Origin of the sequence: Streptomyces yerevanensis, from assembly GCF_000716805.1 — a bacterium.
GTDB classification, from domain to species: domain Bacteria; phylum Actinomycetota; class Actinomycetes; order Streptomycetales; family Streptomycetaceae; genus Streptomyces; species Streptomyces flaveus.
Window position 1 is genome coordinate 1 of sequence record NZ_JNWJ01000054.1, and the last position, 56,040, is coordinate 56,040.

Annotated in this window: 54 protein-coding genes, 3 pseudogenes and 1 riboswitch (1 of these 58 only partly in view); of the genes and pseudogenes, 22 read left to right on the forward strand and 35 right to left on the reverse strand. The window is 70.1% G+C overall.

Annotated features, from left to right (window positions below):
- Window positions 1–307: 307 nt before the first annotated feature.
- Together tuf and OP79_RS37975 are read right to left on the reverse strand one after the other, a co-directional pair.
- Entirely contained in the window at window positions 308–1,477 is a 1,170-nt protein-coding gene (gene tuf / locus OP79_RS37970) for an elongation factor Tu (RefSeq protein ID WP_033327014.1), read from the reverse strand.
- A gap of 318 nt (window positions 1,478–1,795) precedes the next feature.
- A complete protein-coding gene (locus OP79_RS37975) occupies window positions 1,796–2,524 on the reverse strand; it encodes a DNA alkylation repair protein (protein WP_033327015.1) in 729 nt (242 codons plus the stop codon).
- A 49-nt stretch (window positions 2,525–2,573) separates the two neighbouring features.
- Between OP79_RS37975 and OP79_RS37980 the strand changes: the two genes are divergently transcribed.
- Window positions 2,574–3,362: a TVP38/TMEM64 family protein gene (locus tag OP79_RS37980; protein WP_033327017.1), complete on the forward strand. Its 789-nt coding sequence runs from the start codon at window positions 2,574–2,576 to the stop codon at window positions 3,360–3,362.
- Between the two features lie 20 nt (window positions 3,363–3,382).
- Here the strand turns inward: OP79_RS37980 and OP79_RS37985 are convergent, their stop codons facing one another.
- Entirely contained in the window at window positions 3,383–4,552 is a 1,170-nt protein-coding gene (locus tag OP79_RS37985; protein ID WP_033327018.1) for a thiolase family protein, read from the reverse strand.
- A gap of 105 nt (window positions 4,553–4,657) precedes the next feature.
- Between OP79_RS37985 and OP79_RS37990 the strand changes: the two genes are divergently transcribed.
- Window positions 4,658–5,134 (forward strand): winged helix-turn-helix transcriptional regulator, encoded by a 477-nt coding sequence (locus tag OP79_RS37990; protein ID WP_033327020.1) that lies wholly within the window; start codon window positions 4,658–4,660, stop codon window positions 5,132–5,134.
- Window positions 5,135–5,152: 18 nt separating this feature from the next.
- Here the strand turns inward: OP79_RS37990 and OP79_RS37995 are convergent, their stop codons facing one another.
- From OP79_RS37995 to OP79_RS38005, 3 genes are read right to left on the reverse strand one after another with little or no spacing between them, the layout of a single operon-like run.
- Window positions 5,153–5,872, reverse strand: coding sequence for a cupin domain-containing protein (locus OP79_RS37995; protein WP_106972583.1), 720 nt, complete (start codon window positions 5,870–5,872; stop codon window positions 5,153–5,155).
- The gene (locus OP79_RS38000; protein WP_033327024.1) at window positions 5,869–6,804 is read right to left on the reverse strand and encodes a DUF6807 domain-containing protein; all 936 of its coding nucleotides are present in this window, start codon (window positions 6,802–6,804) and stop codon (window positions 5,869–5,871) included. Before OP79_RS38000 ends, OP79_RS37995 begins: the two co-directional genes overlap by 4 nt.
- Window positions 6,801–8,018, reverse strand: a complete 1,218-nt coding sequence (locus OP79_RS38005; protein WP_078492264.1) for a Gfo/Idh/MocA family protein — start codon at window positions 8,016–8,018, stop codon at window positions 6,801–6,803. The genes OP79_RS38000 and OP79_RS38005 overlap by 4 nt, the downstream gene beginning before the upstream one ends.
- A gap of 339 nt (window positions 8,019–8,357) precedes the next feature.
- Between OP79_RS38005 and OP79_RS38010 the strand changes: the two genes are divergently transcribed.
- Window positions 8,358–9,233, forward strand: coding sequence for an undecaprenyl-diphosphate phosphatase (locus OP79_RS38010; protein ID WP_033327026.1), 876 nt, complete (start codon window positions 8,358–8,360; stop codon window positions 9,231–9,233).
- 95 nt (window positions 9,234–9,328) lie between these two features.
- Complete coding sequence (locus tag OP79_RS52620; RefSeq protein WP_078492265.1) at window positions 9,329–9,514, forward strand: hypothetical protein; 186 nt, start codon at window positions 9,329–9,331, stop codon at window positions 9,512–9,514.
- A gap of 179 nt (window positions 9,515–9,693) precedes the next feature.
- Here the strand turns inward: OP79_RS52620 and OP79_RS38015 are convergent, their stop codons facing one another.
- Window positions 9,694–10,434, reverse strand: coding sequence for an SDR family NAD(P)-dependent oxidoreductase (locus OP79_RS38015; RefSeq protein WP_033327028.1), 741 nt, complete (start codon window positions 10,432–10,434; stop codon window positions 9,694–9,696).
- A 184-nt stretch (window positions 10,435–10,618) separates the two neighbouring features.
- Here OP79_RS38015 and OP79_RS38020 point away from each other — a divergent pair, with 184 nt between their 5' ends.
- Window positions 10,619–11,104 carry a nuclear transport factor 2 family protein gene (locus OP79_RS38020; RefSeq protein WP_033327029.1) on the forward strand — a complete coding sequence of 162 codons (486 nt, stop codon included), beginning with the start codon at window positions 10,619–10,621 and terminating at the stop codon, window positions 11,102–11,104.
- Window positions 11,105–11,199: 95 nt separating this feature from the next.
- A complete protein-coding gene (gene lnt, locus OP79_RS38025) occupies window positions 11,200–12,786 on the forward strand; it encodes an apolipoprotein N-acyltransferase (RefSeq protein ID WP_033327031.1) in 1,587 nt (528 codons plus the stop codon).
- Here lnt and OP79_RS38030 read toward each other — a convergent pair.
- The gene (locus OP79_RS38030; RefSeq protein ID WP_033327033.1) at window positions 12,710–13,615 is read right to left on the reverse strand and encodes a Gfo/Idh/MocA family protein; all 906 of its coding nucleotides are present in this window, start codon (window positions 13,613–13,615) and stop codon (window positions 12,710–12,712) included. The two genes, lnt and OP79_RS38030, sit on opposite strands and share 77 nt — an antisense overlap.
- Before the next feature lie 51 nt (window positions 13,616–13,666).
- On the opposite strand from OP79_RS38030, the gene OP79_RS55555 reads away from it, so the two are divergent.
- Both OP79_RS55555 and OP79_RS38035 read left to right on the forward strand, forming a co-directional pair.
- Window positions 13,667–13,810: a hypothetical protein gene (locus OP79_RS55555; RefSeq protein WP_157857432.1), complete on the forward strand. Its 144-nt coding sequence runs from the start codon at window positions 13,667–13,669 to the stop codon at window positions 13,808–13,810.
- Window positions 13,811–13,871: 61 nt separating this feature from the next.
- A complete protein-coding gene (locus tag OP79_RS38035; RefSeq protein WP_033327035.1) occupies window positions 13,872–14,384 on the forward strand; it encodes a DinB family protein in 513 nt (170 codons plus the stop codon).
- Between the two features lie 590 nt (window positions 14,385–14,974).
- On the opposite strand, the gene OP79_RS38040 is transcribed toward OP79_RS38035, so the two are convergent.
- The 10 genes from OP79_RS38040 to OP79_RS38085 form a co-directional block, all read right to left on the reverse strand.
- On the reverse strand, window positions 14,975–15,658 hold the full coding sequence (locus OP79_RS38040; protein ID WP_033327037.1) for a uracil-DNA glycosylase: 684 nt from the start codon (window positions 15,656–15,658) through the stop codon (window positions 14,975–14,977).
- Between the two features lie 143 nt (window positions 15,659–15,801).
- A complete protein-coding gene (locus OP79_RS38045; RefSeq protein WP_033327039.1) occupies window positions 15,802–17,382 on the reverse strand; it encodes an ABC transporter substrate-binding protein in 1,581 nt (526 codons plus the stop codon).
- A gap of 235 nt (window positions 17,383–17,617) precedes the next feature.
- Window positions 17,618–18,376, reverse strand: a complete 759-nt coding sequence (locus OP79_RS38050; RefSeq protein WP_033327041.1) for an SDR family oxidoreductase — start codon at window positions 18,374–18,376, stop codon at window positions 17,618–17,620.
- A gap of 26 nt (window positions 18,377–18,402) precedes the next feature.
- Window positions 18,403–19,164, reverse strand: a complete 762-nt coding sequence (fabG, locus tag OP79_RS38055; RefSeq protein ID WP_033327043.1) for a 3-oxoacyl-ACP reductase FabG — start codon at window positions 19,162–19,164, stop codon at window positions 18,403–18,405.
- A gap of 141 nt (window positions 19,165–19,305) precedes the next feature.
- Window positions 19,306–19,698, reverse strand: coding sequence for a DUF3037 domain-containing protein (locus OP79_RS38060; RefSeq protein ID WP_033327045.1), 393 nt, complete (start codon window positions 19,696–19,698; stop codon window positions 19,306–19,308).
- Window positions 19,695–20,462, reverse strand: a complete 768-nt coding sequence (locus tag OP79_RS38065; RefSeq protein ID WP_033327047.1) for a HipA family kinase — start codon at window positions 20,460–20,462, stop codon at window positions 19,695–19,697. The genes OP79_RS38060 and OP79_RS38065 overlap by 4 nt, the downstream gene beginning before the upstream one ends.
- Window positions 20,463–20,686: 224 nt before the next feature.
- Window positions 20,687–21,379: a response regulator gene (locus OP79_RS38070; RefSeq protein WP_033327049.1), complete on the reverse strand. Its 693-nt coding sequence runs from the start codon at window positions 21,377–21,379 to the stop codon at window positions 20,687–20,689.
- A gap of 198 nt (window positions 21,380–21,577) precedes the next feature.
- A complete protein-coding gene (locus OP79_RS38075) occupies window positions 21,578–23,335 on the reverse strand; it encodes a SpoIIE family protein phosphatase (protein ID WP_051745260.1) in 1,758 nt (585 codons plus the stop codon).
- 238 nt (window positions 23,336–23,573) lie between these two features.
- Window positions 23,574–24,731 carry an ArsR/SmtB family transcription factor gene (locus tag OP79_RS38080; protein ID WP_033327051.1) on the reverse strand — a complete coding sequence of 386 codons (1,158 nt, stop codon included), beginning with the start codon at window positions 24,729–24,731 and terminating at the stop codon, window positions 23,574–23,576.
- A gap of 22 nt (window positions 24,732–24,753) precedes the next feature.
- The gene (locus OP79_RS38085) at window positions 24,754–26,328 is read right to left on the reverse strand and encodes an AbgT family transporter (RefSeq protein ID WP_051745262.1); all 1,575 of its coding nucleotides are present in this window, start codon (window positions 26,326–26,328) and stop codon (window positions 24,754–24,756) included.
- Window positions 26,329–26,560: 232 nt separating this feature from the next.
- Here OP79_RS38085 and OP79_RS38090 point away from each other — a divergent pair, with 232 nt between their 5' ends.
- Window positions 26,561–28,474 carry a CocE/NonD family hydrolase gene (locus OP79_RS38090; protein WP_033327053.1) on the forward strand — a complete coding sequence of 638 codons (1,914 nt, stop codon included), beginning with the start codon at window positions 26,561–26,563 and terminating at the stop codon, window positions 28,472–28,474.
- A gap of 115 nt (window positions 28,475–28,589) precedes the next feature.
- Here the strand turns inward: OP79_RS38090 and OP79_RS38095 are convergent.
- From OP79_RS38095 to OP79_RS38105, 3 genes and pseudogenes are all read right to left on the reverse strand, one after another.
- Window positions 28,590–28,835: pseudogene (locus OP79_RS38095) on the reverse strand (pyruvate formate-lyase-activating protein); the annotation flags it as partial.
- Between the two features lie 61 nt (window positions 28,836–28,896).
- The gene (locus OP79_RS38100; protein ID WP_033327056.1) at window positions 28,897–29,337 is read right to left on the reverse strand and encodes a pyridoxamine 5'-phosphate oxidase family protein; all 441 of its coding nucleotides are present in this window, start codon (window positions 29,335–29,337) and stop codon (window positions 28,897–28,899) included.
- 272 nt (window positions 29,338–29,609) lie between these two features.
- The gene (locus OP79_RS38105) at window positions 29,610–29,810 is read right to left on the reverse strand and encodes a hypothetical protein (RefSeq protein WP_033327127.1); all 201 of its coding nucleotides are present in this window, start codon (window positions 29,808–29,810) and stop codon (window positions 29,610–29,612) included.
- A gap of 191 nt (window positions 29,811–30,001) precedes the next feature.
- On the opposite strand from OP79_RS38105, the gene OP79_RS38110 reads away from it, so the two are divergent.
- Window positions 30,002–30,466, forward strand: a complete 465-nt coding sequence (locus tag OP79_RS38110; protein ID WP_033327057.1) for a Crp/Fnr family transcriptional regulator — start codon at window positions 30,002–30,004, stop codon at window positions 30,464–30,466.
- 38 nt (window positions 30,467–30,504) lie between these two features.
- Window positions 30,505–31,209 (forward strand): CBS domain-containing protein, encoded by a 705-nt coding sequence (locus OP79_RS38115; protein ID WP_033327058.1) that lies wholly within the window; start codon window positions 30,505–30,507, stop codon window positions 31,207–31,209.
- Between the two features lie 196 nt (window positions 31,210–31,405).
- Here the strand turns inward: OP79_RS38115 and OP79_RS38120 are convergent, their stop codons facing one another.
- Entirely contained in the window at window positions 31,406–31,903 is a 498-nt protein-coding gene (locus tag OP79_RS38120) for a flavodoxin domain-containing protein (protein ID WP_033327060.1), read from the reverse strand.
- 82 nt (window positions 31,904–31,985) lie between these two features.
- Window positions 31,986–32,120 (reverse strand): annotated as a pseudogene (locus OP79_RS38125) (CBS domain-containing protein); the annotation flags it as partial.
- 348 nt (window positions 32,121–32,468) lie between these two features.
- Between OP79_RS38125 and OP79_RS38130 the strand changes: the two are divergent.
- The gene (locus OP79_RS38130) at window positions 32,469–33,230 is read left to right on the forward strand and encodes a sulfite exporter TauE/SafE family protein (protein ID WP_033327064.1); all 762 of its coding nucleotides are present in this window, start codon (window positions 32,469–32,471) and stop codon (window positions 33,228–33,230) included.
- A 115-nt stretch (window positions 33,231–33,345) separates the two neighbouring features.
- On the opposite strand, the pseudogene OP79_RS58670 reads toward OP79_RS38130, so the two are convergent.
- Window positions 33,346–33,452 (reverse strand): annotated as a pseudogene (locus tag OP79_RS58670) (HipA family kinase); the annotation flags it as partial.
- A 52-nt stretch (window positions 33,453–33,504) separates the two neighbouring features.
- Between OP79_RS58670 and OP79_RS38135 the strand changes: the two are divergent.
- Window positions 33,505–35,607, forward strand: a complete 2,103-nt coding sequence (locus OP79_RS38135) for a prolyl oligopeptidase family serine peptidase (protein ID WP_051745264.1) — start codon at window positions 33,505–33,507, stop codon at window positions 35,605–35,607.
- A gap of 103 nt (window positions 35,608–35,710) precedes the next feature.
- Entirely contained in the window at window positions 35,711–36,196 is a 486-nt protein-coding gene (locus OP79_RS38140) for a Rieske (2Fe-2S) protein (protein WP_033327066.1), read from the forward strand.
- Here OP79_RS38140 and OP79_RS38145 read toward each other — a convergent pair.
- A complete protein-coding gene (locus OP79_RS38145; protein WP_033327068.1) occupies window positions 36,183–36,833 on the reverse strand; it encodes a cysteine hydrolase family protein in 651 nt (216 codons plus the stop codon). The genes OP79_RS38140 and OP79_RS38145 overlap by 14 nt on opposite strands.
- A 126-nt stretch (window positions 36,834–36,959) precedes the next feature.
- Here OP79_RS38145 and OP79_RS38150 point away from each other — a divergent pair, with 126 nt between their 5' ends.
- A complete protein-coding gene (locus OP79_RS38150) occupies window positions 36,960–37,427 on the forward strand; it encodes a pyridoxamine 5'-phosphate oxidase family protein (protein ID WP_033327070.1) in 468 nt (155 codons plus the stop codon).
- A 214-nt stretch (window positions 37,428–37,641) separates the two neighbouring features.
- On the opposite strand, the gene OP79_RS38155 is transcribed toward OP79_RS38150, so the two are convergent.
- On the reverse strand, window positions 37,642–38,538 hold the full coding sequence (locus OP79_RS38155) for a LysR family transcriptional regulator (RefSeq protein WP_033327072.1): 897 nt from the start codon (window positions 38,536–38,538) through the stop codon (window positions 37,642–37,644).
- A 38-nt stretch (window positions 38,539–38,576) separates the two neighbouring features.
- Here OP79_RS38155 and OP79_RS38160 point away from each other — a divergent pair, with 38 nt between their 5' ends.
- Window positions 38,577–39,608 carry a DMT family transporter gene (locus OP79_RS38160; RefSeq protein ID WP_033327074.1) on the forward strand — a complete coding sequence of 344 codons (1,032 nt, stop codon included), beginning with the start codon at window positions 38,577–38,579 and terminating at the stop codon, window positions 39,606–39,608.
- 9 nt (window positions 39,609–39,617) lie between these two features.
- Here the strand turns inward: OP79_RS38160 and OP79_RS38165 are convergent, their stop codons facing one another.
- Window positions 39,618–40,949, reverse strand: coding sequence for an aminotransferase class I/II-fold pyridoxal phosphate-dependent enzyme (locus OP79_RS38165; RefSeq protein ID WP_033327076.1), 1,332 nt, complete (start codon window positions 40,947–40,949; stop codon window positions 39,618–39,620).
- A 100-nt stretch (window positions 40,950–41,049) separates the two neighbouring features.
- Between OP79_RS38165 and OP79_RS38170 the strand changes: the two genes are divergently transcribed.
- On the forward strand, window positions 41,050–41,724 hold the full coding sequence (locus OP79_RS38170) for a pyridoxamine 5'-phosphate oxidase family protein (protein ID WP_033327078.1): 675 nt from the start codon (window positions 41,050–41,052) through the stop codon (window positions 41,722–41,724).
- Here OP79_RS38170 and OP79_RS38175 read toward each other — a convergent pair.
- The 3 genes from OP79_RS38175 to OP79_RS38185 all read right to left on the reverse strand — a co-directional run bounded on the left by OP79_RS38175 (window position 41,706) and on the right by OP79_RS38185 (window position 44,568).
- The gene (locus OP79_RS38175; protein ID WP_033327081.1) at window positions 41,706–42,692 is read right to left on the reverse strand and encodes a DMT family transporter; all 987 of its coding nucleotides are present in this window, start codon (window positions 42,690–42,692) and stop codon (window positions 41,706–41,708) included. The genes OP79_RS38170 and OP79_RS38175 overlap by 19 nt on opposite strands.
- A 207-nt stretch (window positions 42,693–42,899) precedes the next feature.
- Window positions 42,900–43,910 carry an EamA family transporter gene (locus OP79_RS38180; protein ID WP_033327083.1) on the reverse strand — a complete coding sequence of 337 codons (1,011 nt, stop codon included), beginning with the start codon at window positions 43,908–43,910 and terminating at the stop codon, window positions 42,900–42,902.
- Between the two features lie 124 nt (window positions 43,911–44,034).
- The gene (locus OP79_RS38185) at window positions 44,035–44,568 is read right to left on the reverse strand and encodes a Clp protease N-terminal domain-containing protein (RefSeq protein WP_033327085.1); all 534 of its coding nucleotides are present in this window, start codon (window positions 44,566–44,568) and stop codon (window positions 44,035–44,037) included.
- A gap of 301 nt (window positions 44,569–44,869) precedes the next feature.
- Between OP79_RS38185 and OP79_RS38190 the strand changes: the two genes are divergently transcribed.
- Window positions 44,870–45,301, forward strand: coding sequence for a type II toxin-antitoxin system Rv0910 family toxin (locus OP79_RS38190; protein ID WP_033327087.1), 432 nt, complete (start codon window positions 44,870–44,872; stop codon window positions 45,299–45,301).
- 116 nt (window positions 45,302–45,417) lie between these two features.
- On the opposite strand, the gene OP79_RS52630 is transcribed toward OP79_RS38190, so the two are convergent.
- A complete protein-coding gene (locus tag OP79_RS52630; protein ID WP_078492267.1) occupies window positions 45,418–46,041 on the reverse strand; it encodes a PadR family transcriptional regulator in 624 nt (207 codons plus the stop codon).
- Window positions 46,042–46,216: 175 nt separating this feature from the next.
- Here OP79_RS52630 and OP79_RS38205 point away from each other — a divergent pair, with 175 nt between their 5' ends.
- Window positions 46,217–47,026, forward strand: a complete 810-nt coding sequence (locus OP79_RS38205; RefSeq protein WP_033327093.1) for a PhzF family phenazine biosynthesis protein — start codon at window positions 46,217–46,219, stop codon at window positions 47,024–47,026.
- A gap of 54 nt (window positions 47,027–47,080) precedes the next feature.
- Here the strand turns inward: OP79_RS38205 and OP79_RS38210 are convergent, their stop codons facing one another.
- Together OP79_RS38210 and OP79_RS38215 are read right to left on the reverse strand one after the other, a co-directional pair.
- Complete coding sequence (locus OP79_RS38210; RefSeq protein ID WP_033327130.1) at window positions 47,081–47,881, reverse strand: CPBP family intramembrane glutamic endopeptidase; 801 nt, start codon at window positions 47,879–47,881, stop codon at window positions 47,081–47,083.
- A gap of 255 nt (window positions 47,882–48,136) precedes the next feature.
- The gene (locus OP79_RS38215) at window positions 48,137–49,657 is read right to left on the reverse strand and encodes a glutamate-cysteine ligase family protein (RefSeq protein WP_033327095.1); all 1,521 of its coding nucleotides are present in this window, start codon (window positions 49,655–49,657) and stop codon (window positions 48,137–48,139) included.
- Window positions 49,658–50,315: 658 nt separating this feature from the next.
- On the opposite strand from OP79_RS38215, the gene OP79_RS38220 reads away from it, so the two are divergent.
- Together OP79_RS38220 and OP79_RS38225 are read left to right on the forward strand one after the other, a co-directional pair.
- Window positions 50,316–50,909, forward strand: a complete 594-nt coding sequence (locus OP79_RS38220) for a hypothetical protein (protein WP_033327097.1) — start codon at window positions 50,316–50,318, stop codon at window positions 50,907–50,909.
- Window positions 50,910–51,268: 359 nt separating this feature from the next.
- Complete coding sequence (locus tag OP79_RS38225) at window positions 51,269–51,475, forward strand: DUF5999 family protein (RefSeq protein ID WP_033327099.1); 207 nt, start codon at window positions 51,269–51,271, stop codon at window positions 51,473–51,475.
- 111 nt (window positions 51,476–51,586) lie between these two features.
- Here OP79_RS38225 and gcvP read toward each other — a convergent pair whose 3' ends face one another.
- Window positions 51,587–54,472 carry an aminomethyl-transferring glycine dehydrogenase gene (gene gcvP / locus OP79_RS38230; RefSeq protein ID WP_033327101.1) on the reverse strand — a complete coding sequence of 962 codons (2,886 nt, stop codon included), beginning with the start codon at window positions 54,470–54,472 and terminating at the stop codon, window positions 51,587–51,589.
- Between the two features lie 180 nt (window positions 54,473–54,652).
- A riboswitch (glycine riboswitch) is annotated at window positions 54,653–54,749 on the reverse strand.
- Between the two features lie 130 nt (window positions 54,750–54,879).
- On the opposite strand from gcvP, the gene OP79_RS38235 reads away from it, so the two are divergent.
- Window positions 54,880–55,254, forward strand: a complete 375-nt coding sequence (locus OP79_RS38235) for a PRC-barrel domain-containing protein (RefSeq protein WP_033327102.1) — start codon at window positions 54,880–54,882, stop codon at window positions 55,252–55,254.
- A gap of 10 nt (window positions 55,255–55,264) precedes the next feature.
- On the opposite strand, the gene OP79_RS38240 is transcribed toward OP79_RS38235, so the two are convergent.
- Window positions 55,265–56,040 carry the 3' portion of a DNA polymerase IV gene (locus OP79_RS38240; RefSeq protein WP_078492269.1) on the reverse strand. 637 nt of this gene lie beyond the right edge of the window, so the window shows 776 of its 1,413 coding nt (coding positions 638–1,413); its start codon lies off the right edge, out of view — the gene reads right to left on this strand; it ends in the stop codon at window positions 55,265–55,267.

Consider the following 56,040-nt stretch of genomic DNA (forward strand, 5'->3'; position numbering starts at 1 on the left):
GGTGTTGGTACACGGTGCGGGTCCTCCGAGACAGAACCTACGCGACGGGCATACGACGCACCGGCCCACGACCCCTCCCACCGGAGGGAAACTGCGGGTAGTCGGGGGTACGGGCTTCCCCGGGGCCCGGGTAGCCGCAGGCTTTTGCTTTTAGGGGCGCGGGGAACTGCGCGACCAGCCACGACGCACCCGCAGCCGCGACACGACTGTCACCCCCACCCCCCGGCGGGGGCCTGGGGGCGCAGCCCCCAGTTTCGGGAAGGGGCGGGCCTGGGGAAAGGAACCCTCCCCCAGCCCACCCGCACGGTCAGCCGACCGACGTCACCGTGCCCGCCCCCACCGTCCGCCCACCTTCGCGGATCGCGAACCCGAGCCCCGGCTCGAGCGGGACGTCGCGGCCCAACGAGACCGTCATGGTGACGGTCTCCCCGGGCCGCGCAACAGCCCGCTCGCCGAGGTCGACGTCACCGACCACGTCCGCGGTGCGGATGTAGAACTGCGGCCGGTACCCGGTGGACACCGGCGTCGTACGCCCGCCCTCGCGCGTCGACAGGACGTACACCTGTGCCGAGAAGTGGCGACTGGGTACGACGCTGCCGGGCGCCGCGACGATATGGCCGCGGCGCACGGCGTCACGCGCGACACCGCGCAACAGCAACGCCACGTTGTCCCCTGCCTGCGCCTCCTCCATCGGCTTGCCGAAGGTCTCCAGGCCGGTGACGACGGTGTCCACGGAAGCACCGAGCACTTCGACCCGGTCGCCCACGCGAATCGTTCCCCGCTCCACCGCGCCCGTCACGACCGTGCCGCGGCCGGTGATGGTGAGCACGTTCTCGACGGGCAGCAGGAACGGCGCGTCGATATAGCGCTCGGGCATCGGGACGTACGTGTCCACAGCGTCGAGCAGCGCGTCGATCGCCCCGGTCCAACGTGGGTCCCCCTCAAGGGCCCTGAGCCCGGAGACCCGTACGACCGGTACGGAGTCGCCGCCGTAGCCGTGCGCGGAGAGCAGCTCGCGGACCTCCAGTTCGACGAGGTCGGTGAGCTCCTCGTCGCCCGCGTCGGCCTTGTTGAGAGCGACGACGATGTGGTTGACGCCCACCTGGCGGGCGAGCAGTACGTGCTCGGCGGTCTGCGGCATGATCCCGTCGAGTGCGGAGACGACGAGGATCGCGCCGTCGAGTTGCGCGGCCCCGGTGACCATGTTCTTGACGTAGTCGGCGTGGCCCGGCATGTCGACGTGCGCGTAGTGCCGGGTGTCGGTCTCGTACTCGACGTGCGCGATGTTGATGGTGATGCCGCGCGCGGCCTCCTCCGGCGCCCGGTCGATCCGGTCGAACGGAATGAAGGTGCCGGAGCCGCGCTCGGCGAGGACCTTGGTGATGGCGGCGGTCAGGGTGGTCTTGCCGTGGTCGACATGGCCCATCGTGCCGATGTTCAGATGCGGTTTCGTGCGGACGTAAGCCGTTTTGGACATGGCGGTACCTCGAAGCCTCTCAGTGGAACCGAGTGATGGTCCCGGCGGAGCGGGACGGGGACCCCAAGGAACTTGCCGACCCTCCCCCTGCGGGGTCCGCCGGACGATCCGGAGAGGGTCAGCTTCGGGCGCCGTCGACGGCGGCCACTGTGGTCACGACGGCAGCCTTCGGGGCATCCGCGAGTGCGGATGCTGCGAGGAGGAAGGCGTGCCGGAACATGAGGAGATCATTGCTGACGTGTCAGCCCACGTCGAATGATTTTCGGCGGCCGGGAGGCGGACGTGAATTTGGCGCTCACCAGTGGTTCTGCTGCTCCGTCAGGGGCCGATGTTCTTGAGCGCCTCACGCGCGGAGAGTGGTGAGAGCCGTTCCCGGGCTACGAAGGCGCGTACCGCCTCCGGGTCCGTCTTGGCGTACTCACGCAGGCACCAGCCGATCGCCTTGCGGATGAAGAAGTCGGGGTGGCCGGACTGGCGGACGCAGTACGCGAAGAGGCGTTCGGTGTCGGTGGCGTCCTTGTAGCGGAGCTGGTGGAGGAGAGCCGTGCGGGCGACCCACAGGTCGTCGTCCTCGATCCACGCGTCCATGTCGGCCCGCAGTTTCGGGTCGGCGGCCACCAGGCCTCCCAGCACATGGCAGGCGAGCAGGTCGACGGTGTCCCACCAGGGGACCGTGGAGACGAGATGGCGTGCCACCGGCAGGAAGCCGGACGAGAGACGCGTCACATGGCGGCGCAGATAGTCGACTGCGAAGTAGTGGTACTCGCGTTGCGGCAGACGCCAGCAGCGCAGCGCCACCGCCGTGCAGTCCGTCTCGTCGGGGCGGGGCGTGCCTGCCAGCACGGTGCGTGAGAGCGCGCGGCGATCCGGCGTGGTCAGGCCGAGGAAGGGCGCGATGTCCTTCATGTACGCGCGCATCGACTCGGCCCGTTCCGGATCGGCCGCCGCCGCGTAGGTGGCGGTGAGCCGCTCCAGCAGAGTGTCCGCGACGGCGCTGCGGGGCGGCTCCAAACGGCCTTCTGACGTTCCGGTGGCTGTGACGCCCATGGGACGAACCATACGGCGATCACACACATGGGTCAGTTAGTGTCGCCGAATGCTCGATGCCACCACCCGCTCTGGGGGCACCGCCACGGCCGCTCCCCCGGCCGCCGCCACGGATCTCGGCTCCGCCGAGTTCGCCGCCCCTGAGTTCGCCGCCGCGCCCACGGGTCTTGCCGCGCGCTGCACGAGAGCACTGCTCTCGCCGTGGTCCCGGCTGTCCCTGCTCGTGACGCTGCTCATGGCCGCCGCCGCGACCGTGCTGCTCTTCCAGCCACAGAAGCTGCTGGCCGACGGCTGGCCGCCACAGCTGAACGGTGCCGCGGCGGCCGTGGTGTTCGCGGTGGCGTACGGGCTGTGCACGGTCGCCTTCGTGCCCAGGCCGCTCCTCAACCTCGCGGCGGGTGCCCTCTTCGGCTCGCAACTGGGGCTCGGGGCCGCGCTTTCCGGCACGGTGCTCGGGGCGGGCATCGCGTTCGGGCTCGGCCGGATGCTGGGGCAGGACGCGCTGCGGCCCTTGCTGCGCGGACGCTGGCTGAAGCTGGCCGACGGCCAGCTCAGCCGACACGGCTTCCGCTCGATGATGGCCGCGCGACTGTTCCCCGGGGTGCCGTTCTGGGCCGCGAACTACTGCGCGTCCGTCTCCCGTATGGGCTACCTCCCCTTCCTCCTCGCCACAGCCCTCGGCTCGATCCCGAACACCGCCGCGTATGTCGTCGCCGGCGCCCGCGCCTCGGCCCCGACGTCCCCCGCCTTCCTGATCGCCATGGCCTGCATCGCCCTCCCGGCCCTGGTGGGGGCGGCCATCGCCTGGCGCAAGCGCCACCATTTCCGCGGACACTGAGAGAGCCGGCTGAGTCAGGCCTACAAGCCCTCCAGCACCATCGCGTTCGCCAGGCCGCCCGCCTCGCACATCGTCTGGAGCGCATAGCGGGCCCCGCGGGCCCTCATCGCGTGCACGAGGGTGGTCGTCAGGCGGGTGCCGCTCGCGCCGAGGGGGTGGCCGATGGCGATCGCGCCGCCGTGCACGTTGACCTTGGCGAGATCGGCGCCCGTCTCCTGCTGCCAGGCGAGGACGACGCTGGAGAAGGCCTCGTTGACCTCGAAGAGATCGATGTCGTCGACGCTCAGCGACGCCTTGCGGAGCACTTTCTCGGTGGCGGGGATGACACCTGTGAGCATCAGCAACGGGTCCGACCCGGTGACCGCGAAGCTGTGCAGCCGGGCCAACGGGCGCAGGCCGAGGCGGGCCGCGGTCTCGCTCGACGTGATGAGCACGGCGGACGCGCCGTCGTTGATCGGGCTGGCGTTGCCCGCGGTGACGTTCCACTCGATCTGCGGGAAACGCTCGCCGAAGTTCGGGTCGTAGTAGGCGGGCTTGAGACCGGCCAGGACCTCCGTGGTGCTGCCTGGCCGGACGCACTCGTCGCGCGTCACCCCCTCCAAGGGCGCCACTTCATCGGCGAACAGCCCGTTCTCCCACGCCGCGGCCGCCTTTCGATGCGAGTCCACCGCGAACGCGTCCATCCGGTCGCGCGAGATCGACCACTTGGCCGCGATCAGCTCGGCGCTGATGCCCTGCGGCACCAGGCCCTCCGGGTAGCGTTCGGCGACTCCGGGCCCGAAGGGGTCCTTGCCCGCCGGCACGTTGGACCACATCGGCACACGGCTCATCGACTCCACCCCACAGGCCACCACCAGGTCGTACGCCCCCGAGATGACGCCCTGCGCCGCGAAGTGCACGGCCTGCTGGGACGAACCGCACTGACGGTCCACGGTCGTCGCGGGCACCGTCTCGGGGAAGCCGGCCGACAGCACGGCGTAACGGGTGGTGTTCATGGCCTGCTCGCCGACCTGGTCGACCGTGCCGCCGATGACGTCGTCGATCAGCGCCGGGTCGACACCGGACCGCTCGACGAGGGTACGGAGCGTGTGGGCGAGGAGTTCCACGGGATGGACGTGGGCGAGGGCACCGTTCGGCTTGCCCTTGCCTATCGGGGTGCGTACGGCTTCGACGATGACTGCGTCACGCATGGTCTGGTCCCTCGGAGTCGATGGGTTTGCTTTCCAAACTCGCCAAGTGACTCCACAGTAACCCGGTGGGTTGGAAGAACCAACCCACCCTCTAGACTGGATCGCATGAAGGACGCCCGCCCCTGCTCGATCGCCGGCACACTCGCTCTCGTCGGCGAGAAGTACTCCCTGCTCGTCCTGCGTGAGGTGACCCTGGGCGCCACACGGTTCGACCAACTGGTGCGCAACATCGGCGCCCCGCGCGACGTACTCACGAACCGCCTGAAGCGGCTGGTCGACGTCGGAGTGCTGGAAAAGGTCGCCTACAGCGAGCACCCGCCGCGCTTCGAGTACCGGCCCACGACGGCCGGTCTGGAGCTGGAGCCGGTGCTCCTCACGCTCATGGCGTGGGGCGACCGCCATCTCAACGACGGCGATCGCCCCATGGTGCTCGAACACGTCGGCGGCCACGGACACGTGGGCGGCCACGAACTGGTTCCGGTCGTCGTCTGCTCGGAGTGCGGCGAGCAGGTCCGGCACGACGAGCTGACGGCCCACCCGCAGACCCCGGGGTGGACGGTGACGGGCCCGGCGGCGGCGTAGAGCCGGGCTTACGTCCCTTTACGTTCCCTGATACACGTCGAGCCGCCCGCACATCCCGAACTTGCCGTACGCGGACGGCTGTTCGGCACGTACAGCGGCATCGGCGAGGTGGGACACGTCACCCTTCTCGAGCCGCTCGAGCTGATCCCCCGTGGCCGCGGCAGCCGCCTGCGCCCCGCGTTCCCAGCGCTCGCGCCACTCGGCGAGCCGGGGCCGAACGAGCGCGGCAGCGGCCCGATGGAACGCGGCCAGCGCCTCGGGCCCGTCCGCGTCGCGCAGCGCCCGGTAGCCCTCGAGTGCGAGGTCACGCCGGGCGCGAGCGATGCGCTCCCGCTCCTCCTCGGGCGCGTCCGCCGGGATGACGGTGGCGGCGGCGTAGGTCTCCGGGTCTGTCAGGTACTTCGGGGGCAGTGTGAGCACCGCGTCCCCCGCCTCCGGCAGGCCGTTGTTCTGCATGAGGACGGTGATGCGCAGGTCGTCCTCGTTGACGAGCCGGTGGATGGTGCCGGGCGTGAACCAGGCGACCGTGCCGGGTGCGAGAGGCGTCACCTCGTATCCGGACGTCGTCAGGGTCTGCACCGCGCCCCGCCCGCCGGTGACGACGTACGCCTCCGAACAGGTCAGATGCAGATGGGGAGTTCCGCCGCACACCCCGTCCGCGGCGGGCCAGTCGTAGACGGACAGATGCGAGACGGCGACGGCTCCGGGTAGTCCGGTGAAATCGGGGGCGGCGCTCACCACGGGTGCTCCTCCAGGTACTTGGCGATCTCCTCACGCTCCCAGGCGCCGTCGGCGACGACCACGCGGTAGCGGCGGGTGAGGGTGTCGCCGGGCGCGAGTTCCAGCTCGTCGAAGAAGGCGAAGGACGGGGCGACGGCCGCGAACGGCTCGTTGCGCACGAACCAGTGGGCCGGGTGGGCGCCGCCCTCGCCCGTGTGGTCGTTCTCCGGGGCGTGCGCGAAGACGAGGGTCGCGTGCCCGTCGGTGACGTCGTGCTCACCCGAGTACGCGAGCCAGGGCGCCTGTTGCCCCATCAGCTCGGGCCCTTCGCTGTCGGGCCCGACGATGCGCCCGTCCCGGAAGGCGCGAGGGCCGCGCCAGAAGAGGCCCGTGTAACCGGCCATCTCCCGCCCGGCCGTCGTGGGGCTGCCGAACCGCAGGGGCTCGTCGCGCCGGTTGGTGACGGCGGTCGTCCAGGTCAGCGCCCAGGACCCGGACGACGGGTCCACGTCGTGCACCTCGATACGGCGCTCTTCGTCCGCCCAGAGCGTGCCGTCGTACGGATGCCAGGTGAGCCGCTCGGCGATGACAAAACGGCCACTGTCCGCACCGACCTCGTCGAACTTGACGTGCGCCATCGACCCGACGCGCTCCGGGAGTTCGAGATACCCCTGCCCGTGCACGTACGAGTTGCCGCCCCACAGGTTCGCCCCCGACAGATGCGAGGCGGTCATCTGGAGACCCTTGTGCCAGCGGTGGTCGTTGGGCCGGTAGTCGGTGACAACGTTGCCCGCCAGGGTCCTGAGCGGATGCACGTACGGCTTCGGCGCCTCCCAGGCCGCCTCGGGGCCGTACACATAGCTGAACAGCTCGACGCCGGTGGTGGGTTCGGTGATCGTGATGCGGTCGCCGTGGGCGTGGACGACGCGCAGTCCGTCCTGTGCGGTCATGCCGGTACCTCCTTCTCGTGCGTCGCCGGTGCCCAGCCGGGGGCGCCGCCGTGCAGAGCGGTGTAGTAGGGGTCGCCGGGGCCGATCTCGCCGGCCCGTACGGTCCTGTCCGTGAACGCCGACTTGTAGAGCGCGGTGATCAGCTCCAGGCTGGTGCGCCCGTCGGCGCCGCTGCTGCGCGGACGCTCGCCCGCGCGCATGCTCGCGACCAGTTCGCGCAGCTGGGCCAGGTGCGAACTCGGCACGTCCGCGCCGAAGTTCTGCCAGGCGGCCACGTCCTCGGCCGGTGCGTCCGGCACCGGGATGACGCGCCAGTTGTCGTTGCTGTGGCCGTAGAGGTGGGTGAGTTCCACCGTCGCCCGCTCGCAGTCGATGCGGATGCGGCTGACTTCGTCCGGGCTGAGCACGCTGTTGACCACGGTCGCGAGAGCACCGCTCTCGAAGCGTACGAGCGCGGTCGAGACGTCCTCGGTCTGCACGTCGTGCACCAGGCGTCCGGCCATGGCCCGTACCTCGGTCCACGGGCCGAGCAGATCGAGCAGCAGATCCATCTGGTGAATGCCGTGTCCCATGGCGGGCCCGCCGCCCTCGGTCTGCCACTTTCCGCGCCAGGGCACCGCGTAGTAGGCGGCGTTGCGGTACCAGGTGGTCTGGCAGTGCGCCACGAGGGGCCGCCCCATCGCCTCTTCGGCGATCAGGCGTCGTACATGTCTCGCGCCCGAGCCGAAACGGTGCTGGAAGACGATGGCGGCATACGGACCGCCGTCGAGCCCCTCCTCGGCCTCCACGGCGTCGAAGTCGGCGAGCGACGGCACCGGCGGCTTCTCGCACCACACCCAGGCGCCGGCCCGCAGTGCGGCGACGGTCTGCGCACGGTGCAGGGTCGGCGGGGTGCACACGGAGACGAGGTCCGGGCGCTGTTCGGCCAGCATCCGGTCGAGATCGGTGTAAGCGTGCGGGACACCGCCCTCCGCGCTGAACCGCTTGACCGCTTCGGCGTCGATGTCGACCGCCGCGACGACCTCCACCTCCCCTTCGGCCGCGAGCGCGGCGAGGGCGGGCAGGTGGCTGCCGGCGATGGCTCCGGTGCCGACGATCGCGGCCTTGATGCGGCGGCCCTCGAGCGGGGCCGCGGTTCCACTTCGGGACGAGGTCCGGTGCGAATTCTCGTGCGGGATCGTCTCACTGGGGGTTGCGTCGCGGGGGGTACGCATCTACGTGATCAGCACTCCATCGGACGTGACGTTCGGCTCTGGCGGACGCCCGCCGACCCCGGCTGGCCACCGATTTCAGCAAGCGCTTTCACTCCTCGCGGAAACGTAAGCGCCGAGGTCGGGGCGGGTCAACACCCTGTCCACCGTTGCGGAGGGTGCGCCACCGCGCGCCGAGCGGGGCGTGCGCCGGTGTGCGCTGGGGGAGGCCCGGCCGCCCGCACCGCCACCGCGGGACGCTACGCTGCCCCGGTCGCGCCTGATCACCGCAATCGGCAACACGGCGCGTACGTCCTCCCATTCGCTCCGCACCCGCCCTCAGCACTTGGATCACGTAACTTCATGTCTTGGTTTGAATCCCTCATCCTCGGACTCGTCCAGGGGCTGACCGAGTTCCTGCCCATCTCCTCCAGTGCGCATCTGCGGCTGACCGCGGCGTTCGCGAGCTGGGACGACCCGGGGGCGGCCTTCACCGCGATCACCCAGATCGGTACGGAGACCGCGGTGCTGATCTACTTCCGCAAGGACATCGCGCGGATCATCTCGGCGTGGTCCCGCTCGCTGGTCGACAAGACGATGCGACAGGATCACGACGCGCGGATGGGCTGGCTGGTGATCATCGGCTCGATTCCGATCGGTGTGCTGGGCGTCACACTCAAGGACCAGATCGAGGGTCCGTTCCGTGATCTGCGTATCACCGCCACGACACTGATCGTGATGGGCGTCGTCCTCGGCATCGCGGACCGTCTCGCCGCACGCGAGGAGGCCGGCGGCAAGCACCGGATGCCGAAGGAGCGGAAGTCACTCCAGGAGCTGACCGTCAGGGACGGCCTCGTCTACGGCGTCTGCCAGGCGATGGCCCTCATCCCCGGCGTCTCCCGCTCCGGCGCCACCATCAGCGGTGGCCTGCTGATGAGCTACAGCCGCGAGGCCGCGGCCCGCTACTCCTTCCTGCTCGCCATCCCGGCGGTGCTCGCCTCGGGCCTCTACGAGCTGAAGGACGCGAGCGAGGGCGGGCATGTGTCGTGGGGGCCGACGATTTTCGCGACAATTATCGCTTTCTTCGTGGGTTACGTAGTCATCGCATGGTTCATGAAGTTCATCTCGACCAAGTCCTTCATGCCCTTCGTCTACTACCGCATCCTGCTCGGCATCGTCATCATCGTGCTGGTCAGCATGGGTGCCCTGAGCCCGCACGCGGCGGAGTCGGCGGGCTGACGTCTGCAGGGCCGACCGTCATCGTGACCAACCACATATGTCTTGGGTAGTCGTTTGGTAGCGGGCTGTCAGTCCTTGGGCCTAGGCTTGTACACATGTCCCCCGATCCCATGACCCCTGGTTCCGTGCGGTCCGCTGCCGCGCTGAATGAGCAGATCCGCGCCTTATGGATACGGTCGGGCGGCTCCTTGTCGCCTCAGGAGCGGGCGGAGTACGAGCTTCTGGTGGTGCAGTGGGCGGCGGCCGTGCGGCTGCCGCCGCTGGTTGAGCAGGGCGCCTAGCAGCTCGGGGAATTGCGGTTGTTTGGCGGCTGCCGGCTCGTTGTGGCTTGTCGCGCCCACGCGGCGGAGCCGCACATTGATACAGCCCCGCGCCCCTTAAGAGGCGGCTGCGCCGCGCTCTTAAGGGGCGCGAGCCCAAGCGGGGCGCCACGCGCACCCAAGCGGCCAGCGGCCCAGGATCAGCGGCCGCCCGCCACCCGTAGCACCGTCCCCGTCGCATAGGACGCCTCCGGGGACAGGAGCCATGCGATCGCCGCGGCGATTTCCTCAGCCGTGCCTGCCCGGCGGAGCGGGATCGTCGGGATCAGCCGGGCCGGGCGGTCCGGTTCGCCCATCGCCGCGTGCATCTCGGTCTCGACGAGGCCGGGGGCCACCCCGTTGACGCGGATGCCGTCCGGGCCGAGTTCCTTCGAGAGGCCCATTGTCAGGGTGTCGATCGCCGCCTTGCTCGCCGCGTAGTGGACGTACTCTCCGGGGCTGCCCAGCGTGGCCGCTCCCGACGACACATTGACGATGGCTCCGGCGCCCCGGGGCACCATGTCCCGTGCGGCCCGGCGTGAACAGAGCAGCGTGCCGAGGAGGTTGACCTCCATGACGCGGCGCAGGTCGGCGGTGTCCGCGTCGACGAGGCGGCCGAGCCGACCGGTCACCCCGGCGTTGTTGACCAGTCCCGTCACCGGTCCCAGCCGTTCCGCCGCCGTGTCGAAGAGCCCTTCGACGTCACCCTCGTCGGAGACGTCGACCCGTACGGTGACGCAGCGCGCTCCCGCCTCGCGTACGGCGGTTGCGGTGCGCTCGGCAGCCGCGTCGTCGCGCGCGTACGCCACCACCAGGTCGTGCCCGTCCGCCGCCAGCCGCACGCAGGTTGCGGCGCCGATTCCGCGGCTGCCGCCCGTGACGACCGTGACAGGGCGAGACATGTGGGCTCCTTCATGATCCATGCGTTCATGATCCATGCGTGCGGGCTGTCTACGATCGCAGATCCGCCGGTACGTCAGTCCATAGGGTCCATGCGTACCGGTTCGACCGTACGGACGGCACACGGCCGGTGAATATCGGGGCACACCCCTTGGCGTTGCCCGTCCCGTGGCCAACACTGAGCCGATGACTCAGCGTGTGGAACTGGCGACGGTGATGGACCGGCTGGCGGTCGACGGACTGATCACCGATTATGCGGTGGCGGTCGACGACGGGGACTGGGAGGCGTACCGGGGTCTGTTCACATCGGACGGGCGGGCGGACTACCGGTCGGCGGGCGGTATCGAGGGGGATGCGAAGGAGGTCGCCGAGTGGCTGACGCAGACCATGGAGCTCTTCCCGATGCGCCAGCATCTGATCGTCAACCGGCAGGTACGGTTCGGGCCGCTGGAGCATGACACCGGTGACACGGCGCAGGTACGGGCGGACTATGTGAACCCGATGCGGTTCGCCGGACACGACGGCGGAGACACGGCGCCGGACTTCGTGTGCGGCGGCCGTTACGACTTCGCGCTGGTGCGTACGGACGGTGGTTGGCGGCTGCGCTCAGTGGTCGTCGACGAGAAGTGGCGCCGGGCCCCGCAGGCTCGTCAGGAGCCTGCCTCGACCTGATCGGATACGCCCTTACGGAGATCGTCTCCGTCGCGCACACTGGAGGCAGGCAACAGAGGTACGCACCGGGCATCGGGGGGCCGAGGAGGCGCTGCATGCAACTGTCCGCCATTGACCGGCGCCGGCGCCTGGAGTCCCCCCGGTGGCGCGGCGCCGCGGCCGCACTCGCCGGGGCCCTGCCCATGCTGAGCTTCCCGCAGCCGTCCCTGTGGTGGTTCGCGTATGTCGCGCTGGTGCCGTGGATGCTGCTCGCGCGCTCGGCGCCGACGGGGCGGCGGGCGGCGTACGACGGCTGGCTGGGCGGGCTCGGTTTCATGCTGGCCGTGCACCACTGGCTGCTGCCGAGTCTGCACGTCTTCACCTTCGTCATAGCCGCCCTGCTCGGCGCGCTGTGGGCCCCGTGGGGCTGGCTGGTCCGCCGCTTCCTGGCCGGTGCGCCCTCGCCCGGCAAGGTGGTGGCGGCGCTTTTCGTGCTGCCCTCGGGCTGGCTGATGGCCGAACTCGTGCGCTCCTGGGAGGGATTGGGCGGGCCGTGGGGCATGCTCGGCTCGAGCCAGTGGGAGGTGGAACCGGCGCTGCGGCTCGCCTCGGTCGGCGGGGTGTGGCTGCTCAGCTTCCTGATCGTCGCCGTGAACGTCGCGGTGGCCGTCCTCATAGCGATACGCAGCGCACGTGTCCCGGCCGTTGCCGGACTGGTGGCGACGGCCGTCGCCACCTCGGCGGCCTGGGTATGGTCGCCGCGCCCGGACGTCGACGACCAGGTGCGGATCGCCGTGGTACAGCCCGGACCGATCAACGGCGTCGGCGGCGCCGAGAAGCGGTTCGCGCGTGAGGAGGCGCTCACCCGGCAGCTGGCCGGGCAGGACGTGGACCTCGTCGTCTGGGGCGAGAGCAGCGTCGGCTTCGACCTCGCCGACCGGCCCGACCTCGCGAACCGGATAGCCGCGCTCTCCCGCGAGGTGGGCACCGACATCATCGTGAACGTGGACGCGCGCCGCTCCGACCGGCCCGGCATATACAAGAGCTCGGTGGTCGTGGGTCCCGAGGGTCCGACCGGCGACCGCTACGACAAGATGCGGCTGGTTCCCTTCGGTGAGTACGTCCCCTTCCGTTCCGTCCTCGGCTGGGCCACCTCCGTCGGCAAGGCCGCGGGCGAGGACCGCAAACGCGGCACGGAGCAGGTGGTGATGACCGTCGGGGACGGTCTGCGGGTGGGCCCGATGGTGTGCTTCGAGTCGGCGTTCCCCGACATGAGCCGCCATCTCGCGCGGGACGGCGCCGAGGTGCTGCTGGCGCAGTCGTCGACCTCGACGTTCCAGCGGAGCTGGGCACCGGAGCAGCACGCGTCGCTGGCGGCGCTGCGGGCCGCCGAGACGGGCCGGCCGATGGTGCACTCGACGCTCACGGGCGCCTCCGCCGTCTACGGTCCGAGCGGTGAGCGGGTCGGCGACTGGCTCGGCACGAGCGCGAACGCCTGGAAGGTGTACGACATACCGCTGGCCAGCGGTGTCACGCCGTACGCACGCTACGGCGAGTGGCCGGTGTACGCGGCGCTGCTGATCCTCGCGGCGCTGGGCGCCACGGAGGGCATACGGTCGCTGCGGATCAGGCGGGCCGCTCCTGAACCGCACGCACCACCCGCTCGCACAGCTCATGGGTCGCCAGCGCATCCCGGGCACTGAGCACCTTCCCCGCGCGTACGGCGTCCAGGAAGGCGAGCACGGCCTGCTCGATGCCGCGCTGCCGGGCCACCGGCACCCAGTCGCCACGGCGTCGCACGGTCGGCTGGCCCTTGTGGTCGATGACCTCGGCGAGGTTGACGACCTGCCGCTTGGTGTCCTGACCCGACACCTCGAGGATCTCCTCGTTCGAGCCGCTCAGCCGGTTCATCACACCGAGCGCCGTGAACCCCTCCCCCGCGAGCACCAGCACCACGTGGTGCAGCAGCCCGCCCTCGGCCCGAGCCCGCACGGTCACGTCGTCGACCGGGCCCGGCGCCAGGAACCGCAACGTGTCCACGACATGGATGAAGTCGTCGAGGATCATCGTGCGGGGATGCGCGGGCAGGCCGACGCGGTTCTTCTGCATCAGGATCAGCTCGCGCGGGTGGTCGGCGCACTGGGCGTACCCGGGTGCGTAGCGCCGGTTGAAGCCGACGGCCAGGCTGGTGTCCCGCTCCTCCGCGAGCCGCACCAGGCGCTCGCTGTCGGCGAGTTCGTACGCGATCGGCTTGTCGACATAGGTCGCGACGCCCGCCTCCAGCAGTCCTCCCACGATCTCGGGGTGCGCGGGGGTGGACGCGTGCACGAACGCCGCGTCGAGGTCCTGGGCGAGCAGGTCCGAGAGGTCGGTGTGGCGGCGCTGGGCCGGGATGTGGAGGCTGTCGGCGACTCTGCTGAGGGTGGCGGGTGTCCGCGTGTGCAGATGCAGCTCGACATCCGGCTGCGTGGTGAGCACCGGCAGATACGCCTTCAGCGCGATGTCGCCGAGTCCGATGCAGCCGACCTTCACAGGGGTCTCCTCAGGGTCCTCAGGGGCGCCTATGCGGGTGTCTCACGGGCGGTGTGCGCCTCGGCCGAAAGCATACGGCCGCTGTGGTGGCCGCCAGTCGGCGAGGGCGACCCGGTCGCGGTGGGCTCGTACCACGCGGAGGTGCCGAGCCTCGACGAGGTGCGGGAGCTGATCGACGGGATGCTGGGGGGCTGATTCGGGCAAGGAGCGGCGAAATCCCCTGGCGCTGCGTCAACGGGCGGGCGAGGATGCGCAGATGACGACCGAACGCCGTGAGCCCGCCACCAACGCCGATGAGCGCACGATGCTGGAAGGCTGGCTCGACTACCACCGCGAGACGCTCGCCTGGAAATGCGGGGGCCTGAGCGACGCCCAGCTCAGGACCGCCTCCGTGGAGCCCTCCGAGCTTTCGCTGATGGGGCTCGTACGGCACATGGCGGAGGTCGAGCGGGGCTGGTTCCGCAAAGTCCTCGCAGCAGAGGACGCGGGGCCGATCTACTACAGCGACGAGGACCGGGACGGCGAGTTCCATCTCACCGACGCGGACACCTGGGAGGAGGCGTACGCCACCTGGCAGGCCGAGATCGAGATCGCCCGGCGCAACGCGGCCCGTTTCGACCTCGACGACATCTCCGAGGGCAAGCACCGGCGGACCGGCGAGCAGTTCAACCTGCGCTGGATCATCACCCACATGATCGAGGAGTACGCCCGCCACAACGGCCACGCCGACCTGCTCCGCGAGCGCATCGACGGGTCCACCGGCGACTGAGACCCCGTGCGGGCCGAGGTACCCCCGCGGGCCGTTCACCCGTGCGGGGCATCCTCCCCTTCTCAGCTCCTCAAAGCGCCCCCGATACACCAGAGTTGTGCGGGTGCACCGATCCACGACCACCGCAACGCTCCTGGTCGCCGTGGCCGTCTCGGCCGTCTCCGGCTGCGTGACCGTCCAGCACCCGTCCTCCCCCGGCGTACCGGCCCCATCGAGCCGCCCCTCGACACCGCACCCCGAGGTCAGGTCCGACCCGCACCTCGTGCAGGCCCCGGCCCACGAGGCCCTGGAACGCGTCGGCCCGCCCCGCCGCCCTTCCCCGCCGGTGGCGACACCCAGCCCGACAGCGCCGCCATCTCCCCCGGCCACCGCACGCCGGCCCTCCACGGACGCGCCGAGGAACTCTGAGCCCCAGCGCCCCGAACAGCCCTCCACACCGCGCGGCGTCCCACATGTCCCGGCCCGGCCGCGCCCAGCGGACCCGGGCGTGTGCGACTTGGGCCGAAAGTACGGCAGATGGCAGCCGGACAGCCCGGAAGCGACCATCTGCCAGGAGACATACGGGAGTTGAGCTCCACGGAACCAGCCGGTCAGCCCAGGTTCGGGATCCGCCAGTCGATCGGGGCGTGGCCCTGCCGGGCGATCGCCTCGTTGATCTGGGTGAACGGGCGCGAGCCGAAGAACTTCTTGGCGGACAGGGGCGAGGGGTGCGCGCCCTTCACCACGGCGTGCCGCTCCGCATCGATCAGGGGCAGCTTCTTCTGGGCGTAGTTGCCCCACAGCACGAAGACCGCCGGGTCGGGCCGCGCGGCCACCGCCCGGATCACCGCGTCCGTGAACTTCTCCCAGCCCTTGCCCTTGTGCGAGTTGGCCTCACCGCCACGCACCGTAAGCACCGCGTTGAGCAGCAGGACGCCCTGCTCGGCCCACGGCAGCAGAAAGCCGTTGTCCGGGATTGGGGTGCCCAGCTCCTCGTGCATCTCCTTGTAGATGTTGCGCAGCGACGGCGGGACCTTCACGCCCGGGCGGACGGAGAAGCACAGACCATGCCCCTGGCCCTCGCCGTGGTACGGATCCTGGCCGAGGACCAGTACCTTCACCCGCTCGTACGGCGTCGCGTCGAGCGCGGCGAAGACCTCCTCGCGCGGAGGGTGGACGGGACCCTTCCCACGCTCCTCCTCCACGAACTCGGTGAGCTCCTTGAAGTAGGGCTTCTGCAGCTCTTCGCCCAGGACGCCGCGCCAGGACTCGGGCAGCATGGCGGTGTCGGTCACGTGAACTTCCTCCGTTGTGCGCTGACTTGACGGCCGCAGCGTGCGTACGGCCGGGGACGGCCGCGCGGGGCGCGGCCGTCCTCAGAGCACAGAAACCTACAGGCGCCCACTGACAATCGGGCCCGAGGCCGGAGAGAGCTGGGCTACCAGCTGGTCTTCCAGTACAGCTCCCACATCGCCATCATCGTCGCCGGGTCGATGGAGTTCTCGGCACCGGCGATCTCTTCGTTCGCGGCCACGTACGACTTGCCCTGCCACAGCGGCAGCAGCCGCGCGTCGTCGACGAGGATCTGCTGGGCCCGCTCGAACTGGTTGGTCACGGCGCCCCGGTCGCTCTCACGGCGGGAGTCGGGGATCAGCTCGTCGGTGATCTCGGGTGCCTCGTACGGGGTACCGAGCGCGTTCTGCTCGCCCACGAAGGGCGCGATGAAGTTGTCGGCGTCGGGGAAGTCGGGGTTCCAGCCGCGCCCGAACACCGGGTACTCGCCCTTCTGGTAGCCCGGCGCGTAGGTCTTCCAGGGGCGGCTCTTCAGCTTGACCGTGAACAGGTCGGAGGCCTCCAGCTGCCGCTTCAGCTCCTCGAAGGCCGGCTTGGTCTGCGAGCCGTACCGGTCGGTCGTGTACCAGAGGGTGATCGGGACGCGCTCGGTGATGCCGTCCTGCTCGAGGATCTGCCTGGCCTTGGCGGGGCTGGGCTTCCCGAAGTCGTCGAAGAAGCTCGTGGTGTGGCCGACCAGACCCTTGGGGATCATGGAGTACAGCGGCTCGACGGTGTCCTTGTAGATGTTGTGGACGAGCGCCGGGCGATCGACGACCTGGGCGATCGCCTTGCGGACGGCGGGCCTCTTGGACCACGGGTCCTTGGGGTTGAACACCAGGTAACTGATCTCGGTGGTGGGGTTCTCGACGAGCTGGAGCCCCGTGTCGTCGCCGCTGTTCTGGATGTCCACGACGTCGGTGGCGCCGAGGCCGCGGTAGATGACGTCGATCTGCTTCTTCTTGAGAGCGTCGACCACCTCGGACGATCCCGAGAAGTAGCGGATGGTGACGGCGTTGTTCTTGAGTTTGGCGATGCCCTTGTAGTTGTCGTTCTTGACGAGCTGGGCCTCCTTGCCGTCCTCGTAGGACTCCACGCGATACGGCCCCGCGCCGGTGATGTCGCCGTCCTCGCGGAGCTTGTCGGCGGGGTACTCCTCGGGATCCACGATCGACATGGCGGGCGTGGAGAGCACGAAGGGGAACGTCGCGTCGGGCTGGTTCAGATGGAAGACGACCTCGAGGTCGCCCTTCGCCTCGACCCGGCCGAGGGTGGTCAGCAGACCGGCGGGGCCACCATTGAAGTTGATCTTCTTGATCCGGTCGATCGAGTGCTTGACGGCCTTCGCGTCCAACGCGTGTCCGTCGGAGAACTTCAGGCCCTCTTGCAGCTTGCAGCTGTACACCGAGCTGGAGCTGTCGGTGAACCTGCAGCTCTCGGCGGCGTCGGGCTCGGGCTTGGACGCACCGGCGGGGAAACCCAGCAGGGTCTGGTGGACATTGCGGAACAGCTCCCAGGAGCTGTCCCACGAGGCCGCCGGATCCAGGGTGCTGGGCTGACTGGTCGTCCCCACGACGATCGGCTTCCCGTCGTCGGAGGATTCCGAGGAGAAGACACCGCATCCGGCGACCAGGGCTATGGACGCGATGGCCCCCATCAGACGCAGGTATCTGTCCCGCTTGAACACGCGCACCATCCTCGATCGGGCATACCACAAGGGTGGCCAGACGATACCGCAGTGGCGGGTCGCTTGGCCCGCTGCCCTGGCAAGCACTTGGTCAGCGCACTGCCCGGGCGATGACGGAACGTTTCTGACTCGTTACCGCCCGCCTTCTCGGGCGGGCGCCCGCGCGGTTGCGGCACGGTCGCGCGGGCGCCCGCGCGGATCCGGCCTGGTCGCGCGGGCGTCCGTCTCGTCGTCGTCAGCCGACGCCGGCGTTGAGGAAGATCCCGCCGTCGACGACGAGCGTCTGCCCGGTGATCCAGTCCGACTGTTCCGAGGTGAGGAACGCGGCGGCGCCCCCGATGTCGGACGGCACGCCGAGCCGGCCCAGCGGGTAGGACGCGGCGGCCTCCTCCTCGCGGCCCTCCCACAGGGCCTCGGCGAACTTGGTCTTCACCACGGCCGGCGCGATCGCGTTGACCCGTACCTTGGGCGCGTACTCGTGCGCCAGCTGGACGGTCAGGTTGATCATCGCGGCCTTGCTCATGCCGTACGCGCCGATGAACGGCGAGGCCGAGACACCGGCGACGGAGGCGATGTTGACGATCGCGCCGCCGTTCTCGCTCTGCCAGGCCTTCCACGTCCGCTGGGCGAAGCCGAGCGCGGAGATCACATTGGTCTCGAAGACCTTGCGCGCGACGTTCAGGTCCAACTCGGCCATCGGCCCGAACACCGGATTCGTACCGGCGTTGTTGATCAGGAAGTCGATCCGGCCGAACGCCTCCATCGTGCGCTCGACGGCGACGGCCTGGTGAGCTTCGTCATGGGCCTTGCCCGCGACGCCGATGACGCGGTCGGCGCCGAGCTTCTCGACGGCCTCCTTGAGCGCCTCCTCACCCCGGCCGGTGATGCACACCCGGTCACCGCGGGCGATCAGCGCCTCCGCGATGCCGTAGCCGATGCCGCGGCTCGCGCCGGTGATGAGCGCGACCTTGCCCGAGAGTTCCACAGTGGTCATGTCTCTTGTCCCTGGCTTTCCCGGCCTCAGTTGAGCGGTCCGCCGGCAACGTACAGCACCTGTCCGGAGACGAATCCGGCGTCGTCACCCGTGAAGAAGGCGATCGCGCCCGCGACGTCGTCCGGCCTGCCGACACGCTGTACGGGGATCTGGGTGGCGGCCGCGGCCTGGAAGTCCTCGAAGCCCATGCCGACCCGCTCGGCGGTGGCGGCGGTCATGTCGGTGACGATGAAGCCGGGCGCGACGGCGTTCGCTGTGACGCCGAACTTGCCGAGCTCGAACGCGAGCGTCTTGGTGAAGCCCTGCAGGCCGGCCTTGGCGGCCGAGTAGTTGACCTGGCCGCGGTTGCCGAGCGCCGAGGACGAGGAGAGGTTGACGACGCGGCCGAACTTGGCGTCCACCATGTACTTCTGGACGGCCCGCGTCATCAGGAAGGCGCCGCGCAGGTGCACGCTCATGACCGTGTCCCAGTCGGACGCGGACATCTTGAAGAGGAGGTTGTCGCGGAGCACGCCCGCGTTGTTCACGAGGATGGTCGGCGCACCGAGCTCCTCGGCGATCCGCGTCACGGCGGCCTCGACCTGGGCCTCGTCGGAGACGTCACAGCCGACGGCGATCGCCTTGCCGCCGGCGGAGGTGATCTTCTCCACGGTGTCCTTGCAGGCGGCCTCGTCGAGATCGATCACCGCGACGGCACGCCCCTCGGCGGCCAGTCGTACGGCGGTCGCGGCGCCGATACCGCGTGCGGCACCGGTGACTACGGCTACCCGCTGCTCAGTGGTGGACATTGCTGATTCTCCTCGCCTTTGAAAAGCCTGCGCTCACACGGTACGCCCGTGAAGTGAGCGACCGCTTAGTACCCTTCCGCGGATGTGACGCTAGAAGCCCTGGCACTCAGTGTCAACGAAACACCACGCACATGTGATCCATCACCTCACCAGCAGGTCGAGAAGCCGCTCGACCTCGGCCTCGGGATCCGCGGTGAGACCGGTGTGCACGGGACCCGGCTGGACGACGGTCGAACGGGGCGCGATCAGCCAGCGGAAGCGCCGCCCCGCGTCGTCGCTCGCCGCCTGTCCCGCCGCCGCGCCCCCGGCGCAGACACCCTCGACGGCGCGCAGCGCGGCGCGCACGCCGGCCGCGTCCGCCGCCGGGTCCAGCGCCCGCAGCTTGCCCTCGTCGAGATGCGTGCGCGCGGCCACGAAGGACTTCGCACGGCAGTACACCAGCACGCCCGCGTTGAAGCACTCCCCCCGCTCGACGCGCGGTACGACGCGCAGCAGGGCGTACTCGTAGACGTCACGGCCGTCGCGCCCGCTCACTTCGCCCCCACCCCGCCGATCTCGATGCGCTCGTGAATGGTGGCGGCGCGCGCCAGCAGCGGCTCCGCGTAGGCGCGCCTGAGCGCGTCGGCCGAGTCGAACCCCGGCTCGTCCGTCAGCCAGACCTCGGGGATCTCGGCGGTCACCTCGGCGAGCAGTTCCCCGGTGATCAGCGGCGCCAACTGAGCGGCGGCGGAGGCGATGTCGGGGCCGAAGGGCGCGAGCGCGTGGTCGGAGGCGTCGTACGGCCGGGCCGCGGAGGCGGGTGCGCCGGGCCAGTTGTGGTGCCAGATCATGGTGGCGCCGTGGTCGATCAGCCACAGATCGCCTTGCCACACAAGCAAGTTGGGGTTTCGCCATGACCGGTCCACGTTGTTGACCAGCGCGTCGAACCAGACGATCTTCCCGGCTTCCTCCGGGCTCACCCGGTGCGCGAGAGCGTCGAATCCGATCGCCCGGGAGAGAAAGTCCATCCCGAGGTTCAGCCCACCGCTCGACTTGAGCAACTCCTGTACTTCCTCGTCCGGTTCACCGAGTCCGATGACAGGATCGAGCCCGATCGTGACCAGTCCCGGCACGCGCAGGCCCAGACGACGGGCGAGTTCACCACAGACGACCTCCGCGACGAGAGTCTTGCGCCCTTGCCCGGCGCCGGTGAACTTCATGACGTACGTTCCGAGATCGTCGGCCTCGACGAGCCCCGGCAGCGAGCCGCCCTCACGCAACGGTGTGATGTATCGGGTCGCGGTGACCTCAGTCAGCATTTTCCCCGGCAATCCGCTCTCATAGAGTCCGGCGGCCTGCAGCGCAGGTAGTTCCGTCCGATGCGGCCGAAGCCGTCGGTTCCCACGCGCACGCTCATGTTCGTCGTCCTCCCGATCGATCCGCGTCTGTCTGTGCTGGCGGCCTTCCGGCCGGGAACGCGATCGGGCTCGGGCCGTACGGAGGCGAGCCGGGGCTGTTCGGCCCCACGGCTCGCCGTGCGGCGTCAGCGTCCTTCTTGCTTGCGCCGGTCCTGGGCCTGGGTGGCGATGACGGCGGCCTGGATGCGCCGCTCCACACCGAGCTTGGCCAGCAGGCGGGAGATGTGGTTCTTGACCGTCTTCTCCGCGAGGTAGAGCCGCTGACCGATCTGGCGGTTGGTGAGCCCTTCGCCGATCAGCGCCAGGATCTCCCGCTCCCGGTCGGTCAGGCCCGGCAGGGCGTCAGGTTCGGGCTCCGGCTCCTGACCTTGACGCAGGCGGGCCATCAGCTTGGCGGTGGCGCTGGGGTCGAGCAGCGACTGCCCGCGGGCCACGGTGCGCACGGCCGACACCAGGTCCGAGCCCTGGATCTGCTTCAGCACGTACCCGGAGGCGCCCGCCATGATCGAGTCGAGCAGGGCCTCTTCGTCGTCGAAGGAGGTGAGCATCAGGCAGGCCAGTTCCGGCATCTGCGAGCGCAGCTCCCGGCACACGGTCACGCCGTCGCCGTCGGGCAGACGCACGTCGAGCACAGCCACTTGCGGGCGCAGCGCGGGGACGCGGACCAGTGCCTGCTCCACATTTGCGGCCTCGCCGATCACGGTGATGTCCGGTTCGTCGTCCAGCAGGTCGTGCACCCCTCGTCGTACCACCTCGTGGTCGTCCAGCAGAAAGACCCGGATCGGGTTGTCGGGTCCGGGCCGCTCGCTGTCCGCCATCGACGGGCTCCTGTCCTGTGTCGTCTGTCTCCAGCACCGGAAACCGCCGGATGGGCGGGACCGGTCCTTCCCTGTCGAAGATCCTCCGCGATTCCGGGCCGAACGGCCAGGGCCAACCGGCCTCTTTCGCTCCGGCACTCCCGCCTTCCCAATCGAAGGCATGCTCCGGAAGCTTGTCCCGCCGTCCGCAAACCCGTGTCATGCGGCCCGCAGGCGGGCGGCGAGCAGGGTGACGTCGTCTTCAGTGAGTCCGTGCACCAGGCGTGCGAGCACGGTGTCGAGCACGTCCTCCAGCGGACCCTCCACGTCGAGACTGAGATCGGTCAGGCGCCGCAGTGAGGCATCGATGTCCATCCGGCGCAGTTCGACCAGACCGTCGGTGTACAGCAGGAGCACCTCTCCGGGTGGCAGGGGCACGGTCACTGCCTCGTGCCTTCCCAGGTCGGTTCCCAACGGCGGACCCGCAGGGACCCGTACGAGATCGGCACGGGCCTGCCGGTGCAGCAGTACCGGCGGAGGGTGGCCCGCGCTGGAGATCGTGCAGGTGCCGGAGCCGGGGTCGATGAGGGCGAGCAGACAGGTGGCCACTCGGTCGACGCCGATGCTCGCGACCCGATGGTCGGCCTCTTCCAGGATCCGCTCGACCGGGGCGCCGGAGACGGCCAGGGTGCGCAGCAGCGAGCGGTACTGGCTCATGGCGACGGCCGCCGTGAACCCGTGGCCCATCACATCACCCATGACCTGGAGGGTGCGTCCCGACGGCAGGGCGATCGAGTCGCACCAGTCCCCGCCGACGAGTGCGCGGTGCCCGGCCGGCAGGTAGCGGGAGGCCACCTCTATGTCCGGATGAGGGCTGCCGGGCTCGGACAGCAGCGCGCGTTGCAACTCCAGGGCCATGGCGTGCTCGAGGGAGTACTGGCGGGCGTTGTCGATGGCGACGGCAGCCCGGGCGGCCAGATCCTGCGCCACGATCACGTCCTCGTCCGTGAACGGAGCCGAATCCGCTGCCCTCCACAGGTGGACGACACCGACCGGATGGCCCTTGTTCGGCAGCGGCACCACGAGAACGGAGTGGATCTCCGCGGCGCGGACCACCTCCAGGCTGAACTGGGTCCGCACCACCTTGAGCAACACGTCGTCCGTGACCAGGTTCCCCACCCACGGGCGGCCCGTGTCCAGGCACTTCCGGGTCGGTGAGTCACGGGGGACGTCGAAGTAGTCGCCGGCTCTCCCGACCAGTCCCCGGCACCGGACGATGTCCGGGCCTCCCGCGGAGGCCGTGATGCGCAGTCGTACGACACCCGGAGTCGGTGGCGGCGCATCACCGGACTCCTCCTCCAGGGTGCACACGGACGCCTTGTCGGCCAGGCTCGGCACGACGAACTCGGTCAGTTCGGCACAGGTCCTCTCGACGCTGAGCGTGGTGCCGATCCGGGTGGCAGCGGTGTCAAGCAGCGCCAGCCGCTGGTGGGCCTTCTCCAGGTCGTCCATGTGCTGACGCAGCCCGCTGACTTCGACCGAGATGGCGCACAGACCGAGTACTCGCCCGTCGTCCTCCAGCCGGTGGTAGACCGCGTTCCACTGTCTGTGCCGGAACGATGAAGGGGCCCGTGTCGTCCCCGTGACGGACAGCGCACGGGGCCGCCCGTCGTCGAGCACCATGCGCAGGACCTCGTCCGAGCGGTGGATCCCCGGCAGTACTTCGGCCATGGTCCGGCCGTGGAACGCCGAGGGCGGCACCCCGCCCATCCGGCCCATGGCGGCGTTGACGTACCGGTAGCGCAACTGTTGGTCCAGCACAGCCACCGAAGCAGGCGTACTGTCCAGGATGCTCCGCAGGATCCCGTACTCGCGGGCCTGCTCCACCGCCTCCCCGGGCGCATCCGCCAGGGCGGACAGCAGCACATCCTCAGCGCCTGAGAAGAGCCACCTGAGCGGAAGCCGGTCAAAGCCCACGCCCGAACCTCCTCACCCGCCCCCTGACGAGGTCATGCCTCGCTTCAGTCTGGCCCAGACGACCACGCCACGCACCCGCAGGTCATGGCGGCCTGCTCAGTGGGCGGATCTGGCCCTTGGCATGGCCTTGTCCATCCTGCCGCCCTGGTCCGGCGGTCCGTGACCGGTAGACCGTCCGGGGCCGCAGGTTCCCACCCGGAGCGGGCGTCTTCTGCCACCTGAAGTCTTCCTCGTCGGCTCACCGTGCCACGGTTGCGAGGACATCGTGGCCCAGTCGCTGGATGACGTCCGTGGCGAGCCGGTGCCGCACCAGCTTGCCGTCTCGGGTGGAGCGCACCAGGCCCGCGTCGCGCAGGGTCCGCAGGGCGCGGGAGACCTGTGGCTCGCTGGAGCCGAGTCGGGCGGCGAGCTCCGACGTGGTGATGGGCTCGCCCAGCAGATGGCGGCACAGCTCCATCCGGGCGGGCGAGGTCAGCGCCATCAGCCGGTGGTGCAGATCCCGCACGGTCAGCTGTCCGGCCAGGGAGGTGCCGCGCGCCGCGTACTGCACCACCACGCACGACGGGTGCTCGTTCTTGACCGTCAGATGCGGCCACACCCGGGCGGACGGGACGAGGACGAGGGGGCGCGGGGCCACCTTCACCTCGTCGATCTGCAGCTTGTCCAGCCGTACCCGCTCCCCCGGTCCGACCCGGGCCGCCGTCGGCAGCAGTTCGGTGAGCACATCCGCGGGCGAGCGAAGCGAGATGGGGGTCCCCCCGGCCGAAGCCCCCCAGCCTCCGGCCGGGGGTGCCCCCAGGGGGCGGGCGGCCAGTCGGCGACGTACCTCCCGCGCGTGGTCCTCCAGGGCCGGCCGCAGGGTACGCCAGTCCTCGGCGAAGAACGCGGTGTCGGCGTTCCGCAGCACCGCCAGCAACCGGTCCCGCAGCTCCAGCGGTGCCGCCACCAGCTGCCGCGCCAGTTCACCGCGGGCGTAGGAGCGGCGCAGGCAGCGGCGGGTGTAGTCCTCCGCGGCGGCGGTGCCTGCGCGCAACTCGCGGGCCGGCGGAACGGGCTGTGCGTTGGTGCCGAGGACCCCTGGCGCCACCAGCTCGAGGAAGTCCTCGGCCGACAGCGCCGCGATCGCCGCCAGCTCCTCGTGAAGGCTCGCCGCGAGCGGCAGCGCACGGGGAAAGAACAGGCGGCAGCGGTAGCGGGCCCACAGAGGGGCGAACACGGTCAACTCGTCGTGCAGCTCTGGTCCCGCCGCGGCGGCGCGGGCCGTCCAGCCGGCGGCCTCCGAGTGGTGCTCGGGTTCGGCGAGCACGTGCAGGCTCGCCATCAGTTCCGACAGCGCGGAGGGCCCGACCGCGAGGTCCGCGGGGCCGAGCCCTCCGAGGTCGAGGACGATGCTCACGCCGTCAGCGTACGGCCGGAGTTCACCGTACGGGCGCGCCCGGACCGAGCGGGATGCCCAGCAGGTACCAGGCGAAGAACAGCAGTACCCAGACCACCAGCATGATCATGGCGACGGGCAGGGTGAAGGAGACCAGGGTGCCGATGCCGGCCTTGCGGCGCAGGGTCTGCAGGTAGCCGACGCAGAGCATGAACGAGGTGCTCATCGGGGTGATGGAGTTCGTACAGGAGTCGGCGATGCGGTAGAGCGCCATAGTGGTGGCCGGGCTGGTGCCGAGCAGCATCAGCATCGGCACCAGTGCCGGGGCGACCAGGGTCCACAGGGCGGAGCCGGAGGTGATGAGGAGGTTCATCAGGGCGACCGCGACGATCAGCAGCGAGAACAGCACCAGCGTGGGCGCGCCCAACTGCTTGAGGAAGTCCGCACCTTCGACCGCGACGACCGTGGCGATGTTGGTCCACTTGAACAGGGCGAGGAACTGGGAGACGGCGAAGAAGAGCACCAGCAGCGGTGCGATGGAGCGCACTCCCTCCGCCATGAACTCCGGAATCGCGCGGCTCCCCCTGATCCGCCCGGTGAGCCTCCCGTACACGGCGCCGATCAGCAGGAAGAAGACGGTGAGGAAGACAGCGATGGCGTTCATGAAGGTGGACTCCACGATCGCGCCCCCCTCGCCGCGCAACGGCGACGAGGCGGGCAGCATCGCGAGCACCATCAGCGCGGCGTAGCCGAGCACGGCAAGGCCGGTCAGCTTCAGGGCCCGCCGCTCGGTTGTGTCGTCGACCTCCGCGGCGACGACCCGCTGTGCCGCGGCGGCCTCCAGGTCCGGGTCGGGGGTCAGATGGTGCTCGCGCTTGGCAAGGATCTTGTCCACGACCAGGGCGATGGTGCCGGCCAGCACGAAAGCCGAGACGGTGGTGAAGTACATGTTGTCCGTCGCGCGGACCACCACGTCCTTGTCGACGAGCTGCGCGGCCTCGGTGGCCACGGAGGCGAACAGCGCGTCACCCGGGGCGATCAGCGGGTTGGCGTCGCCTGCGGCGTTGATGGAGACGAACGCGACGATCATGCCGAGCATCGGCGAGCGGCCCACCGCGCGGAAGGCCACCGCCCCGAGCGGGATGAGGACCACGTAGGCGGAGTCGGACAGGAACTTGCCCAGTACGCCGCCCAGGGCCACGCCCAGGACGACCGTGCGCGGGGACAGGCCGGACAGCATGCGGCGGGCCAGTGCTTCGAAGAGTCCCGACCGCTCGGCGACCGCGACGCCGAGCATCACCATGAGCACGGTGCCGAGTGGGCCGAAGGTGACGAAGGACTCCTCGGCGCCGGTGATCAGGTCCCGTACGGCGTCCGCCGACAGGGCGCTGCGTACGCCGACCAGGTCACCCGAGGAGGGGTCCTCGACCTGCAGGCCGGAGGCGTTCAGCGCCGAGCTGACGAGGGCGACCACCCCGCACAGGATCCAGAACAGCCAGAACGGATGCGGCAGTGCGTTTCCCGCACGCTCGACCAGGTCGAGGAGCCGGGAGCCACGGCCCCCCTCGTCGGGCTCCGGGGCCTGCACCTCCTGGGGGCGGTGGGCAGGTGTGGTCATGGCGGCCTCCTGTGAGGACGGTGAACGAGGGCACGACGCGGCCGCGTGGCGAGCGCTGTGTGGGAAACAGAGACCCGGAACCGCGCACGATCCGTCGCAAGGCACGGGGCGTGTTGCCGGGTTGCGCTGCACAGTAGGTCCCGTGTCCGGCCCCGTCACCGTTCGGCGGAACAGTTGACCTGATGACGTCAAGTGATCGCCAAGATCGGGGCCGTTGCTTAGCGTCACGGGAATGACCTCGTACGACACCTCCCACACCTGCCGGCCCGAACCCCTCCAGGGCGGCGCCCTGTGGCGGCGTACCCTGCGCGTTCCCATGCGGGACGGCATCCGTCTCGCCGCCGACCTGTACTCCACCTCCCCCGAACCGGAGACGACCGCGCTTCCCGTGCTCCTCGAGCGCACCCCGTACGGCCGGCGCGCGCAGCGCGGTTCGGACCAGGACCGCGGTGACGCGCCGGTCCCGCAGCCCGAGGACATCGCCCGGCACTTCACCGATGCCCGCTACCACGTCGTACGGCAGGACTGCCGGGGCCGCGGCGACTCCGAGGGAACGTTCGTGAAGTACCTCGGCGAAGGCCCGGACGGGGCGGACACGATCGCCTGGCTCAGGAACCAGCCGTGGTGTGACGGCAGGGTCGTGATGACGGGGGTGTCCTACTCCGCCCACGTCCAGGCAGCCGCAGCCGCCGAGGGGGCGACGGGGCTCGCCGCCATGGTTCAGGACTCGGGCGGTTTCTCCTCCGCGTACGACGCGGGGATGCGGATGGGCGGCGCCTTCGAACTGAAGCAGGTGACCTGGGCACTGCGGCAGGCGCTGAACAGCCCGGAGGCCGCGGCGGATCCGGTGCTGTCCGAGGCACTGTCGCGGGTTGACGTGGCGGGCTGGTTCGGTGCGATGCCGTGGCGGCCGGGCTGCACGCCGCTACGGCACCTTTCGGCGTACGAGGACTACTTGCTGGAGCAGTGGCGGCAGGACACCTTCGGGGACTACTACCGCAACCCGGCGATCTACGGGCGAGGCTTCTACGAACGTTTCCCGGACGCGCCGAGCCTCCACCTGGGCAGCTGGTACGACCCCTACGTCCGCTCCACGATCGAGAACTTCACCGCCCTGCGGGAGCTGAAGTCGGCCCCCTCCTACCTGGTCATGGGCCCGTGGACGCACGGGCGCCGCTGCGACACGTACGCCGGAGACGTGGACTTCGGCCCGCAAGCAACACTGGACGGCAACCTCGCCCCGTCGTACCTGGAGCTCCGCCGCCGCTGGTTCGACCGGGCGCTGGGCCGGGAAGACGAAGGGAATCCGCAGAGCGGAGACCTTCCCGCCGTGCAGTACTTCCTGATGGGCGGCGGCGACGGCCGAAGGGATGCGGCCGGGCGGATGCGGCACGGCGGCGCATGGCGCACCGACGCCCACTGGCCGCCGGCGTCGACGGCCCCCGTCGCCCTGTACCTCACCGCCGCAGGCACCCTCACCCTCTCCCCGCCTGCCGTGGCCGCCGCGTCGGTGACCTACGACTTCGACCCGCGCCACCCGGTACCCACCATGGGAGGCCAAGTCACCTCGGGCGAGCCGGTGATGACGGGCGGGGCGTACGACCAGAACGCCCCGGACGTCCGGGTGTACGGGGCCCGTGAGCCGTATCTGCCGCTGGATTCCCGCCCGGACGTGATCAGCCTGACCACTCCGCCTCTCGAGCGGGACGTGGTGCTGGCCGGCCCGGTGTCGGCCAGGCTCCACATCTCGACCACGGCCCCGGACACCGACTTCACCATCAAGCTGATCGACGTCCACCCGCCCAACGCCGACTATCCGCACGGCTTCGCCATGAACCTCACCGACGGCATCGTCCGCTGCCGCTTCCACCGCTCCTACGAGAAGCCGGAGTTGCTCACTCCGGGCGAGGTGTACGAGATCGAGGTCATCGCCCCCGACACGGCAAACCGCTTCGCCGCCGGCCACCGCATCCGGCTCGACGTCTCCTCCAGCAACTTCCCCCGCTTCGACGTCAACACCAACACCGGCGAACCGGAGGCCGCCGCCCGCCGCACCGTCATAGCGGTGAACACCATGCATATGAATGCGGAGCACCCCTCCCACCTACGGGTGTGGCTGGAAGGAGGCGCGGACGCACTCGCGTAGCCGGACAGCCGCGTGTCCGCCGAGGCTGCCCAGGGATCAGCTGGAGCGATCGGATCATTCTGGCCGGGGCGCTTCGGCCCTTGGCGCCTCGCTCATGCCGTGGTGGGCTACTCGATCAGAGCGCCCGCAAGCCGTGCTCCCGGAACTGGTCGCGCACCCGCTCCGTCAGGTCCGGATCCGGCGTAGGTGTGTCGCGCAGAGGGAAGGGCATGCCCAGCGCGTCGTACTTGTGGGCACCCAGTTTGTGGAACGGCAGGACGTCCACCCGGTCGACGTTGCCGAGCCCGGCCAGGAAGGCGCCGAGGCCGTCGACGGCCGCCGGGTCGTCGGTCCAGCCGGGCACCAGGACGTAGCGGATCCATTGGGCCGTTGGGCCCGGACCCGGCCGGACGAGAAGAAACGGGAAGAAGGAGAAAAGACCTTCAGGCCGTGAGGTCCACCCCGTACAGGGTGTGTCCGCCGACGAGTTCACGCCCGGTGGCCAGTTCGGGCTCGATGCGGACGAAGGCCTCCTGCGGCGCGGGCGCCCAGGAGGCCGGGCCGGTGCGGGCCAGGCGTTCGTGCTCGGCGGGATCGGTCACCACCGTGGCCGTGCCCGTGACGACGACGCTCCACCCGGAGTGCCGGGCCGCGTCGACGTCGTCGGTCTCGAAGGCGACCACGGCGCCGTCGATCGCGCGGACCAGTTCCGAGGTCGCGGAGGTGCACAACAGGACCGCGCCGTCGTGGTCCAGACTGAAGTTGACCGGCAGCACGGCGGGCAGAGCCCGGCGCGTGTAGACGATGCGGCCGACGGGCACCTTGGCCATCAGCCGCAGGCACTCCTGCCGCTCGAGTTCGCGGAAACCGTCATTGGCGTACATCGGCCGGCCCGTCCTTCGCGTGGTACAGAGGTACTGCTGTCCTTCCACCGTGAGCCGGACGAGGTCCGGGCGTGAGGGGCCATGGGTCCCGGCCCTGCCGGAGAACGACCCGTTGTCCCCACCCCGATCGATCCCGCAGTGAGCCCGGCCTTCCGGGGAGGCGCTGGTACCGCTCTGGCCGGTCGGCCGCTTCGCCAAGAGGGGGCTCGGATGTCCGGCACGACGCCACCATGGGTTCCCGGCGCGACAGCAACGCTCCGCACTTCTGTGGCTCAGTGCCGGACCAGGGTCCGAACGGGTCGACGGGACGCCTCGGTCATCCGCCTGGCCGTCGGCCGGCGCCGGCTGCGGCGCCGCTGCGCCCGTAGCGCCAGCACGTCGAGCGCGGCGCTGAGCACGAAGGTGACCGCCATGGAGATCACCAGGAGGACGGCGAACAGCCTCCAGAACTCCGGGGTCAGTGACGTACCCACGACGAACACCCCCTTCCAGCGGGTTGTCTCCCGACTTCATCGAACCGCCGGGCCCGTTCCGGCACAGGGGCCCAAGGGCTCCCACGGGGTACCGGGCGGCCCGGCCATGGGGCCAGGTGGCCCATGGCCCAGGAGGGGGCACGGGAGCACGCTGGACGTGACAGGTTCGTCGCCCTGATCGGAGGCACGTCATGAACGCTCCCGCCACGGCCAGCATGCTGCAGTCGCTGCCCGCCGAGCACCGGCAGCGGCTGATGCGCTTCGCCCGGGAGGTGTCGTTCCCCCAGGGCACCCGCCTCTTCAACGAGGGAGGCCGCGCCGACCGGTTCTGGATCATCCGTACCGGCACCGTCGCCCTCGACATGCACGTGCCCGGCCGCCGCGCCGCCGTCATCGAGACCCTCGGCCACAACGAACTCATCGGCTGGTCCTGGCTGTTCGCCCCGCACACCTGGCACCTGGGCGCCGAGGCGACCACTCCCGTGCGCGCCTACGAGTTCGACGCCACCGCGATCCGCTCGATGTGCAAGGACGACCCCGCGCTCGGCGCGAACGTCGCCCAGTGGGTGGGCGACGTCCTCGCCCACCGCCTGCACTCGGCCCGCACCCGGCTGCTGGACCTGTACGCCCCCTACGGCAGCGGCGGCCTCCGGTGACCGCGCCGAGTCGAAGTGACAGCTCCGAAGGAGGCACCATGCACGGCACCCCGCACATCGTCAGCGACGTGATGACCCACACCGTCGCCGCCATCGGCCGCGGCGCCCCCTTCAAGGAGATCGTGCGGATGATGCAGGACTGGAAGGTCAGCGCCCTTCCTGTCCTGGAGGGCGAGGGCCGGGTCGTCGGAGTGGTGTCCGAGGCCGACCTGCTGCCCAAGGAGGAGTTCCGCGACAGCGACCCCGACCGGTACACCCAGCTGCGGCGCCTGTCCGACCTCGCGAAGGCCGGCGCGGTGACCGCCGGGGAGCTGATGACCTCGCCGGCCCTCACCGTCCACGCGAACGCGACGCTCGCCCAGGCCGCGCGGACCATGGCTCACGCCAAGGTGAAACGGCTGCCCGTCGTCGACGACGTGGGCATGCTGCAGGGCATCGTCAGCCGCGCCGACCTGCTCAAGGTGTTCCTCCGCGACGACGAGGACATCGCGGAGGAGGTCCGTCGGGAGGTGATGTCGTACCTCTTCCCCGCGCCGACGTCGGCCGCACGCGTGGCGGTGCGGGACGGGGTCGTGACGATCGGCGGTCGCATCCGGGACACGTCCCTTGTCCCCGTGGCGGCACGTCTGATCCGGGCCGTCGAGGGGGTCGTGGACGTGGAGTTCGACGTCTCCGAGCACGGCCGTTCCTCGGAGAGGCCCCCTGCCCCGTCGAGTCACAACGAGAACGCCTCACCCTCGTGAACCGCCCCGAGTGAACGTCGATACTTCGCGGCGGAGACTTGGCGGCGTTGCGCACGCCCGCAGGCACGCGCTGATTCGGTCTGTGTTGCGCGAGGCCACGTGCCCCGTAGCCGTGGTGCCGTCGTAGGTACGGCCATGGCGACGACACCGGTGCCGAGCACGGGTGTCTGGACGGGCACAGCGTCCCGGCCCGCCTTTATGTGTGCGTCAGCTCGTCGGCGACATGTGCCGCCCACGTCTCGATCGCGGTGAAGTCGCGGAAGTCTCCGCCCTTTCCGTTGCGGAGGAGCATCCGCGCGACCCATCCCTTCGCACCCTCCTCCAGGCAGCCCCCGAAGGTGACGTGCTCCCTGGCGTCCAGCTCGGCCATGGCCTTCTTCACGCCGGGTACGGGCGGGATGTCCTTCTCCGAGGCCGAGGGGTCGAGCGGGCCGCTGCTGAACAGCCACAGGGGGCGTTCGGACAGGGCCCTGCGGTGCCGGCGGATGAACCGCCGGGCGTGCTTCTGCCAGCGTCCGGCGTACAGTCCGCCGCCGACGACCACCGCCTCGTACGACGCCACACTCGTCACGGACTGGGCCGGAAGGGCCTCGACCGTCAGCCCGTACTTGCTCAGCACGTCGGCGATGGCTTCGGCGATCTGCGCCGTCGATCCGTTCGTGGTTCCGTAGGCGACCAACACGGTGCCGGTCATGGCGGTACACCTCCTCTCATACTCGGCGCAGCCAGTCGTCGGCCACGCCGTGCAGTGCCTGTTCCCGGGTGTGCAGGCGCGCGTCGTCCAGGTCCACCACCGGCAGTCCGTTGATCCGGTGGGCCGCGAGCATCCTCGCGACCTCCTTGAACGGGGTGCCGTACGTGGCGCGGACGACGTCCGTGGTCATCACGGAGCCGACCTTGTTGTGCTTCATGTCCATTTTCCCTTCTCAGCGGAGTCGGCGCAGGTAGGGGTCCTGGGGCCTGCACGGCACCAGGCGGATCCGCGCGTCCGGCACGGTGACGCCAGGACCGGGGCGCAGCGCGGGGAGGTGATCAGGTCGTGTACGTCGTGGTCCGTGAGCGGGCGAGCCGGGCCGCGTCGTCGGCCGAAGTCGCTTGCGCTCACGGCTGTTCAAAAGTGGAGCCCGAACAATTCGGCGGTCACCGAAATGTCACCCGTCTAGGGTCGGCTTCATGAAGATCTCCTCCGGCCCCGGACGCCGGCGTACCGGGCCTGTACCGGCGGCAGCAGCGGCCATCGCCGCCGGCGGGGCCTTGGCGTGACGCCGGGGGAGATGCTCGCCGTGTTCGGCGCCGGTGTGAGCGCCGGTGCCATCAATACCGTGGTCGGCTCGGGAACACTGATCACCTTTCCCGTTCTGCTCGCCACCGGTCTCACCCCTGTCACCGCCACGGTTTCCAATGCGCTCGGCCTCATCCCCGGCAACATCAGCGGAGCCTTCGGCTATCGAAGAGAGCTCAAGGGGCAGGGCCGACGCATCCTGAAACTCAGCGTCGGCGCCCTGCTGGGCGGTGTCACCGGCGCCATCCTCCTGCTGGCCCTGCCCGCCACCGCGTTCGAGTTGATCGTGCCGGTCCTGGTGGGCTTCGCCCTCGTCCTGGTCTCGGTCCAGCCGCTGATCAGCAAGCGGATGCGCCGCAACGCACCGAGCGACACCAACCGTCGCGACGGTGGCCCGCTGCTGTTCGTCGGCCTGACGCTGGCCAGCGTCTATGGCGGCTACTTCTCCGCCGCCCAGGGAATCATCTACATGTCCCTGATGGGTATACTCCTCGACGAAACGATGCAGCGCCTCGTCGCCGTCAAGAACGTACTGGTCGCCGTCGTCAACGCGATCGCCGCGCTGTTCTTCCTCTTCGTCGCGGACTTCGACTGGACCGCCGTCGCGCTCATCGCGGCCGGTTCCGCGCTCGGCGGCCAGCTCGGAGCCAAAGTGGGCCGCCGCTTCAGCCCCGCGGTGCTGCGGGCCCTGATCGTGACGATCGGTGTCGTCTCCATCGTCCAGCTTCTGCTCCGCTGACGCACGGAGCTGCGCGTCGGCGCTTCTCACGAGCCGGGCACGGCAGAGTACGGTGCAACATCTCCTTTTTCGGCCGGCCCGGTACCTTCCGGAACATCGCCAGGGTCATCGAGGACTTCATGACGTACGTTCCGAGGTCATCGGCCTCGACCCGTGACCCGGCAGCGAGCCGCCCTCACGCAACGGCGTGATGTAACGGGTCGCACTGACTTCCTTGAGCATCGCCCCAGGCCACTGGGGCGATGCTGTTTTCCACCCGCCCGAAAGGATCACCGTGACCGCCGAAGACCTCCCCCTCCAACTCGCCCGCACGAAACGCTTCTCGCTCGGCGTGCCCCGCGCCTTCACCGTCTCCCCCGACGGCGACCGCGTGCTCTTTCTGCGCACCACGAGCGGCCGCTCCACGACCGGCTGCCTGTGGCTGTACGAGGACGGCGAGGAGCGCCTGCTCGCGGACCCGTTCGCGCTCGGCGACGGCGGCGAGGTCCCGGAGGCCGAACGGATCCGCCGGGAGCGGGCACGCGAGACGACCGGCGGGATCGTCTCGTACGCCACCGACGAGGCCGTCCGCCTGGTCGTGTTCACGCTGTCGGGCGCCCTGTGGACCGTGCGCACGGACGAGGGCGTACCGCGCCGGATCCCCACGGCGGGCCCGGTCGTCGCCCCGCACCCCAGCCCCGACGGCTCCCGCATCGCGTACGTGAGTGACGGTGCCCTCCGCGTCGTACGCATCGACGGCACGGCCGACCGCGCGCTGGCCAGGCCGGAGCACCCGGAGGTGACGTACGGACTCGCCGACCACGTCTCCGCCGAGTCGCTGCACCGTACGCGGTCCTTCTGGTGGTCGCCGGACGGGGAGGAGCTGCTGGTGGTGCGGGTCGACAACTCGCCCGTCCAGCGGTGGTACATCAGCGATCCGTCGGATCCCACGCGCCCGCCGCGCGCGGTCCGGTACCCGGCGGCGGGCACCGCCAACGCGGAGCTGTCGCTGCACGTGGTGGGACTCGACGGCGACCGCATCGGGGTACGGCTCCCCAAGGAGGCCGCCGAGGCGCATCCGGCGGGCGAGTGGACCGACGCGGCCTTCGAGTACGTCGTGGAGGCGGGCTGGGGCGATGCGGGCCCCTTCGCCGTCGTACAGACCAGGGACCAGCGCTCGGCGTATCTGCTCCGCATCGACGCGTCGACCGGTACGACCAAGAGGCTGCACCACCAACGCGACGCCGCCTGGCTGGAGTTCGTGCCCGGAACGCCGGTCCATACCGCCGCCGGCCCCGTCCTCACCACACAGGACGTGATCCGCGGACTGTGGATGCCCGCGACCGGAGTGCGTACGCCCGAGGACATGTACGTCCATGATCTGGTCGGCGTGGTCGGTGAGCGGATCTTCTTCGTCGCGAGCGAGGAGCCGACCGAGTCCCACGTCTGGTCGTACGACGCGGTCGGCGGCTTGGTGCGGCTGACCGACGAGCCGGGCGTGCACAGCGCCGCCGTCGGGGGCGGCACGGTCGTCCTGGACAGCAGGACGCTCGACGGGCAGACGGTGACGGTGCTGCGGGACGGCAGGCCGGCCGGGCGGATCCGGGTGCTGGCCGAGCGGCCCGTGACCGAGCCGCGGCCCCGTTTCCTGACGCTCGGCGAGCGGGAACTGCGAGCAGCGCTCTACTTGCCGGAGTCGTACGAGCCGGGGACGCGTCGGCTGCCCGTGATCGTGCACTCCTACTCGGGGCCCGGCCTGCAGACCGTCGTGAAGGCGGCGGCCTGGTGGCACGCGGTGAACCAGTGGTTCGCCGAGCAGGGCTTCGCAGTGCTGTCCGTCGACGGGCGGGGCACGCCGGGGCGTGACCGGGCGTGGGAAGCGGCCATCCACGGTGACCAGTTGACGCCCGTGGTCGAGGACCAGGCGGACGCCGTGCGCGCGGCGGCGGAACTCTTCCCGGAGCTGGACACGAGCCGCGTGTCGATCCGCGGCTGGTCCTTCGGCGGCTACCTCGCGGCGGGCGCTGTGCTGCACCGGCCCGATGTCTTCCACGCGGCCGTCGCGGGCGCGGCCCCGACCGATCTGCGCCTGTACGACACGCACTGGAAGGAACGCTTCCTGGGGCATCCGGACGTCCAGCCGGAGAACTACGAGCGCTGCTCCCTGGTGGCGCACGCGCACAAGCTCACGCGTCCCCTGATGCTCGTCCACGGAATGGCCGACGACAACGTGGCGCCCGCGCACATGCTGCGCTTCTCGGCGGCGCTGCTTGCGGCGGGCCGTCCGCACAGCGTGCTGCCGCTGCCCGGTTCGACCCACTTGGTCACACAGGAGGGCGTGATAGACACCCTGCTCCGGCTTGATCTCGATTTCATCAAGAACTCAAGTACTTTGTGAACGACCTTGGTGACGTCCGCGTACACCTTGATGTGGATCAGCGCGTTCCGCGTTGATCCCAAGCACATCTGCACATCTGCACATCTGTGGAAGGGACCGCCACATGTCCAGCGAATCGCTTCAGCGTGCTCAGCCCGCGCCGGCAATCTGTCGCCGCACCATCCTCGCGGCACTCGGCGCGGCCGGTGCCACCGCCGCGCTCACCGCCTGCGGAGGCTCCGACGACAGCTCGTCGGGCTCGTCGGGCTCATCCGGCTCCTCCGAACCATCCGGCTCCGGCGGCTCCGGCGGCTCCGGCGGCGGTGAGGCGCTGGCCAAGACCAGTGAGATCCCGGAGGGCGGCGGCAAGGTTTTCGCCGACCAGAAGGTGGTCGTCACCCAGCCGACGGCCGGCGAGTTCAAGGCCTTCTCGACGACCTGCCCGCACCAGAAACAGCAGGTCAACGCCGTGGACAACGGCCTGATCACCTGCCCCGCTCACGGCAGCCAGTTCAGTGTCACGGACGGCAGTGTCGAGAAGGGGCCCGCGACCAGTGCGCTGACCGCCGCGAACATCACCGTCGAGGGAGACTCGATCACGCTCGCGTGATCTTGCGCGGACGCCTGAAACAGGCCAGCACCTCGTCCGTGGTGGTGATGGTGGCCACCAGGGCGAGCGTGTTGCGGACCATTGCGGGGGTGTAGTCGGAAGGCACCCCCGCGATGGCGTCCCTGGGCACGACGGCGGTGTAGCCGCGGTTGACGGCGTCGAACACGGCGTTGGGTATGGCCACGTTGGCCGAGACACCGGTCACGATCAGCGTGCGGCAGCCCAGGTTGCGCAGCAGCGGGTCGACGTCCGTGCCCGCGATCGGCGACAGCCCGTGCAGTCGGCGTACGACGAGATCCTCGTCGGCGACCTCGATGGGCGGCGCGACGCGTACCGCCGTCGTCCCCGACAGTTGCTGCACCGGCAGTCGCTCGGCGGCCCGGAACAGCCGGGCGTTGTGATTGGCGCCGCGCCCGTCGGGGCGACGTTCGGCGATCGCGTGGATCACCTGTACTCCGCTCTCGTGCGCCCCGGCGACCAGCTGGGCGATACGGGCCAGGACACCCGACGCGCGTGCCTCCTTGGCGAGTTCGGGCAGCGCGCTGTCCTGGCCGACGACGCCCTGCTGGCACTCGACGGTCAGCAGGACCGTGGTCGCGGGGTCGAGGAGTTCACTGAGCTCTTCGTACGACGGCATGGCTCCCCCTGGGACGGACGGGTGGCGCTGCGGTGGCGGGCGAGCGTAGCGACCATTGCGTGAGGGCGGAAGACGCCGCATGATTTCCTGACGCCCAGTCAGAAAAGTCAGAAAAGAGGAACCCACATGACCACCACGCAACGCCGGGGCCGAAAGATCATGATGATCCCCGAAGAACTGGACGAGTTCCTCACCACCCAACGCACCTGCCGAGTAGCCACCGTCTCGGCAGACGGCGCCCCTCACCTCAGCGCCCTCTGGTTCGCCTGGGACGGCACCTCCCTCTGGCTGTACTCGATCACCCGCAGCAAACGGTGGGCCGACCTGCAGAGGGACCCCCGCATCGCGGTGGTCGTAGACGCAGGCGACGAGTACGGAGAGCTGCGGGGCGTGGAACTGTCGGGCACGGTCGAGTTCGTGGGCGAGGCCCCGCGCACGGGCGAGCCGTATCCCGAACTCGACGCCGTGGAGCGCCTGTTCGCGCAGAAGAACTTCGGCCTGAACGAGATGCCCCACGACGGCAGACACGCATGGCTCCGCCTGACCCCGGAGTCGATCAAGTCATGGGACTTCCGCAAACTGGCTGCACTTTGACGACAGGGGGTTCCGGTAGCGCCCCTTCAGGGGCGCGGGGCTGTGTCAATGTGCGGCTCCGCCGCGTGGGCGCGACCAGCCACGACGCACCCGCAGCCGCGACACGCAGTGTCACCCACCACCCCGGGGCGGGGGTCTGGGGGCGCAGCCCCCTCACGCGGCGGAGCCGCAAATTGATACAGCCGGGAAGGGGCGGGCTCGGGGAAGAAAACCCCTACGACCCCCCAGCGGAGCGCAACGCCTCAACAGCCGCCCGAACAGACGGCCGCCGATCCCCATCGGCACGCCACACCGCGTACACATGCCGGGTGACACGCTGACGAACCGGCACCGTACGTACACCGTCCGGCACCGCCCCACGCCCGAGGCGAGGCGCGACACACACGCCGAGCCCCGCAGCAACCAGCGCAAGCTGCGTGTGGTGCTCCTCCGCCCGATGCGCGACAACCGGCTCGATCCCCTTGGCGCGAAGCGTGAAGAACAGCCACTCGTGGCAGAACTCCCCCTCGGGCCAGGCGATCCACTCGTCGTCGGCGAACTCCTCGAGATCCACCTCGTCCCGCCCGGCAAGCGGATGCCCGGCAGGCATCGCCACATCGGCGGCATCGTCAAGAAGCGAGGCCTTGACCAGCCCCTCCGGCACAGGCAACGGCTTGTTGTACCAGTCGAGCACGACCGCCATGTCGACATCGCCGCGAACCACCGCGAAAACGCCTTCTTCAGGTTCCAACTCCCGCGACCGAACCCGCAGTCCAGGATGCTCGGCCCGCAGCGCGGCAAGCGCCGCGGGAAACAGCCCGCGCGCGGCAGTCGGGAACGCGGAAAGCCGCAACTCCCCCACCACCTGCCCCCGCTGCGCCTCCAGATCGGACTGCGCCAGCTCGACCTGGGACAGAATCCGCGCGGCATGATCGGCGAGCAACCGCCCGGCGTCGGTGAGCCGCACCCCCCGCCCGTTCTTGGCGACGAGCCGCTGCCCCACCTCCCGCTCCAGCTTGGACATCTGCTGGGACACGGCCGAGGTCGTGACATGCAGCCCTTCGGCCGCACGACTGACCGAGCCGTGCCGGGCAAGGGCATCGAGGGTACGCAGACGCTCCAGGTTCAACACATAAGCAATGCTACGAGATACCGGACAAGAAATCTCGCTTGTACTACGAGATCGCCCAGGCCATCGTGGTCGACATGAGCGCCGCCACCCCAAGCCGCCACCACCCCCGAACCCGCACTCCCACCAGCACCCGCATCCGCATCCGCACCCCCACGACTCAACCCGACACCGCCGCGCCGAAGCCCCGCCGAGCCCTCGACTGGCGCATCCGCTTCGGCATCCTCTCCCTCATCTGGGGCTTCAGCTTCCTGCTGATCAAGGTCGGCACGGAAGGGTACGCGCCCTTCCAAGTGACGCTGGGGCGACTGGTGTTCGGCACCCTGGTGCTCGCGACCGCGCTGGCCTGGAAGCGGGAGCGGCTGCCGCGCCGGACGCGGACCTGGGCGCATCTGGCAGTCGTGGCGTTCTTCCTCAACGCCCTCCCCTTCTCCCTGTTCGCGTACGCCGAGCTGACGATCCCGTCCACGCTCGCGGGGATATGCAACGCGACCTCACCCCTGTGGGGCATGGCCCTGTCGCTGGTCGCCCTCTCCGAGGACCGGCCCACCCGCCGCCGGGTCGCCGGCCTCGGCATCGGCTTCCTCGGCGTGCTCACGGTGCTCGGTGCCTGGCAGGGCTTCCACGGTCTCGACGCCACGGGCACGGCGCTGGCCCTGCTGGCCTCGCTCAGCTACCCGATCGGCTGGATCTACCTCCGACGCACACTGGCCGGCTCCAGCCACTCGAACCTCTCGCTTACTGGCGCCCAACTGCTGCTGGCGACAGCCCAGTTGGCCGTGGTCACGCCACTGTTCACCACCTTGCCGGACCGGTTCGCGGTCCTGCCCCTGCTCGCGATCGTCGCACTCGGCGCGCTGGGCACGGGCGTCGCCATGCTCGTCCAGTACGGCCTGGTCGCCGAGGTCGGCCCGACGACGGCCCAGATGGTCACGTACTTCATCCCGGTCATCGCCACCGCGGCGGGCGTCGCGATCCTCGGCGAGTCGCTGACCTGGTCGACACCGGTGGGCGCGGCCATCGTGCTGGCGGGCGCGGCACTCACGCAGTCCAGGCCCAAGTCGCAAGCGTAGGGGGCGAATTCAGGCGTAACGGCGCGCGGGCGCCGGGTCGATGACGGAGGCTACCGCGTCCGCCAGCGGCCCGATGTCGTGCGCGGCGAGCGTCGAGACGGTGATCCGCAGGCCGGGCGGCGAGCTCACCCGGAAGCCCGCGCCCGGCGCGACAGCCCAGCCGGAGTGCAGCAGCCGTGCGACGGCGCCGGTCTCGTCCGGCACAGGCACCCATACGTTCATCCCGCTGCGCCCGTACGCCTCGATGCCGCGCTCCGCGAGCGCGGCGATCAGCGCGTCCCGCCGGCGCCCGTACGCCGCCGCCACCGCCCGCACATCCACCGCACCGCTCTCCCACAGCCGCACGACGGCCCGTTGCAGCAGATGACTCACCCACCCCGGACCCAGCCGCTGCCGCCCCTGGACGCGGTCGGTGGTGATCCGGTCGCCGGTGAACACGGCGAGCCGCAGGTCGGGGCCGTACGCCTTGGCGGCCGAGCGCACGAAGGCCCAGTGGTGGGTGACTCCGGCCAGCGGGTACAGGGGCAGGTCGACGATGCGATGGCCGTGGTCGTCCTCGATGAGCAGGGTCTGAGGGTGCTCCTCGATCACGGAACGCAGCGCACGCGCGCGCGTGGCGCTCACGGCGGCACCGGTCGGGTTCTGCGCGCGGTCGGTGACGATCAGCGCACGGGCACCCGAGCGCAGCGCGCTCCGTACGTCGTCGGGTAGCGGCCCTTCGTCGTCGACGCCGACCGGGAGCGTACGCAGCCCGAGCGCCGGGGCCAGGTCGAGGACACTGCGCCAGCCGGGGTCCTCAACGGCGACCGCGTCCCCGGGCCTGAGGTGGGCGGCCAGCACGCGCTCGATGGCGTCGAGCGCTCCGGAGGTGACGGTGACGGGCCCGTCCGGCACTCCGTCCGCGTCCAGGTCCGCACGGACGAGCCGCGCCAACTCCGGTTCCACGGCGGCCTCTCCGTAGAGCATCGGCTCGCGGTCCGAGTGGGCCGCTGCCGCCGCGAACGCTTCGGCGAGGGCGGGCAGCAGGGCCGGATCCGGGTTCCCGTCGGACAGGTTCCGTACCCCGGGCGGCACCTCCAGGCGCGAGAGCTCTCGCGCCGTCGTGACCGGCTTGGGGCGTACGCGGCTGCCGCGCCGGCCCGCGGTCTCGATGACCCCACGCTCCCGCAGCGTGCGGTACGCGGCCGCGACGGTATTGGGATTCACGCCGAGATCGGCCGCCAACTCCCGCATGGGAGGCAGCAGTTGACCGGGCTCAAGGCCTCCCGCGCCCACCGCGCGCTCGACGCTGGCCGCAATCTCGGCTGCGCGTCTTCCTTCGATCCGATACTCTCCTAGCACAAAGCACAGTATGCACTAGTGCAATACATTCAGGCAAGCGTGCACGCCGAGCACGCAAGCGACCGAGCACACGGAACAACACGGAGAGCTGGAGACCCCGATGACGCAGACGGCCCCGCGGCCCGCCGCCTACACCCCGAGCGACCGCACCATCCCCACCCGCTCCCGCAAGCGTGCCGCGTACGACCAAGAGACGGTGCACTCGATACTCGACGAGGGGTACGTCTGCCATCTGGGCTTCGTCCGCGAGGGAGCACCGGTCGTGCTGCCCACGCTGTACGGCCGGGTCGGTGAGCGCCTGTATGTGCACGGCTCGACGGGTTCGCGTCCGCTACGGATGGCCGGACAGGCCGAGCCGGGGCTCCCGGTCTGCCTCACCGTCACGCACGTCGACGGTCTGGTGCTGGCCCGCTCGGCCTTCCACCACTCGCTCAACTACCGCTCCGTGGTGGTGCACGGCATCGCCCACCAGGTGACGGACCCCGACGAGAAGCGAGCGGCCCTCGACGCCCTCGTGGACCAGGTGGTCCCGGGCCGCTCGCAGGACTCCCGGCCCGCCAACGACAAGGAGCTGGCCGCCACCGCCGTACTCCGACTCGACCTGGGCGAGGTCTCCGCCAAGCTCCGCACGGGCGGCCCCAACGACGAGCCCGAGGACCTGGACCTGCCGCACTGGACCGGAGTGGTGCCGCTCCACAAGGGATACGGCACCCCGGTCCCGGCCGACGACCTGGCCCCGGGCGTCGAACTGCCCGACTACCTGACGACGCTCTGAGGCTCCTCCTCAGGCGTCTCGGGCACCTCCCGCGTGCGCTCCGCGCCGTCTCGCGCCTCCGCGACCGCGAGCCCCGCGACCGAGCCGAGCATCAGCAACGTACCCACGAGCGTCGCCGCGGTGAGCCGCTCGCCGAGCAGCCCCACGGCCAGTACCGCCGCGCTCACCGGCTCCAGGAGCATGATCACGGAGACGGTGGCCGAGCGGACGACGGCGGCCCCCGCGAAGTACAGGGCGTATGCGAGGGCGGTCGGGATGGCGGCGACATACGCCAACAGGGCTAGAACCAGGGCAAGTTCGTCGGTGCGCGGCACCAGTCCCTCGGTCAGGCCGAAGGGCAGCAGGCACAGTGTCGTGACGGCGAACGCGCCCACGGTGGTGGAGGACGCGTCGGCCCCGCCGTCGCGCCCCCACCACCGGGTCAGCAGCGTCATCACGGAGTACCCGGCGGCGGACACGAGCGCGAGCGCCACACCCCAGGGCCGCACCGTCGCACCCTCGCCGCCCAGCACCAGCACCGCGAGCCCGGCGAGCGCACCGATGACGGCGGCGGTGCCGCCCCGCCCGAGCCGCTCGCCCATGGTCAGCCGCGCCCCGAGCGCGATGAGCACGGGCCCGGCGCCGAGGGTGACGACGGTGGCCACGGCGAGTCCGGTCGCCTCGACGGCGGCGAAGTACGCGGTCTGGAAGACGGCGAGACCGAGCCCGGTGATCCCGGTCCGCAGCAGGGTCGTACGAGCACGAAGGCGCGGCCGTGCGGTGCGACGCGGCCGGGGCCGCAGCAGCCGGGCGGCGAGGAGCAGAAGGAGCCCGCCCGCACAGCGCCAGAACGACAGGGCGATGGGACCCATGTCGCTCGCCCGGTAGACGAGCGAGGCGGCCGCGCCCGCGGTGCCCCAGGCGGCACCGGCGACGGTCAGATAGAGGAGGCCTCGCCCGATGGGCAGGCCGGAAGCAGCATTCGACACGTGTTCTCTCCGCAGATACGCAGTTCGGAAAGGACCACGTCACGCGCGGAACACAGCGCACAGCACAGCGGCGCGTGGAAGGTCCTCGGACTTCGTCTGCGGGCAGCACCGTTCCGCCCGGCCGGCGGTCGGGCGTGGATTCCGGAGGGCCCGCCTCAGGCGGCGGGAGGAGGAAGAACGAGTGCGTCCGAATGCATGATCGGCAGCCTAGGTGGCCCTGCCCCGCGCCGACAACTCCTTTTCGGCGTCGCCCCCGCCACTGGTCACCGGCCCGTCCGAGCCCTTGGCGGGCGTCGACGACTGAGCGATGAACGCGCCGAGCAGCACCACCGCGCCGCCCACGAGCTGCGGCGCCGACAGGTGTTCCCCGAGCAGGATCCATGCGAGGACGGTCGCGATGACTGCTTCCAGGCAGGCCACGACGCCCGCGACCTGCGGGGAGAGCCGACGCACGGCCAGCACACCGGTGACGTACGCGAGGACGGTGGCGACGAGCACGATCCAGACCAGCAGGTATCCGGCGGCGACCGTCGTGCCGTTCATGTTCGCGCCGCCGCCGAGGACCGACCAGTCCATGCCCCAGGGGCGTGCGACGAGCGTCAGCACGATCGCTCCGACGAGCAGGCCGTACGCGATGACGCCGAGCGGGTCAGGGGCCTGGTCGCCCGCGTCGCCACCCTGGTCGGACAGGACGAAGTAGCCGACCTGGCAGCAGGCCGCGCCGAGCGCGAGCAGCAGTCCGAGAAGGTCGAAGCTCAGCCCCGACCACACCTCGACGACACAGGCGAGCCCGCCGACGGCGAGTACGACGCCGAGCGCGGCGGCTCGCGTCACCGGCCGCCGCTGCACGAACCGCACCCAGCCGAGGACCAGCGCCGGTGCGAGGTACTCGACGAGCAGTGCGACCCCGACGGGGATTCGGGAGATCGCGGCGAAGTAGCAGGCCTGGACGCCGGCCACGGCCAGCAGCCCGAACCCGGCGAGCAGCGCGGGGCGCTCGCGCAGCAGCCCCCGGTGGCGGACGGCGAGCGGCAGCATCACCACGGCGGCGCCCGCGACGCGCAGCCACACCACGTGGAGCGGGTCGAGGCCCGCGTCGATCAAGGGCTTGGCCGCGACACCGGATCCCCCGAAGGCGACCGCTGACACGAGCGCGAGGCCCAGACCGACGCCTCTTCCCTGGTTCCTCTGACTGCTCTCAGACGTACGCACCGGCACATGATGACAGGCGACGACAGGAGCGTCACCCTCAATGACACCTGTCTCGACGGCTGGACGCACACGACTGCGGACGTATCCCTGGAAACCGCCCGCGGCACAACCCTGGAGCGTTCGTCGCCCCTCAGGCTTCGACGCCGGGCTCCACCGCGGCGTCGAGACGGGCCCGTAGCGTCGTCACGTCGACTCCCGCCCGCTCCAGCACCTCCACGGCCCGGGACTCGGGATCCGCGACGATGGCCGCGAGCAGATCGATGCCGTCCGCCGGTTCGCCGCCTCGCCGCGCGGCGAGCGCGCACGCGTACCCCATGGCGCCGGCCGCCACCGGGGACCAGCCGTCCTCCCGTACGGTCGGCACGGCACCGGAGTCCTCCACGCCGCTCTGCCAGCGCAGGCCGTAGCCGATGCTGCGCTGTACGAGATAGCCGAGCAGGCGCGGGATCTGAGGGCCACCGTCGAAGACGGCGCGCGCCTCGGAGTCGGACTCCAGGAGCGTATGCAGCAGATGAGCCGTGTCGATCTGCCGGTCTCCGTCCCGCAGCGCCCTTCTGCGCGCACCGGCGACCACCGCCGCCAGCTCCTCACTGAGCCCGGCCTCGATGTCCATACGCTTCAGGCCATGATCGGCGGCCTGCTGCCGGGGAATACGGGGTTGCACACCCTTACCCCATCAGCCCCTTCGAGCCGAGTCATCCTCGGCGGGAAGCATTTTCGCGTCCGACACAAGTTGGGCAGGCGTAGGCGGATTCTCCTCCTTACGGATGACATCACGCCCTTGTCCCTGACGGAGCGCGCGCCGCCTTGCCTCGCGCCCCACGCGCGACCCCCTGCTCCGGCGCACGTCCACGGGTCCTAACTTTCTGACGGTTCATCAGTATTGAATGTTGCGGGCCCTGCGGCTACGTTCCGCGACACCGTAGCTGCGCCCGGCGCAGCGCCTGACACGAAGGGGTGGTCGCATGGCCGAAGTCAGCGCGGAAGCACGGATCGAGGCGCCGGCCGAGAAGGTCTGGGCGCAGCTCACGGACTTCTCCTCCTACGGGGAGTGGAACTCCACGCACACCAGCTTCCCCAAGGGCGGCCCCGAGACCCTCGAAGTCGGCGGCACCTTCGAGGAGCACATGAAGCTGATGGGTTTTCCCGCTGAAGTCGACTGGACCATCGAGCAGTTGGAGCCCGCCCGTACGCTGGCGATCCGCGGCAAGGGACCGATGTCCGTGACCGTCGCCACGCGCTACACACTCACCCCGGAGGGCGAGTCCGCCACCAAGGTCCGTATCGACGGGGAGTTCACGGGCGCCGCCGTCTCGCTGATGGCGGGCAAGCTCAAGGACTCGGCAACGGGGGCCCTCAACGAATCGCTGCGCAAACTGGGCGGGTTGGTGACCTAGAACACCGAGGACCAAGTCGCCACAGAGCCGGCCACCCCATGCCGAAGGGGGGCACTTCGCTGTCGAAGTACCCCCCTGTACGGGCCGTCGGACCGTGAACACCGGCCCTCACCCCGTCAGTCCTCGTCGGCGAGGATCAGATACAGCTTCTTCCGAGCGTCGTTGATGACGGACAGCGCCTTCTCGCGCTGCTCCTTGCTGCCGGTCTTCCAGACCTGGCCGAACGCCTCCATCAGACCGAAACCGGCCTGCCGGATGTCGCTCAGCGCCTCCCAGTCGACCCCGCGCCCGGCCTCTTCCCAGGGCGCTTCGGGACCCTCGTCGGCCGCGGTGCGGCCCGACTCGGTGAGCGAGAACAGCTTCTTGCCGCCCTCGGTCGCGCTGGTGATCAGACCTTCGTCCTCCAGCAGTTGGAGGGTGGGGTACACCGAGCCGGGGCTGGGCTTCCACGCCCCACCGCTGCGCTCGGCGATCTCCTGGATCATCTCGTAGCCGTGCATGGGCCGGTCCTTCAGCAGAGCCAGGATCGACGCGCGCACGTCGCCGCGCCGCGCCCTGCCCCGCGGACCGCCCCGTCCGCCACGGCCACCCCAGGGTCCCGGACCGAAGCCCGGCCCGAAGGGACCGAAGGCGGCACGGCGCCCTTCGAAGCCTCCCCGGCCATGCGGGCCGGGTCCACCGTGTCCATGTCCAGGACCAGGCCCAAAGCCCGGTCCGAATTCCTCTCCATGGGAACGCATCGCAATCACTCCATTCCATCGTTGATCGGTCGCGATGCGTCAACGATATATCGGAATAGCTCGCCTGGCAAGCCCCTCCCACGCGCGCACCCCGACCCGAAACAGCCCGCTCCCGGTCCACCCACTCCGAATTGGCCTTGGCCTGCGGCTTCGATCCAGCCCTAGCGTCAGCTCCATGCGGATTCGAATCGTCGACGCCTTCACCGACCGCCCCTTCGCCGGCAACCCGGCCGGGGTCCTCCTCCTCGACGCCTTCCCCGAGGACGCCTGGCTCCAGAACGTGGCCCTGGAGGTCAATCACGCGGAGACGGCGTTCGCCCACCCCCTCCCCGCGGGCGGCGAGGCCGACTGGGCGCTGCGCTGGTTCACGCCCGTCACCGAGGTCGCCATGTGCGGCCACGCGACGCTCGCCACCGCGCACGTACTGGCCACCACGGACGCCGCCCGGGGGCTCGTACGGTTCGCCACCAGGAGCGGCGTACTGACCGCCACCACGAACGACGACGGCTCCATCACCCTGGACTTCCCGACCGCCCGGCTCACCCAGGTCGAGGTCCCGGCGGGCGTGGCCGAGGCTCTGGGCGCCGAGCCGCTGACCACGCACGACACCGGCCCGAGCGTCGGCGACCTGCTCATCGAACTCACCGACGAGAAGACCGTCCGGGGCCTCGCCCCCGACCACAAGGCCCTCTCCCGGTACTCCGAGCGCGGCATCATCGCCACGGCCCGCGCCGAAGACCCCTCACAGGGCTATGACTTCGTCTCGCGCTGCTTCTTCCCGAAGATGGGCATCGACGAGGACCCGGTCACCGGCAGCGCCCACACCGCGCTCGCCCCCTACTGGTCCGAACGTCTCGGCCGCCCCGACCTCACCGGCCTCCAGGCCTCCCCCCGCTCAGGCCTGGTCCACACCCACCTCCGCGGCGACCGCACCCTGCTCACAGGCCGCGCGGTCACCGTCATCGAGGGCGAACTCCACGCGTGAACAGCACGGAAGGGGCGTACGACATCCCGTACGCCCCTTCCAGATCCGTAGCGTTCACGCGGTGGGCAGCCACCCCACCTTGCCCGCCAGAAGCGCGTACCCCACAAACGCCCCGATGTCGAGCAGGGAGTGGGCGACCACCAGCGGTCCGACACGGCCCCAGCGGCGGTACAGGTAGACGAAGACGACGCCCATGACCATGTTCCCAACGAACCCGCCGATGCCCTGGTAGAGGTGGTACGAGCCGCGCAGCACGGAGCTGGCCATCAGCGCGGTGCCCGGCGTCCACCCCAACTGGTCGAGCCGGCGCAGCAGATACCCGACGACGATCACCTCTTCCAGGACGGAGTTCTGCACCGCGGAGAGGATCAGCACCGGATACTTCCACCACACATCGGGCAGCGATTCCGGGACGACGGTGAGGTTGAAGCCGAGGCTGCGGGTCGCCAAGTAGAAGGCGATCCCGGTACTGCCGATCACCGCCGCGATCGCCGCACCACGGCCCAGATCCGGCCACGGACGGCTCCGGTCGAAGCCGATGGTGCGCATCCCTGCCCCCTCGCGGAGCAGAAGGTGCGCGACGAGCAGGACCGGCACCAACGCCGAGGTGATTCCGAACAACTGCCAGGTCAGATCGAGCCATGGCCGCCCGGGCGCTGCCGAGGCGTTCAGGTTGGCCGCCTGATCCTTCAGTCCCCCGGGTTTCGTCACCGATCCGACAAAGCTGATCAGCGCGGAAACTCCGCTCGCACCGAGCGACACCCCCAGCACAAGCAGCATCTCATCGCGAAAAACTCGCCGCGCCGGCCGCTCCACCGGATAAGAATCGGCCACCGACCCCGCCTCCGACTGCACACGTGCCTCCAGTTGTGTCATCCCGTCTCGTCCCCATCCCAGCCCCGCACCGTACGGCTCACGGATCAAGCAGGGGGAGGGCACCACCGCATGGGACGTCACAGCTTGCCCGACCAGCACGGGAGCAGGACAGCCGACCCCCTTCCGCGCGAACGGCGGCGCTTGTTCTCGCCGTCGTCGGGGGCACCGTGGCGGCGATCGAGGATCATCGAGGATCGAGGCCGACCAGATCGCGAAGGCAGCGGGGTCGCGAGCTCACACCAGCGGGATCGCCGGCTCCGGCAGCCCCACCGGCCAGGTGTGCACCGGCTCACCGAGGTGCATCAGCTCGCAATAACGTTTCGTCGTGGCGGCCAGCGCCGCCTCCCGGCCCATGCCGGTCTCCAGCGCCCGGTGGAACGTACTGGACTGCCAGGCCGCCCCGTTCATCCGCCGCCTGCACCGCTCCTCGATCACACCGAGGTAGAGGTCCCGGTCGGCCGGCTCGACGCCCCACGCGTCCAGGCCCGCCTCCGCGAGCGGCAGCAGCTCGTCCCGCACCAGCTGCACCGCGGGCACCCGCGTCGTCCCGCCGTACCGGCCGCGCCGCGGCCACTGAAGGTGTGCGTCGATGCCGTACCGGCACGCGTGGTCGAAGTTGGCGGCGGCGGCCTCGAAGGGCAGCCGCGTCCACACGGGCCGGGCGTCCTCGGCGAGGGCGCGTATGAGCCCGTAGTAGAAGGCCGTGTTGGCGATGACGTCGGTGACGGTGGGACCGGCGGGCAGTACACGGTTCTCGACGCGCAGATGCGGGACGCCGTCGTCGATGCCGTACACCGGGCGGTTCCAGCGGTAGATGGTGCCGTTGTGCAGCACGAGTTCGCCGAGCCGGGGTATCCCGCCGTCGTCCAGGACCCGCTGCGGATCCTCCTCGTCGCAGATCGGTAGCAGCGCCGGGAAGTAGCGCAGATTCTCCTCGAAGAGGTCGTACGCCGACGAGATCCACCGCTCCCCGAACCAGGTGCGCGGACGGACGCCCTGGGCCTGCAACTCGGGCGGACGGGTGTCGGTGGACTGCAGGAACAGCGGCGGCCGGGACTCGCGCCACAGTTCACGGCCGAACAGGAACGGGGAGTTGGCGCCGACCGCGACCTGTACGGCGGCGATAGCCTGCGCAGCGTTCCACACGTCGGCGAAACGGCCGGGCGTGACCTGCAGGTGCAGCTGCACGGAGGTGCAGGCGGCTTCGGGCGCGATGGACGCGGAAGTGCAGCTGAGCCGCTCGACGCCGTCGATGTCGAGTGTGAAGTCCTCGCCGCGGGCCGCCACGATCTGGTCGTTGAGCAGGGTGTAGCGGTCCACGTCGGAGAGGTTCGCGGAGACCAGGTCGTCGCGTGCGAGCGTGGGCAGAATGCCGATCATCACGATGCCCGCGTCGACCTCGTTCGCTTTGCGATGGGCATATGCGAGTGAGGTCCGCAGCTCCTCGGCGAGGCGGTCGAATACCCGGCCTCCCAATCGATGTGGGGCAATGTTGACTTCCAGATTGAACATGGCGAGTTCTGTTTGGAAATCACGGCTGGCGATACGTTCAAGTACTTGAGCGTTCATCATGCGCGGCATGCCGTCCGGGCCCGCGAGATTGAGCTCGATCTCCAGGCCCATGAGATTCTTCGGGCGGTCGAACCGCTCCTCCGCCAACAGCCGCGCCAGCCCCGCCAGACACTGCCGGAGCTTGCCGCGGTAGCGCTGGCGATCGGACAGGCCGAACGACGCTGCCTCGACCTTCTCCCCCATCGAAGCGTCCTTCCTCGACTGGGCAGCCCGACGAACCGGCCGCTGACGTCCCGGGTCACGGGGGATGATGCCCAGGCAATGCGATCGATAACGTCCTGGACAGGCCTGTCGCGCGCTACTCTGAACGCAGGCCGTCCGGGCACATTCACGCGGCATGAGGCAATGCACGGTTTTTCGCCGAGCAGTGACTTCGTCTCTACCGAGTTGCGGTCTCGTGAAAAACGCCGACGACTTTCGGCCGACCGTTTCGGTGACGAATGCCGAGGTCGTCGCCGGGCACCTCTGGAGAATCGGGATCAAAGGCACTTATCGACGGCTGAATGGTGCCTTGCCCTTAATCCGCGCAACGGCTAGACGAAACACTGTCCGAACACGGGTCGTATAAACTTCGCGAACGAGGCAGAGAGTCGGCGCTCGCGGTCGTTGGCCCTGTCGTCACAGTGACGTCATTCGCCGGAAGGTGAGCCGCGCGGCGTCTGATGCGTGCGATCGCAAAGCGACAGCAGATCCTCGATGCGAGCGTACGCGCCAGACGCCGCGCGACAGGCAGCACGGTGACCCACAGGCCGGGCCCCCGCCCCTCTGCCCCGAGTGCTGACAGCGTCGTCCGCCCCCGCCCTCGCGCCACCTGTGCCTGTCGAATGAGAGGCGACCCACCATGCCGCTGCATGTCCCTCCGGCTCCCGCGCCCGCTGTACGTACCGTCCTCACGGCCCTCGGTTCTCCCACCGCCGTCCGCGAGGCGCCCACCCCGTCCCTGCGCAACGCCCAGGGCCCCGCGACACCCGACCTCCCGCTGCCCGTCCACGTGCTCGACCGGATCACCCCGGCGGGCGCCTCGGCCACCCGTCTCGCGGGGTGGCGCTTCCTCATCCGCTGCGGTGGGTCCGCCGTAGCGGCTGCCGAGACCAGGCTGACCCCCGACGGCTGGGCCTTCTCCCACTTCTTCGAGGGTCCGTACGTCTCCGCCACCGAGCGCGCGCTGCGCCAGGCGGAGGCCATGACGCAGTCGTACCAGGCCCGCCTGCTCTCCGTACCCGAGCTCTACATGCTCACGCTCTGGCTGCACGGCGACTGCACGGCCGACGGTGCCGAAGGTCATCCCGCCGCCACCGATCTCCTGGTGCCCCTGGCGCCGGCGCCGCCCGGCATCGCCTCGCACCGCCCTCGCCGCGTGGCCGAACTGCTGCCCGTCCTGACCAACCGGCTCACCCCCGCCGCCACTCCCCCGCTGCTCGGCTCACCCGCCTGAGCACACCTCGGCTTTCGTGCCCCGCAGCCCCACTCCGGCCGCGGGGCACAGTGCTGCACACAGTGACGCGGCGCGGACACAGCGCACGCCCGGCCCGTTCGGACTAGCCCTATCCGACCCCCTGGAACCACCCGAACGGACGGCCCGGTTGGAATGAACCATCCGCACGGGTGGTGCGTCATCAACCTGTGAGAAGCGCCACCGTGAAATCCCTGCGGATTGACGTTTATACGGCAACACTGGGTTCCGTACCGACTGACAAACGGGGGGCGGCCATGAACACCACATCGAGCCGCAGCACAGACAACAAGACGATCACCGACCTCACTACCCAGACTACCCAGCGAAAGATCCCACCAATGTGCCAGCACCAGCCACCGTGTCCGACAGCCGACTCCGCCGACCGGGAAGCAGCGCACCTCGTGGCGCACCACCCGGAGCAGGGATGGAGCCTGCTGTGCAACGGCGTCCTGCTTTTCGAGGACACCGGTGAGCTCCTGCCGGACGGCCGGATCATCGACCCGCACCGACCGATGATCAGCGCGCAGGTGGTGACCGCCGCCTGAGCCGCGCGGCGCATCACCGGCGACGCCAGGCACGCTGCTCGGACATATGAGGGGCCGGCCCCGGGAGATCCCGGAACCGGCCCCGACGTATGTCCGGACGCGATGACGCGGCTACTCGTCGTAAACGTCCATCGGCGGGCAGGCGCAGACCAGGTTCCGGTCGCCGTACGCCTGGTCGATCCGCCGCACCGGCGGCCAGTACTTGTCCGCGGCCGACACCCCTGCCGGGAAGACGGCCTCCTCACGGCTGTACGCGTGCTCCCACGCACCGCCGAGCACGGCCGCCGTGTGCGGAGCGTTCCGCAGCGGGTTGTCGTCCGCCGGCCACTCGCCCGAGCCGACCTTCTCGATCTCCGCACGAATGGCGATCATCGCCTCGCAGAACCGGTCGAGCTCGGCCAGATCCTCGCTCTCGGTCGGCTCGATCATCAGTGTCCCGGCCACCGGGAAGGACATCGTCGGCGCGTGGAACCCATAGTCGATCAGTCGCTTGGCGATGTCGTCGACGCTCACGCCGGTCGCCTTGGTGAGCGGCCGCAGATCGATGATGCACTCGTGCGCCACCAGCCCTCCGGGGCCGGTGTAGAGCACGGGGTAGTGCGGCTCCAGCCGCTTGGCCACGTAGTTCGCGCTCAGCACGGCGACCTGCGTGGCCTGCTTGAGCCCCTCCCCGCCCATGAGGCGTACGTACGCCCAGGAGATCGGCAGGATCCCGGCCGAGCCCCAGGGAGCGGCCGAGATCGGGCCGACACCCGTCTCCGGGCCTGCGGCGGGCTGCAGGGGGTGGTTCGGCAGATACGGCGCCAGATGCGCGCGTACACCGACCGGGCCGACGCCCGGACCGCCGCCGCCGTGCGGGATGCAGAACGTCTTGTGCAGGTTGAGGTGCGAGACGTCACCGCCGAAGCGGCCCGGCTTGGCGAGGCCCACCAGCGCGTTCAGGTTGGCGCCGTCCACGTACACCTGACCGCCCGCGTCATGCACCTGAGCGCAGATGTCGGCGACGTGCTCCTCGAAGACGCCGTGCGTCGAGGGGTACGTGATCATCAGCACCGCCAGCTCGTCACGGTGCTGCTCGATCTTGGCGCGCAGGTCCTCGACGTCGATCTCGCCGTCCTCGGCGGTGTTCACGACGACGACCTTCATGCCGGCCATGACGGCGCTCGCCGCGTTCGTGCCGTGCGCGGAGGACGGGATGAGGCAGACGGTGCGCTGCTCGTCGCCGTTCGCGCGGTGGTAGCCGCGTACGGCGAGCAGGCCGGCCAGCTCGCCCTGTGAACCGGCGTTGGGCTGGAGCGACACCTTGTCGTAGCCGGTGACCTCGGCGAGCTGCTCCTCCAGCTCACGGATGAGCGTGAGGTAGCCCTGCGCCTGCTCGGCGGGCGCGAAGGGGTGCAGCTGCCCGAACTCGGGCCAGGTGACCGGCTCCATCTCGGTGGTGCCGTTGAGCTTCATGGTGCAGGAGCCGAGCGGGATCATGCCGCGGTCGAGCGCGTAGTCACGGTCGGCGAGGCGCCGCAGATAGCGCAGCATCGCGGTCTCGGAGCGGTGCTGGTGGAACACCGGGTGCGTGAGGTACTCGTCGGTGCGCAGCAGCGCGGCGGGCAGCGTGTCCGCGGCGGAGGCGTCCAGCGCCTCGACGTCACCCTCGACGCCGAACGCGGTCCAGACGGCACCCAGTTGGGTCCGCGTGGTGGTCTCGTCGCAGGCGATGGACAGCTGGTCGGCGTCGACGAGACGCAGGTTGACCCCGCCCTCGCGCGCGGCCGCGACGATCTCGGCGGCCCTGCCCGGCACACGGACGGTGAGTGTGTCGAAGTACGCCTCGTTCACGACCTCGACTCCGCCCGCCTTCAGACCGGTGGCGAGGATCGTGGCGTACCGGTGGGTGCGCTGCGCGATCGACCTGAGGCCCTGCGGGCCGTGGTAGACGGCGTACATCCCGGCCATCACGGCGAGCAGCACCTGAGCCGTACAGATGTTGCTGGTCGCCTTCTGCCGGCGGATGTGCTGCTCCCGCGTCTGCAGGGCGAGCCGGTACGCCTGGTTGCCGTCCGCGTCCAGCGAGACACCGACGAGACGGCCCGGCAGGTTGCGGGCGAACTTCTCGCGCACCGCCATGTATCCGGCGTGCGGCCCGCCGAAGCCCATCGGTACGCCGAAGCGCTGCGTCGTGCCGACTGCGATGTCGGCGCCGAGCTCGCCCGGCGAGGCAAGCAGCGTCAACGCCAGCAGATCGGCGGCGACGGTGACGATCGCGCCCAGCCCGTGCGCCTGCTCGATGACGGGCTTGATGTCCCGTACGGCACCGGAGGCGCCTGGGTACTGGAGGAGCACGCCGGTCACGCCGCGCTCGGCGACCTCGGCCGGAATGCCCTCGCCGAGATCCGCAACGACGACCTCGACGCCGATCGGCTCGGCGCGCGTCTCGATGACGGCGACAGTCTGCGGCAGCACGTCGGCGTCGACGAGGAAGACGCCGTTCTTGACCTTGCCCACACGTCGCGACAGCGCCATGGCCTCGGCAGCGGCGGTGCCCTCGTCGAGCAGCGAGGCACCCGACGTCGGCAGACCCGTGAGGTCGGCGACCATGGTCTGGAAGTTCAGCAGCGCCTCCAGGCGGCCCTGCGAGATCTCCGGCTGGTACGGGGTGTACGCGGTGTACCAGGCCGGGTTCTCCATGACGTTGCGCAGGATCACCGGCGGCGTGAACGTGCCGTAGTAACCGAGCCCGATCATCGAGTCGAGGACCTCGTTACGGTCTGCGAGGGAGCGCAGTTCGGCGAGGACCTCGGCCTCGGAGCGCGCGGCCGGCAGCGCGAGCGCCTCGGCATCCTTGATCACATCCGGCACCGCGGCGGCCGTCAGCTCCTCGAGCGAGCCATATCCCACCTGCGCGAGCATCTTGGCCCGGGCCTCGGTGTCGGGCCCGATATGGCGCTGCTCGAAGGGGATTCCCCGTTCGAGCTCGGAAAGCGGAATGCGATGGGCGGTCATTTACGGAGGCCTCCTGGTCTGACACGACCTTCGAGGGCACCACGGAGCGGTGCCCGGACGGCCTCCCCCTCTGTCATCTCAACCTGAGAGCTTCACCGGCCCGCCGGTTGTACGGCGTCCCGACTTTCACCGTCGGTGAGAGCGGAAGCCGTCGACACCCGCTCTGCTTTCCAGAGTGGCCTCGTCCGCGCGGTACGTGGGCCTGAGAGATTCCGGGGAGGATTTGCTCCTTCGGCGCCTCCGATGAAGCCTTGGAGGACTCTCCCGCACGGGGTCAGCAGCCGTTGACAGCGTACCAGCGGGCATCCCCCGAGTGGCCGCCCACCGCAAAGTGCTCTTTCGTAGTGCTTACGGATGCGTAGTGCCGCGTAGTGCTGACGGATGAGTTGCGACCAGCTGGAGGGCCCGTGCAGACCGACATCGATCCGCGCAACCTGATCGGCCGCAAGGCGTTCGACCGCAACGGCCACAAGATCGGCACCGTCGACGAGGTCTATCTCGACGACGCGACCGGTACGCCGGAGTGGGCGGCCATACGCACCGGCCTGTTCGGCAGGGACGCCTTCGTGCCCCTGGAGCCCAGCGAGCTGGTCGAGGGCAGCTTGCGGATCCCCTTCGACCGCGCCCTGGTCAAGGACGCCCCCGACTTCGGCGTCGGCCGCCACCTCTCCCCGGAGCAGGAACTCCAGCTCTACCACCACTACGGCCTCGACGTGACACCCCCGCAGCCCCCTCCACCAGACCGCGACTTCGGTCACCTGGCAGGCTCGGACGAGTCCTGAGCGGGCTTGCCTAAGTCCGGCGCGGTATCCGCGCCCCAGGGAGGCCGCAGGCCTCCTTAGGGGCGCGGGGCTGTATCGATTTGCGGCTCCGCCGCGATGGGGGTCCCCCCGCTCGAGCGAAGCCGAGAGTGGGGGAGCGACCAGCCACAACGAACGGTGTCTCGAACCGCACCGTGACCCGCCCGATGCCACTGCCCTGCACCCACCCGTGCCCGAACTCGGCATGTCGCACGTCATGCCCCGCGGACCACCGCCGCACGGCGGGCGCCTCCTGCTCTTCGGCCGACTCCTCCGCCTCGTCCTGCGTCTGATGCTCCGGCTCATCCGCGTGAGCCCGGGCCTCGGCCTGCGCCTGAACTTGCGCGAAGAGATCCTCCTGCGTGTAGTCGGCGAGCCCCGACACCCCAACCCCCAGCAGCCGTACGCCGCCGGTGGTGTCCACGGACTCCAGCAGCCGCGCGGCCGCCTCCCGCACCACCGAGAGGTCGTCCGTGGGGCCCCGCAGCGTCTCGGAACGGGTCAGCGTCGAGAAGTCGTACCGCCGCACCTTGAGCACAATGGTCCGTCCCGACAGATGCGCGCCGCGCAGCCTTCGCACACACCGGTCGGCGAGCCGCTGCACCTCCATCCGCACCCGCACCCGGTCGTGGATGTCCACGTCATACGTGTCTTCGACGGACACCGACTTGGTGTCCCGCTCAGCCACCACGGGCCGCTCGTCGTGCGCCAGCGCCATGGCGTACAACGCGATCCCGTGGGCCTTCCCGAGGAGCCGTACGACCTCGT

Bases quoted from the DNA above. Each gene is read 5' to 3' on its own strand.
- tuf (WP_033327014.1), bottom strand. From the start codon at position 1,477: ATGTCCAAAACGGCTTACGTCCGCACGAAACCGCATCTGAACATCGGC.
- OP79_RS37975 (WP_033327015.1), bottom strand. From the start codon at position 2,524: ATGGGCGTCACAGCCACCGGAACGTCAGAAGGCCGTTTGGAGCCGCCC.
- OP79_RS37980 (WP_033327017.1), top strand. From the start codon at position 2,574: ATGCTCGATGCCACCACCCGCTCTGGGGGCACCGCCACGGCCGCTCCC.
- OP79_RS37985 (WP_033327018.1), bottom strand. From the start codon at position 4,552: ATGCGTGACGCAGTCATCGTCGAAGCCGTACGCACCCCGATAGGCAAG.
- OP79_RS37990 (WP_033327020.1), top strand. From the start codon at position 4,658: ATGAAGGACGCCCGCCCCTGCTCGATCGCCGGCACACTCGCTCTCGTC.
- OP79_RS38000 (WP_033327024.1), bottom strand. From the start codon at position 6,804: ATGACCGCACAGGACGGACTGCGCGTCGTCCACGCCCACGGCGACCGC.
- OP79_RS38005 (WP_078492264.1), bottom strand. From the start codon at position 8,018: ATGCGTACCCCCCGCGACGCAACCCCCAGTGAGACGATCCCGCACGAG.
- OP79_RS38010 (WP_033327026.1), top strand. From the start codon at position 8,358: ATGTCTTGGTTTGAATCCCTCATCCTCGGACTCGTCCAGGGGCTGACC.
- OP79_RS52620 (WP_078492265.1), top strand. From the start codon at position 9,329: ATGTCCCCCGATCCCATGACCCCTGGTTCCGTGCGGTCCGCTGCCGCG.
- OP79_RS38015 (WP_033327028.1), bottom strand. From the start codon at position 10,434: ATGTCTCGCCCTGTCACGGTCGTCACGGGCGGCAGCCGCGGAATCGGC.
- OP79_RS38020 (WP_033327029.1), top strand. From the start codon at position 10,619: ATGACTCAGCGTGTGGAACTGGCGACGGTGATGGACCGGCTGGCGGTC.
- lnt (WP_033327031.1), top strand. From the start codon at position 11,200: ATGCAACTGTCCGCCATTGACCGGCGCCGGCGCCTGGAGTCCCCCCGG.
- OP79_RS38035 (WP_033327035.1), top strand. From the start codon at position 13,872: ATGACGACCGAACGCCGTGAGCCCGCCACCAACGCCGATGAGCGCACG.
- OP79_RS38050 (WP_033327041.1), bottom strand. From the start codon at position 18,376: ATGACCACTGTGGAACTCTCGGGCAAGGTCGCGCTCATCACCGGCGCG.
- fabG (WP_033327043.1), bottom strand. From the start codon at position 19,164: ATGTCCACCACTGAGCAGCGGGTAGCCGTAGTCACCGGTGCCGCACGC.
- OP79_RS38065 (WP_033327047.1), bottom strand. From the start codon at position 20,462: ATGCTGACTGAGGTCACCGCGACCCGATACATCACACCGTTGCGTGAG.
- OP79_RS38070 (WP_033327049.1), bottom strand. From the start codon at position 21,379: ATGGCGGACAGCGAGCGGCCCGGACCCGACAACCCGATCCGGGTCTTT.
- OP79_RS38085 (WP_051745262.1), bottom strand. From the start codon at position 26,328: ATGACCACACCTGCCCACCGCCCCCAGGAGGTGCAGGCCCCGGAGCCC.
- OP79_RS38090 (WP_033327053.1), top strand. From the start codon at position 26,561: ATGACCTCGTACGACACCTCCCACACCTGCCGGCCCGAACCCCTCCAG.
- OP79_RS38100 (WP_033327056.1), bottom strand. From the start codon at position 29,337: ATGTACGCCAATGACGGTTTCCGCGAACTCGAGCGGCAGGAGTGCCTG.
- OP79_RS38110 (WP_033327057.1), top strand. From the start codon at position 30,002: ATGAACGCTCCCGCCACGGCCAGCATGCTGCAGTCGCTGCCCGCCGAG.
- OP79_RS38115 (WP_033327058.1), top strand. From the start codon at position 30,505: ATGCACGGCACCCCGCACATCGTCAGCGACGTGATGACCCACACCGTC.
- OP79_RS38120 (WP_033327060.1), bottom strand. From the start codon at position 31,903: ATGACCGGCACCGTGTTGGTCGCCTACGGAACCACGAACGGATCGACG.
- OP79_RS38140 (WP_033327066.1), top strand. From the start codon at position 35,711: ATGTCCAGCGAATCGCTTCAGCGTGCTCAGCCCGCGCCGGCAATCTGT.
- OP79_RS38145 (WP_033327068.1), bottom strand. From the start codon at position 36,833: ATGCCGTCGTACGAAGAGCTCAGTGAACTCCTCGACCCCGCGACCACG.
- OP79_RS38150 (WP_033327070.1), top strand. From the start codon at position 36,960: ATGACCACCACGCAACGCCGGGGCCGAAAGATCATGATGATCCCCGAA.
- OP79_RS38170 (WP_033327078.1), top strand. From the start codon at position 41,050: ATGACGCAGACGGCCCCGCGGCCCGCCGCCTACACCCCGAGCGACCGC.
- OP79_RS38190 (WP_033327087.1), top strand. From the start codon at position 44,870: ATGGCCGAAGTCAGCGCGGAAGCACGGATCGAGGCGCCGGCCGAGAAG.
- OP79_RS52630 (WP_078492267.1), bottom strand. From the start codon at position 46,041: ATGCGTTCCCATGGAGAGGAATTCGGACCGGGCTTTGGGCCTGGTCCT.
- OP79_RS38205 (WP_033327093.1), top strand. From the start codon at position 46,217: ATGCGGATTCGAATCGTCGACGCCTTCACCGACCGCCCCTTCGCCGGC.
- OP79_RS38215 (WP_033327095.1), bottom strand. From the start codon at position 49,657: ATGGGGGAGAAGGTCGAGGCAGCGTCGTTCGGCCTGTCCGATCGCCAG.
- OP79_RS38220 (WP_033327097.1), top strand. From the start codon at position 50,316: ATGCCGCTGCATGTCCCTCCGGCTCCCGCGCCCGCTGTACGTACCGTC.
- OP79_RS38225 (WP_033327099.1), top strand. From the start codon at position 51,269: ATGTGCCAGCACCAGCCACCGTGTCCGACAGCCGACTCCGCCGACCGG.
- gcvP (WP_033327101.1), bottom strand. From the start codon at position 54,472: ATGACCGCCCATCGCATTCCGCTTTCCGAGCTCGAACGGGGAATCCCC.